Raw genomic sequence first — 55,947 nt, 5'->3', positions numbered from 1 at the left:
AGGCAAGCCCGAGCCACAGGGGCGCCACCGGGTCGATCGTCGCATGGCCGAAGGCCAGCGCCAGCGGGATCGCGCAGGCCATTCCACCCACGAATTGCAGCGTCGCGTTGGCCAGGAGGTCGCCGCCGCCGCCGGTCCGCTTCTGCCAGAGGGTGCCCAGCGTCAGGGCCAGGACCGCCACGAGGCTGACCGCCAGGGCCACCGGCGGGATCCCGGACGGGTCGGCGGCGCCGAGCTTGGGGGCGAGGACCAAGCCGGCACCCGCGAAGCCCAGCAGGATGCCGAGTGCCCGCCGGCCGCTGACGCGCTCGCCGAGCAGCGGCCCCGCCAGGAGCGCCGTCAGCAGGGGTTGCAGGCTGCCGACCAGGGCGGCGATCCCGGCCGGGAGCCCCCGGCTCACCGCCCAGAACACCCCCGACAGGTAGACCCCCTGCATCAGGAAGCCCGCCACCATGGGATCGCGCCAGCCCGCCTGGGTCCCGGGCCAGCGCACCCGGGAGGCCGCCGCGATCAGCGCCAGCAGCAGGGCGACGCCGGTGAACCGGACCGCCGTGAAGCCCAGCGGATCGGCGTGCGGGATCACGGCCCGGGCGGAGATGAAGCCGGTCGCCCAGATCGGGACGAACAGGACCGGCAGGGCGCTGGCGGCAAGCGACGGACGTGGTGCGGGCGTAAGCATGGCCGTATCTAGAGCGCGTCGGCTCGGCGAGTCGCAACAGCGATCTGGTCGGCGCGGGGGTCCGGTCGGCGTGGCCGCGGCGCTTCACCGGCCAGCGAACGGGACCGGACCGGCTCGGCGGCGTTGACGGGCCGGCCCGGGCGCCCTTCATCGGCGGGCCGGCACGAGGATCGTTGGACACCCGTGAAATCTTTCCGCAGCGGATTCCAGGTCGCGGGCCTCGCGGCGCAGCGCTTCGTCGCCCATGACGGCTGGGCGATCGCCAGCCACATCGCGCTCTCGACCCTGACCTCCCTGTTCCCGTTCCTGATCCTGCTGGCGGCCCTGGCCGGCCTGTTCGGCACGCAGTCGCTCGCCGACGAGGCCGGGGTGCTGATCTTCGACGCCTGGCCCCGGGAGATCGCCAAGCCGATCGTCGGCGAGGTCCACCGGGTGCTCACCGAGCAGCGCAGCGGCGTGCTGACGTTGGGCGCCCTGTTCGCCCTGTATTTCTCGTCCTCAGGCGTCGAGAGCCTGCGGGTCGGCCTGAACCGGGCCTACGGGCTGCGGGAGAGCCGGCCCTGGTGGCTGACCCGGCTCGAATCGATCGGCTACGTGATCTGCGGCGCCTTTGCGATGCTGGCCTTCGCGCTGCTCGTGGTGCTCGGTCCGCTGATCTGGCGCAACGTCGTGCTGGTGGCGCCGGGGCTGGAGCCCCTGAGCCTCACGGTGGCGATCGGGCGGATCGGCGTCACCGCCCTGCTGCTGGCGGTGGTGCTGATCATCGCCCACAAATTCGTCGCCGCCGGCCGGCGCTCGATCCTGTCGGTGCTGCCGGGGATCGGGGTGACGCTGGTCCTGTGGTTCTTCGCCGGCCTCGGCTTCGGCTATTATCTCGACCGATTCTCGAACGCCTACGCGTCCACCTACGGGGGCTTGGCCACCGCGATGGTGTTCCTGGTGTTCCTGTACTGGCTCGCCGCCATGTTCCTGTTCGGCGGCGAGATCAACGGCACGGTGATCGCCGCCCGCCGCAGCCGGCTGCAGGCGAAGATGCTGGCCCGGCGGGCCGAGATGGAGGGACGATGGACGGCATCGAGCACCTAACCGTTCGCGTGAACGGCGCGGACCTGCACGTCGCCCGCTGCGGCACGGGTTCGCCGCTGCTGCTGCTCCACGGCTGGCCGGAATTCTGGCTGACCTGGGAGCCGGTGATGGAACGGCTGTCCGCCCGCCACACCCTGATCGCCCCGGACCTGCGCGGCTTCGGCGACAGCGACAAGCCCGAGGGCGCCTTCGGACCGCCGGAGCAGGCGGCCGACATGGTGGCGCTGTTCGATGCGCTGGGCATCGACCGCGCCGGCATCGTCGGCCACGATGTCGGCGGCGCGGTGATCCAGGCGCTGGCCCGGGCCCATCCGGAGCGTTGCGCCGGCCTGTTCCTGTTCGACTTCGTCTATCCCGGGATCGGCTCCCGCCTCGGCGCCCCGGACCGCCTCAGCGAGATCTGGTACCAGTCCTTCAACCAGATGGACCTGGCGGTGACGCTGGTGGGCGCCAGCCGGGCAAGCTGCGCCGCCTATATCGGCCACTTCCTGCGGCACTGGTCGCACCGCAAGGATGCGTTCGATCCCGTGCTGGACGCCTTCGCGGACGCCTACATGAAGCCCGGCAACCTCGCGGGCGGCTTCGCGCATTACCGGGCGGCCCATGCCGGCCGGATCGCGATGCTGAAGGGCGAGGCCCCGCCCCTGCCGCCGATCACGGTGCCGACCTGCGTGCGCTGGGCCGAGCACGACCCGATCTTCCCCTATGCCTGGACCGACCGCCTGGGCGAGACGTTTTCGGACCTCGACCTAGCCCCATTCCCGGATGTCGGCCACTTCCCCCACCGGGAGGATCCCGACCGGGCCGCGGCCGAGATCGCAGGGTTCTTCGGGCGGATCGGGTGGGTTTGAAATGATCGTCAGCGGGACTGGTTGCGATACACGCAATCGCGCCCGCGATCCTCGTACCCGCCCGGACAGGCGGTGACGCAGGCCCCGGCCGCGAACTTTTTGGGGGGCGGGCAGGCGCCGGCAACTTGCGCCTGGGCCGGGATGGCGGCGAGCAGTGGCAGGATCAGCAGGGCGATCAGGGCCTTGGCCACGAGGGTGCGGCCTGCCGAGGCCCGGCTGATCCCTTCGAGACACCGCATCGTCGTCGTCCATCCCGCAGCCGGATCGGTACCCGGGAGATATGCCGTACCGCGGCTGCGTCACCCAGCGGCGGGGTGTTCCGGCGCACCACGCTCCGTCAACGCAGCCACGATCCGCGCCACCTCGGCCTCGGCGGCGGGAAAGCCTCGGCTCGTGTCGATCACGAAATCGGCCCGGGCCCGCTTCTCGGCATCCGGCATCTGCTTGGCGAGGATCGCCGCGAAGGCCTCCTCGGTCATGCCGGGACGGGCCAGCACCCGGGCGCGCTGCACCTCGGGCGGTGCGCTGACCACCGCGACCGCGTCGCAGCGGCTCTCGCCCCCGGTCTCGTACAGGAGCGGGATGTCGAGGACGACCAGGGGCGCATCCACGTGCCGGGCCAGGAACGCCGTGCTGGCCGCCCGAACCAGCGGGTGGACGATGGCTTCGAGCGCCGCCATCCGATCAGCTTTGCCGAGCACTGCCGCGCGCAGGCGGGTGCGGTCGACGCCGCCCTGCGGGTCGAGCACGCCCGGAAACGCCGCCCCGATCGCCGCGGCGGCCTCGCCCCCGGGCCCGTAGAGGGCGTGGACGGCCGCGTCGGCGTCGTGGACCGGAACGCCGAGCGCCGAAAACATCTTGGCGGTGGCCGACTTGCCCATGCCGATCGAGCCGGTCAGGCCGAGGATGACGGGGCGGCCCTTGGTCATCCGGCGAGGTCCGCCACGATCCGGTCGCGCAGGCCCGGGGTGACGGCGGGGCGCAGGCCGAACCACGCCTCGAAACCCGGCACCGCCTGGTGCAGCAGCATCCCGAGCCCGTCCACCGCAGCGAGCCCCCGGCGGCGCGCCGCCGCGAGCAGGTCGGTCTCCAAAGGCACGTAGACGATGTCGGCCACCGCGGCGGTCGCCGGCAGCGGAGTGAGGTCGATATCGAGGGGCGGCTGGCCCTTCATGCCGAGCGAGGTGGTGTTGACCACGAGCCCCGCCCCGGCGAGCGCGTCGGGCAGGTCGCTCCAGTCGAGCGCCGCGCCGATCCCCGGGGCCAGGGCCGCCAGGGTCTCCGCCCGGGCGCGGGTGCGGTTGGCGATCAGGATCCGGCGCAGGCCGTTTTCGGCCAGCCCGACGACGATCGCCCGCGCCGCCCCGCCGGCGCCCAGCACCACGGCGGTGCCGCCGGCCCGCTCCGGCCAGCCGGCCCCGAGGCTGTGGTCGAGATGGGCGCAGAAGCCCGGCGCGTCGGTGTTGTCGCCGCGGACCCGGCCGTCGGGCTCGACCACCAGGGTGTTCACCGCGCCGATCTTTTCCGCCCGCGGCGTCAGGATGTCGGCCAGCGCGAAGGCCGCCTCCTTGTGGGGGATCGTGACGTTGCCGCCCCGGAAGCCGGATTCCGGCAGCGCCCGGAGGAAGTCCGAGAACGCCTCCGGGGCGACGTCCAGGCGCTCGTAGGAGCCCGGGATGCCGTGCTGGCTCAGCCAGTAGCCGTGGATCAGCGGCGAGCGCGAATGCGCGATCGGGTGGCCGACCACGAAGGCCCGGGGGATCGGAGCCGCGCTCACGCGGCGCAAGCCTCGGCGAGGCGGCAGGCCGGGCCGCCGGCCGCCTCGATCTGCAGGGTCGCGTGGCCGATGCCGAAGCGGGTGCGCAGACCCTCGGCGGTCTCCGCCAGAAAGCCGTTGCCCGGATGGTCCTCGGCGATCACCAGATGGACCGTGAGGGCGACGCTGGTGGTGCTCATCGGCCAGATATGCAGGTCGTGGAGATCGATCACCCCGGGCCGACCGCGCAGGAAGCCGGTCACCGCCTCCGGGGAGATCTCCGGCGGCACCGCGTCGAGGGACATCGCCACGCTGTCGCGCAGCAACCCCCAGGTCGCCCAGACCACGAGGCCCGCGATGGCGAGGCTGACCGCGGGGTCGATCCAGGCGAGCCCGGTGAGCTGGATCACCAGGCCGGCGATCACGACGCCCGCCGAAACCGCGGCATCGGCGACCATGTGCAGGAAGGCGCCGCGGATGTTGATGTCGCCCTTGGCGCCGCTGACGAACAGCCAGGCGGTGACGCCGTTGACCAGGATCCCGATGGCGGCGACCACCATCACGATCGTCCCAACGACCGGCTCCGGATGGACCAGCCGGACCAGGGCCTCCCAGATCACCGCCCCCATGGCGATCAGCAGGAACACGGCGTTGAACAGGGCCGCCAGGATCGAGGAGCCGCGATAGCCATAGGTGAAGCGGGCGCTGGCCCGGCGGCGCACCAGGATGGCGGCGATCCAGGCGGCGGCGAGACCCAGCACGTCGGAGAGGTTGTGGCCGGCATCGGCCACCAGCGACATCGAGTTGCTGAGGTAGCCGTAGGCCGCCTCGACCACCACGAAGCCGGTGTTGAGCACGATGCCGATCGCGAAGGCCGGCCCGAAATTCTTCGGCGCGTGGGCGTGGCCGCCATGAGCGCCGTGGCTGCCGTGCCCCCCATGGGAATGGGATCCGTGGGAATGATCGTGCCCGGCCAAGATGGTGCTCCGTTCGATCGTGGTTTCAAAAGGTCCGGCACCTTTTGCGGGTGCAGGGCGGAGCCCTGCAAGCCTCCGGGCTCCGCCCCGGAACCCCGCCAAAGGGCTGAGCCCTTTGGAAACCCTGGCTAGAAGTCCAGGTAGCCGGCGTCACGCAAGCGCGTGAGCAACGGCAGCAATGGCAGGCCCAGCACCGTGCTGTGGTCACCGGCGACCGATTCGAACAGGTGGATGCCCGGCCCTTCCAACTGGTAGCCGCCGACGCTGGCGCGGACCCTGTCAGCGCCGGCGCACTCCACATAGGCGGCGATCGCCCGGGCATCGAGGGGGCGAATCGTCAGCCGGGCGGTCTCCACGAAGGCGTCGCTGACGGCGCCGGCCAGCGCCACCGCGGAATGCAGGGCATGGGTGCGGCCGGCGAGGCGGGCGAGCTGGGCTCGCGCTTCGTCCGAATCCCGGGGCTTATGGAAGATTGTGCCGTCGAGTTCGAGCACCTGGTCGGCGCCGAGGACGACGCGCCCCGGATGGCGGGAGGCCACCGCGTCGGCCTTGGCCTGGGCGAGGCGCAGGGCGAGCTCGGGCGGCGAAAGCCCCTGGCTCGATGCCTCCAGGGCGCGCTCGTCGATGTCGGGGGAGGCGGTCTCCACCGGAAGCGCCGCGCGCTCCAGCAGGAGTCGCCGGGTCGGGCTGGTGGAGGCGAGGAGGAGCGGATCCGGACGGAGCCAGGGCGAGCGGGGCATCGCGCCAGTGTCACGGATCGCGCTTGCGAAGCAAGGCTGCGACGAGCCCCGCCGCCGGGATGAACCGGTCGGCGGGGCTGTCGCGGAGCCGATACGCAACCTGGCTCCCAGATCGAAGGATGGCAGGCGCGGGTTAGGAGAAGGTCAACGCGGCCCCGGGTTTCCGAAGGGCTCAGCCCACCCCTTTCAAGGTGTTTGATCGGGTCGCGATCGGGACGTTTTGCTAAGCGGCTTCACACGTCTCACCTTGACGCCAACGCTTTGAAAACTGGGCGCTTTTCCCCTATCCCACACGGGCTACGGGCTACACGGGTTCGAGGTTCGAGTTCGGTCTGTGCGATGAGGGCCCCTGCGGGGGTTGCGGCGAAGCGTTCCCAGCCGCAGGCCATGATCTTGAGGCCTGGGGGCTTGCCGTAGCAGTTCCAGCCGCCGTAGCGGGCGACGATCCAGGACAGCCAGGCCAAGGTGCCGGCCCCAGTGGGGATTGCGCTGGCGCGCCGTGCCCCGCTCGCAACTGCGCCCCAAGGCCTCCACCACCGGCCGGGTCTTTGCGTCGAGCCCGTCCTGCATCGGCCGCCGCCCGCCGTCGCGGGCATCGACCAGCTGAAGGATCCGCACCGCCGCCCCAAGCGCCAGAGCCGCCAGCCGGAACAGCGTCTCGAGCACCCACACCTGCGTCTCCTCCAGCCGCAGGCCCTCGCCCTTCAAGCCCCGGAAGACCCCTCATCCTGAGCCTGTCGAAGGACCGATCCGCCAGCGCAGGCTCTCCTTCTCCAAGGCCGGCCGCGCCGCGCCGCGCCGACACCTTGCCCGGCGCCCGGCTCCAGATCTGCGCGTCGAGCAGGCCCAGGACTGCTTCACAGGACTGCTTCATCGGCGGCGTCCACCGCCACCACCTGATGCACGAAGAAGCCCGGCTGTACGCCGTCCCTGCCCGAGCCCCGACCAGACCGGCCGGACGCCCCGGCAAAGCTCAGCGCGCTGGTAGCCTGCACCGCTACCACGCACCGGCCCCGGCACGCCTCCACCGCCCGGGGCGCAACGTCGCCAGGATCGTCGGCACGTCGCTCTGCGGCGAGCCGAGGGAGCGGTGTGCTGCCGCCGTCCCAGCATGGTCGCCGCCTACGCAACTCAGCACCACGCTGCCGGTCTCAACGATCCGCTCGAACAGCCACGCGCTACGCACCGGCGTCAGCACGTTCCCACCGCCGAACCCGTCCATCCGCCCCTCCGCGCCTGTCGGAAAAACCGACAACGTCCCGACGCGGAAAGCGGAGCAAAACCTGTGCAGCCCCCAACCGCAAGGGGGAGGAGAACGCGTCGCGTCTCGCCCGAACCGCTGTGCCAAACACCTTGAAAGGACTAGGTTCCGGACCATTCGAGCCTCACCCCGCCCCGAACAGCTCCTTCGCCAGCCGCGAATGGTCTTCCCGCAGGCGAACTGCATCGACACCCAGCGGCTGGCCGTCGATCACCCGCCAGTGCCCGGCCACCATCACCCGGTCGGCCCGGGTGGCGCCGCACAGGACCAGGGCGGCGAGCGGGTCGTGGGCGCCGGAGAAGCGCAATTCGTCCAGGGTGAACAGCGCGAGGTCGGCCTCGCGGCCCGGCTCGATCCGGCCGATATCGGAGCGGCCGAGGCAGGCGGCCGAGCCCTCGGTGGCCCAGCGCAGCGCGTCCAGATGGGTCACGGTCTCCGCCCCATAGGTGAGCCGGTTCAGCATCAGCGCGTGGCGCACCCCCTCCATCAGGTTCGAGCTGTCGTTCGACGCCGAGCCGTCGACCCCGAGGCCGACGGGGGAGCCCGCCACCTCCAGCTCGCAGGTGCGGCAATGGCCGGACGCCAGGGTCATGTTCGACGTCGGGCAATGGCACACGCCGACCCCGGCCTTGCCGAGCCGGGCGACCTCGGCATCGTTGAAATGGATGCCGTGGGCGAGCCAGACCCGGTCGCTCATCCAGCCGACCTCCTCCAGGTAATCCACCGGGCGGCAGCCGAACATCGACAGGCAGAACTGGTCCTCGTCCAGGGTCTCGCCGAGATGGGTGTGCAGCCGGCAGCCGTGCCGGGCGGCGAGATCCGCGCTCTCACGCATCAGGCGCTTCGTCACCGCGAAGGGCGAGCAGGGCGCTAGCCCGACCTGCACCATCGCCCCGGGGGCCGGATCGTGGAACAGGTTCAGCACCCGCTCGCAATCCGAAAGAATCGTGTCGTCGTCCTGCGTCAGCGTCTCCGGGGGCAGGCCGCCCTCCCGGTCGGACAGGCTCATCGAGCCGCGGGTGATGGCGGCGCGGATCCCGAGGCTTTGGGCCTCCTCGACCTGGATGTCGACCGACTGCTCCAGCCCCTTCGGGAACAGGTAATGGTGGTCGCCCGCCGTGGTGCAGCCGGAGAGCAGCAGCTCGGTATAGGCCACCCGGGTGGCGAGCCGGAACGCCTCCGGGGTGATCCGGCCCCAGACCGTGTAGAGCGCCTTCAGCCAGGGAAACAGCGGCTTGTTGATCGCGATCGGGTGGGCCCGGGTCAGGGTCTGGAAGGCGTGGTGGTGGGTGTTGACGAGGCCCGGGATGATGACGTGACGCGCGGCGTCGAAGGTCTCGTCCACCGGGCCGGCCGGCCGGGCGCCCGCGGCGACGCGCTCGACGATCCGGCTGCCTTCCACCACGATGCCGCCCTCGGCCCCCTCGGCGAGGATGGCCAGCGGATCGCGGATCCAGAGGCGGCGGGCCCGTGCGTCGGCGTCGCTCATGCTGTTCCCCTCGGGCCCTCGAATCCGGCCCGGACCGGTATCGGACCCGGAGCGGCGGCCGGCAAGTCCCCGATCCGTGTCTCGCAGGTGGAGGCTGGCGGGCTTGACGCTCCCGGGCGGCGCTGAGACATGTCAGAGGGACTGACCTTCTTGCCACCCGGACGGTCCCCACGTGACGGTCTGCCCCCCGTGACCTCATCGGTACAGCGCGACGGCACCGTCGCATCCGGGCTCTCCGGTCCCGCACCTGCGTCCCGCGCGGCGGACCCGGCGCAGGCGCTGGGCAGCGACGACCTGATCGAGCTCCTGTTCTTCGCCTATCGCGACTTCGTCGGCGATCCCGACCGGATCCTGGCGGCCTACGGCTTCGGCCGGGCGCATCACCGGGTGCTGCACTTCGTCGACCGCTATCCGGGGCTCACCATCGCCGAGCTGCTCGACATCCTGCGGATCACCAAGCAGAGCCTCAACCGGGTGTTGAAGGACCTGATCGGGCAGGGCTACGTCACGCAGAAGACCGGCCCGAGCGACCGGCGCCAGCGCCTGCTGTACTGCACGCCATCCGGTGCCGAACTGGCCGCCGACCTCACCCGGGTCCAGGCCCGCCGCCTCGCCCGGGCCCTCGCCGCGCCGGACGCGCTGGGTTCCCCGGAGGACTTTTTGATGGCGATGATCGAGCCGGAGGACCGGCCCGCGGTCCGGCGCCTGATGGCCCGGCGCGGGTCCGGCGCGGGTGGCGGCGCGTGACCACCGCCCCCCGGGCCGAACTGCCCGACGCGGCGCCGCACGTCCTCGTGGTCGACGACGACCGCCGCCTGCGCGAGCTGCTCGCCCGCTACCTGACCGACCAGGGGTTTCGCGTGACCGTGGCGGCGAGCGCCGCCGAGGCCCGGGCCCGGGCCCAGAGCGTCGTGTTCGACGCGATGGTGCTCGACGTGATGATGCCCGGCGAGAACGGCTTCGACTACGCCCGCAGCGTCCGCGAGACCTCCCGGGTGCCGATCCTGATGCTCACCGCCCGCTCCAACCCGAACGACCGGGTGATGGGCCTGGAGATCGGCGCCGACGATTACCTGCCCAAGCCGTTCGAGCCCCGGGAGCTGACCCTGCGGCTCAGCAACATCATCAAGCGCAGCGTCAGCCCGCGCGAGGCGGCGGCCGAGACCGTGACCTTCGGGCCGTTCGCGTTCCGCATCGACCGGGGCGAGTTGCGCCGGGACGACGCGCTGATCCGCATCACCGACCGCGAGCGCGAGATCCTGACGATCCTGGCCGCGGCCGGGGGCGCCAATGTCGAGCGCGAGCAGCTCGCCGGGCCCGGGGGCCTCGCCGCGGAACGCACCGTCGACGTGCAGATCAACCGCCTGCGCCGCAAGACCGAGGTCGATCCGGCCAACCCGGTCTTCCTGCAGACGGTGCGGGGCGTCGGCTACCGGCTCGCGGTGGATTGAGCCCGGCTCGTCACACCACCCGCGGCTCGCCCGGCTTCAGCTTCAGGCCCTTGGACACCCGGGTGGACAGGCTGCCCACGATGGCGACCGCGACTGGCTCCTCGGCCAGCGACCTGACTGCCGCCATCGCGGCCTCGGCGTTCGGCTTCATCACCGCGTAGACCAGGGGGGCGAGTTTGCGACCCGAGCGGCCGCGGCCGCCGGACCGCTCCGCGGTCACGGACACCAGGTAGGTCGTGTAGCGGCTCCGCGCGCGTCCGGGCATGTCTCAGCATGTGGCATGTCGGCTAATCATCACCAACGGCCCCGTGTCGCGGCCGGGCCGAGACGCGGGCGATGATGGGCGGCACAGGGCGAATCGCGTGCCGCGCAGCCGCCCCGTCTCGCCTTACCCCATCCGGCGCCCCCCGCGAGGGATTTCCTACGGATGCCCGGCGGCTTTGTGCCGGAAACCCACGAGCGAGGGGCTTTTTGCGGGCCGACGCGGACGCCTCCGACCGCGTCAGGCCAGGGCGAGGTCGAGGCCGGGCAGCGACAGCCCGGAGAGCCGCGTGCTCCAGACCTGCCCGGACGCCACCGGCAGGGCGTCGGTGAGCGTCCCGGTGGTGACAATTTCGCCGGCTGCGAGCGGCGGGCTTAACGGGTCGTTAGCCAACACATCAACGAGGTGCCGGAGGGCCGCGAGGGGGCCGCCCCCGAGCACGTTGCGGGCGCTGCCCCGGTCGGCGACCGCGCCGTCCCGCAGCAGCTCGACGGAGAACCCCGCAAGGGCGTCGATCCAGGCTTGCGCCGAATCCGCGGCGATCGGCACCCGCTCGCCGAGCACCAGCAGGCCGTGCAGCCCGAAGGCCGCCACCGTGTCGGGAGCGGCGAAGCGCCAGCCGGGAAACAGCGACTGCACGAGCTCGAACCCCTGCGCCACCCAGGCGAGGCAGCCGATTAGGGCCGCGTCGTCCATGCCGGGCTCGGGCGCCCGGACCAGCCCGAACACGATCTCCGGCTCGATCCGCGGCTCGACCAGGGCGGCGAGCGGCACCGGACCGGTCAGGGCGGCGCGGTCATGCAAGGTCGTGTCGTAGACAGGGCCCCAGATCGGCGCGTGGACGTTGTAGGCATCCCAGAGCGTCGTGTTGGTGAAGCCGATCTTGCGGCCGACCGGGCGCTCGCCCCTTGCCACCCGCAGGCGCCGGACCTCGTCGGCCACAAGGTAGGCGGCGGCGAGGTCGAGGCCGGCATCCCAGCCGGTCAGGGGCGCGATCTGGCGGCGATGCTCATGGGCCGCCAGGATGGTGCGGGCATGGGTGGCGGCGGGGACGGGATCGGCCATTCCCGGTTGTAGCATGGTGGCCGGGAGCGATACTCTACCAGACCAGCCGCTCGATCACCGCGTCCGGATGCACCACCTGGCGGCCGAGCCATTCGGCGACGTCGCCGAGGCGGTGGTGCTCGGCCGAGACGCCGAGTTCCTCAGCGTGGATGCCCCGGGCCACCAGCAGGCTGGCGATGCCGAAGCCGCGGGCGCCGGCGATGTCGGTGCGGATCGCGTCGCCGATCGCCATCACCCGGGCCGGATCCACCGGCGCGCCCGTGAGCTCGGCCCCTTTGGCCAAAGCCGCCTCGTAGACCGGGCGGTGCGGCTTGCCGGCATAGATCACGGTGCCGCCGAGTTCGGCATAGGCCGCGGCCAGCAGGCCGGCGCAGGGGATCAGCCGGTTGCCGCTCTCGACCACGAGGTCGGGATTGGCGCAGATCATCGTGAGCCCCCGGGCCGCCAGGCGCATGAGTTCGGCGCGGTAATCGTCCGCGGTCTCGCTGCGGTCGTCGAACAGGCCGGTGCAGACGACGAGGTCGGCCTCCTCCTCCGGGACGAGGCTGAGGTCGAGGTCCTTGAAGATGCCGAGGTCGCGCTCCGGCCCGAGATGCCGGATCCGCGCTCCCGGGCGCGCGGCGATCAGCTCCCGGGTGAGGTCGCCCGAGGTCAGGATCGCGTCGTAGGCTTCGCGCGGCACCCCGAACCGGTCGAGGATGCGCCCCACCCCATCCCCGGGCCGCGGCGCGTTCGAGACCAGGACCACCCGGCGCGGCCGCGCGCCCGGCAGGCCGCGGAACCGGATCAGCGCCTCGCCGGCCGGGACATGGGCCTTCTGGCCGTCATGCAGCACGCCCCAGACATCGCAGAGGAGCAGGTCGTAGCGCTCCGCCACCTGCGCGAGGCCGTCGAGAGTGGGGATCGGTGCGGTCATGGATGGGTCCGGTCACGGTTTCAAAAGGTCCGGGACCTTTTGCGGGTGCAGGGCAACGCCCTGCAAGCCTCGAAGCTGAGCCCGACCCCAATCGTGGTTTTACCGCGGCCCGAGCCGGTGCTCGGCGAAGAAGTCGAGCATCGCCCGGGAGGCGTCCGGGCCGTCGGCATCAGTGTAGCTGCCCTCGGGGCGGCCGCCCGACCAGGCGTGGCCGGCGCCGCGGACCCGCCAATCCTCGACCACCACCCGGCCGGTCTCGTCCCGGTAGCGGGTGCGGGTGAAGGGGTGGCCGCGGTCCTCGAAGGTCTCGGATCCGGGGGTCAGGCCGGCGACGTTGGCCTGGGCCAGCACTTGGTCGGCGTTGCGCACGCTGACGGTGCCGTCATCCTCGCCGTGGAACACGATGGTGGGGATGCGCTGTCCGGTCGGGGAGGCGCCGAAAGAGGGTGCGGTGCCGAGGCCCGGCGCGCCGACCTGCATGGCCATCAGGGCCGAGCCGATATCGCGGGCGCAACCGGCGGCGAGGCCGGAATGCACGCCCACCGCGGCGTAGAGGTCGGGATAGGCCCGGGCGATGTTCAGGGCGGCCGCGCCCCCCGCCGACATGCCGGCGATGTAGACCCGGGCCGGGTCGATCGGGTGGTCCGCCATCACGGCCCGGGTGAGCCCCGCGATGATCGCGGCCTCGCCGGATTCCCGGCGCTGGTCGCGCGGCTCGTACCAGTTCCAGCAGCGCTGGACATGGGCATGCCGGCTCTGGCCCGGATAGACGACGAAGAAGCCCTCGCGCTCGGCCAGCACGTTCATGCCGGTGCCGGCGGCGAAATCGTCCGGGTTCTGCATGCAGCCGTGCAGCATCACGATCAGCGGCGCCGGCTCCGCCGGATTCCCCGGGATGAACAGCTTGTAGTCGCGGCTGCCGGCCGGTTCGGTATGGCTGAGGGCGACGAAGCGGCTCTCGCGCGCGGGCTTTCGGGGCGCCGACGGCTTGGCGGGCGCGCGCCGCGGGCGGCTCAGACCTTTCAGCATCGGCGCGAGGCCGCTCACGACCTTGCCGACCGCCTTGCGGACCCGCACCGCCGGCTCGGTGATCGAGCCGCGCGACGCGTTCCGGGTCTCCGCGGCGGCCTTGCGCCGGACAGTCCCGGGCGCGTCGTCGCGGGGGATCGGAGGCTGGGGGGCCGGCGCTTCCGGCTCCGGCGGCGGCGCGGTGGTGTAGCCGAAGCTGCGCTGGATCAGGGCGGTCGCCTCGTCCAGGCGGCCGAGACTGGTCAGGCGGGTCGCCTCGATCATGTCGGCGAAGGGCGAATGCGCAGCCCGGTCGCGGGCGCCGTCCTGCATATCCTTCAGCTTGCTGAAGGGATCCATGATGGGTGCGCGCTTGGTCACATCAGCGTCCGTGTCGCGGCCGGGATGGCGCGAAGGTCGACATATGGTGCGATGCAATAGAGGCCGATGTGCGATGCGGCAAGGCCGGTCAGGCCGGGTCGTCGGCGCCCATATAATCGGCCCAGATCGCCGCCGGGCCGAGGCTCGCCCGGAAGCTGTCGTGACGTGTCCGCTCCTCATCCGTAAGTCGGCTGCGATAGGGCCGCGGAGCCGCCGGAGCCGCCTGGGCGACGGTCCGGACCGCGGGGCCGGCCTGGGCATCCATGAGCCCCAAGCTGGTCTGCTTCCCGCCCAGCAGCTCGACATAGACCTCGGCCAGGATCTGCGCGTCGAGGAGCGCGCCGTGCTTGGTCCGCCGGCTGGTGTCGATGCCGTAGCGGTTGCACAGGGCATCGAGGTTGTTGGCCGCGCCCGGGTGCTTGCGCCTGGCCATCGGCAGGGTGTCGACCACGTCGTCCAGCTGGATCGGCGGCGGCGCGTTCGCCCCGAGCCGGGCATATTCCATGTTGAGGAAGCCGACATCGAACGGCGCGTTGTGGATCACGAGGCGCCCGTCCGCCAGGAAGGCCAGCAGCTCGCCGACGATCTCGGCGAAGACCGGCTTGTCCGACAGGAACGCGTCCGACAGCCCGTGGACGTTGAACGCGCCTTCGGAGACCGCCCGCTGCGGGTTGCAGTAGCGGTGAAAAGTCCGGCCGGTGGGGATGTGGTTGAGCAGCTCGACCGCGCCGATCTCGATCAGCCGGTCGCCGTTGCGCGCCTCCGTGCCGGTGGTCTCGGTATCGAGGACGATCTCGCGCAGCATTTTTTTGTGACTCAGAGGGTCAGGATCACTTGCCCGATCGGGGACGGGGCTCCGGGGCGGGTGAGCGTCTTCGGAAGACACTGTCTCCCGAAAGGTTGAGACTTCCTTGGGCGCCGGCTGACCGGCGCCCGTCCCTTACGTTACGCCGCCAGGGCCAGCCGTCCCTCGGTCTCGTCGGCCTCGGCCGCCATGAACTGGGCCCGGGCGAGCTCGGCGAAGCGGCCGTTCTCGGCGACCAGCGCGTCGAACGTGCCGGCCTCGACGATCCGGCCCTCGTGGAAGACCAGGATGCGGTCGGCGTTGCGGATCGTGGCGAGACGGTGGGCGATCACGAAGGTGGTGCGCCCCTCCATTACGGCCTCCAGGGCGCCCTGGAGCTTGCGCTCGGTGGCGGCGTCCAGCGCCGAGGTCGCCTCGTCGAGGATCAGGATCGGCGGGTTCTTCAGGAGCGCCCGGGCGATCGAGAGCCGCTGGCGCTCGCCGCCGGAGAGCGACCGGCCACGCTCGCCGATCACCGTGTCGAGCCCGTCCTGCTGGCGCGCCATGAAGGCGCCGGCCTGGGCGCGCTCCAGGGCGTCGAGCATCTCGGCGTCGGTGGCGTCCGGGCGGCCGACCTGGAGGTTCTCGCGGATCGATCGGGCGAACAGCATCGGCTCCTGGAACACCACGCCGATGTTGTGGCGCAGGGACGCGAGGCCGATGTCGCGCACGTCGATGTCGTCGATCCGGATCGAGCCGGAAGCCGGATCGAAGCTGCGGTGCAGGAGGCCAAGCGTCGTCGACTTGCCCGAGCCGGTGGTGCCGACCAGCGCGATCGTCTCGCCGGGACGGGCCGAGAACGACACGCCGTCGAGCGCCTTGCGCCGGCCGTCATACGAGAAGGCGACGTCGTCGAAGGTGACCTCGCCCTCGAAGCGGGCGACCTGCCGGGCATGCGGACGGTCGGCCACCGCCGGCACGGTGTCGTAGATCTCGAAGAACTCGGCAATCTTGGGCGCCTGCTGGAACAGGCCGTTGACGAAGCCGACCACGTGGTCGAGGCGCGCCACGAAGGCGGTGGCCAGGCTCATGAAGGCCACGACCTCGCCCACCGTGGTGGTGCCGGCCTGGTACAGCCAGATGCCGGTGACGAAGATCGCCGTCATGGTGATGGTCGCCGAGGCCCGGGTCGCCACGTTGGCGAGCGCCCACCAGGACAGGACCGGGATCTGCGCGGCCAGCAGGTTGGTGATGATGCCGCGCATCGCGTCCTTCTCGGCCTTGGCGCGGGTGAAGGACTGGATCACCGCGACGTTGCCCAGCGCGTCGGAGGCGTGGGCGGCGAGGCCGGAATTGAACTCCTCGACCTGGCCCTGGAGGGTCTCGGTCCGGCGCATCACGAAGGTGGTGAGCGCCGTGAACGCCAGCACCAGCACGACCAGGATCGAGCCGAGCTGCCAGTTGATGAACAGGGTCATCGGCAGGAGCACGACCAGGGAGACCAGGGCGACGAGGTGGTCCCGGAAGAAGCCGAGCCACAGCCAGGCCATGCCGTTGGTGCCCTCCAGCATCGCCTTCAGCACCCGGCCGGAATGGTTGGCCGAGTGGAAGGCGAGCGGCAGGTCGAGCACGTGCTCGAAATAGCTCGCCATCGCGGAGAGGCGGTTGCGGTGGGCCAGCCGGTCGGCGTGGAGCGCGATGAACACGCCCGCCGCGATGGTGAAGAAGCCGAACGCCACCCAGGCCGCCAGCAGGGGCAGCATGGTGGTCATGGCGTTGCCGCCACGCTTGAGGTGGGTGAGCTGATCGATGATCCGGCCCATCAGCAGCGGCTCGGCGAACGCCGCGATCGCCAGCACGAGGTTGGTGGCGGCCAGACCGATGGCCAGCCGCCGTTCCGCCTTCAGGAAACCCAGGACCCGCCCGTACAGACGAACCATCACCACAGCTCCGCCACCCCCGGCGCGGCCCGTGTGTCCGGGTCTCGCGCCAACTCTTAAGGTCCGGGCGGCGGGCGGATCTCGCTGATTCCGCCGCCAAACCCCTCACACGACACGGCTTATGCCGGGCCGCGCCTGAACGGGCGATGACGGCCCTATACAGGGTCGAAGCCATCGCCTTTACGGTTCGTTCAGCAAGATTTCCTACCGCTGTGAATAACCCGGCCGCAAGCGACCGCTGGGACCGCTTTGTTACGATTTTGCATCGGGCGCCCAGAGTCATGGATCTCGCAACCGCACTCGGCCTGCTCTCCGGCCTCGGCGTCGTGGTCGGGCTGATCATGCTCGATGGCGGCCATTTCGGGGCCTACGCGTCGGAGCACGCCGTGGTCGTGGTGTTCGGCGGCGCCACCGCGGCGACGATGATCCGGTTCCCGTTCTCGGTGATCGTGCACGGCCTGCCGATGGGCCTGCGCTTCGCGTTCATGATGCGCTCGGTGAAGCCGCAGGAGCTGATCGAGGAGATCACCAAGATCGCCGACGTGGTCCGCAAGTCCGGCCCGATAGCGCTGGAGAACATGGAGATCTCCGACCCGTTCCTGGCGCAGGGCGCCCGCTACATCGCCGACGGCTACGACCGGGACTTCATCCGCGACACGATGGAGCGGGACCGCGACAACTTCCTGATGCATCTCGACGAGGGCTCGAAGGTCTACCGGGCCTACGGCGACTGCGCGCCCGCCTGGGGCATGATCGGCACGATCCTCGGCATGGTGGCGATGTTCGCCAACATGTCCGACCCGTCGAAGCTCGGCCCCGCCATGGCGACCGCCCTGCTCGCCACCCTGTACGGCGCCGTGATCGCCAACCTGATCACCCTGCCGCTCGCCGACAAGCTGCACGTGAAGCTGGAGGAGGAGGACGTCTCCCGCTCGCTGATCATCGACGGCATCCTGATGGTCCGCGACCAGAAGAGCCCGACGCTGGTGCGCGAGATGCTGATCGCCTACCTGCCGCACAACCATCGCGAAGCGCTGATGGAACCGGCCGCCTGATATGGCCAGAAAGAAGCGCGGCAGCGCGCATGGCGGCCACGGCTGGTTCGTGACCTTCGCCGACCTGATGGCGCTCCTGATGAGCTTCTTCGTGATGGTCGCGGCCTATTCGACGCAGGACCAGAAGAAGATGCAGGTGGTCGCCGGCTCGATGCGCGACGCCTTCGGGGTGAACAAGGAATCGAAGTTCGCCGGCATCCTCGAATCCGAGGGCCTGCCGGCCGCCGACCACGTCAAATACCTGCGCAACATCCCGCCCGAGAAGGCCACCGACCGAACGACGCCGCCCCGGCGCGACCAGAGCAGCGAGTTCGGCCTGACCGAGACCGGCGAGCCGGACAATTTCGGCCTCGCGGCGGCCTCCCTGCGGCAGGCGCTGCAGGACATGCCGGACATCGCCGAACTGTCGAAGAACGTGGTGATCGTCCGCTCCGAACAGGGCCTCGACCTGTCGATCGTCGACCAGGACGGGCGCTCGATGTTCCCGGACGGCTCGACCCGCCCGAACGAGCGCACCCGGCGCCTGCTGGAGAAGCTCGCCCCGACCCTGCGCCAGATGCCGAACCGCATCGCCATCACGGGCTTCACCGCCACCGAACGACCGGGCCAGCGCCCGCAGGCGCCGCCCTGGGAGCTGTCGGCCGGCCGGGCGATCAGCGTGCGGGAGATTTTGGCCGGCTCAGGGCTGCAGGACGACCGGTTCGCTTCGGTCACCGGCAAAGCCGACACCGAGCCGATGTTCCCCGACAACCCCTATCTCGCGGCCAACCGCCGGGTGACGGTGACGCTGATGAAGGAAGCCCCCCCGGTGCCGAACGTGAAGGGGCTGCCGTAGGGCGATCCATCGCGGACAGTCAGGGTTTCAAAAGGTTCGAGACCTTTTGCGGGTGCAGGGCAGAGCCCTGCGAACCTGTTTTTACTGCTGGCACCGCACGCTACTTGGCGGTGAGCAGCGCCCAGTAGACCTTGTATTTCGAGCCCGGCGCATAGGCCGTGGCGATCCCCATCCGGGTCGCCCGCGGGTCGAGCATCGTGGCCTCGTGCGGCGCGCTCTCGCGCCAGCCGGAGAAGGCCTCGGCCAAGGTGTGGTAGCCGGCCGACAGGTTGGCGTTCACGTCGGCGTAGCCGAGCCGCCCGACCGCGGCCTTCACGGTCTGCGCCTTGCTCGGCCGGTCGGCCAGCGCCATGGCGGCGGCTTCCGCCTCGGCCAGACGCTGCAGATCGGGATCGACCGTGAGCGGCCCGGCGCCGCGGTTGCGGCGATAGGACGAGATCATGTCGCGGGCCGCATCGACGTCGATATGGGCATTCTGGCTGGCGAGCGGCAGGTAGATGCTCGGCAGCGCCGCGGTGGTCGGCACGTCGGTGGCGCAGGCGCCGAGCAGCGCCAGCGCCGGGATGCCGGCCGCCGCGAGCAGGCCTCGTCTCAGGTTGCGTCCGCCCACGTTTCCAGATCCACGCTTCCGCATCCGGCTCGGACGCTCGGGCGATATAGGGGGCGCGGCGCGATTGCGCGACCGGTTCTCTTGGGAACGGCCTCCCTGGTAAAATCCCCGTACCGGTTCACCACCTACGAAAAGCTGCTGGACGACTTCCTGACCGAGGTCGGGATGCTGCGCGGAGGCCATCTATGAGCGACGAGGTGACATACGTCATCGGCGGATCCGTCGAGGATATGCGGGATCGCTTCCTCGCGGCGGTGCGCCGCGCTGAGGCCGGCGAGGAGCCTCGGCCCGAGCGGATCGTCACCTTCGAGAACTGGTCGGCCTTCCTGAAGACCTTCTCGCCGGCGCGGATCGCGCTCCTGGAGGCCCTGACCGGAGGCCCCGCCGAATCGATCAACGCGCTGGCCGGCTCGCTCCGCCGGAATTACCGGCGCGTGCATGACGACGTGACCGCGCTGGAGCGGGCGGGCCTCCTGACGCGCAGGGGCACGCAGGTGATGCTCGCCGCCGACGGGGCGCGCGCGCATCTCGATCTGCGGCCACCCCGGCGCGCGGCGCGCTGAGCCTCAGCCCCCGGCGCTCCGGAGGCCGCGGTCGCGCTGCGGCTGGGCAGGCGATGTCCCGGATACCTCCGATTCCGGGGCCGGCTGCCCGAACCGGCTCGCGATCTCGCCCATGGCGGCCTGCATCGCCTCGAAACCCTGCACGGTGACGATGCTGGCGCCGGGGCCGAGGGGCGGGATGAAGCCGGCCTCCGACAGGGTCGAGAACACGGAAAAATTCAGGTCGGTCTGGACCTTCTGGCCGAGGCTGACATCCACGATCCAGACCAGCAGCTCGAAGTCTAGGAACGGGTCGCCGATCTTCTTGAACACCACCCGGGGCACCGGGTCGCGCAGCACGTCGGGATGGGCCTGCGCGCAGGCCGTGATCATCTCGGCGGCCCGCACCGGATCCTGGTTGCGCAGGACGCTGACCGTGATGCTGACCCGCCCTGAGCGGTCGCCGCGCACCCGGTTCTTGACCACCCCGGAGATCAGGTTCGAGTTCGGCACGATCACGGACGAGCGGTCGAAGGTCTGGATCTCGGTGGAGCGCACCGAGATGCGCTTCACGATGCCCTCCGAATCGCCGATCACCACCTGGTCGCCGACCCGGATCGGGCGCTCCCAGAGCAGCAGCAGGCCGGAGACGAAGTTGTTGACGATCGATTGCAGGCCGAAACCGATACCCACCGAGAGGGCGCCGGCCACGATGGTCAGCTTCTCCAGGCTGAGGCCCAGATACGAGAAGGCGAGCGCCAGGGCGAGCAGGAAGCCGCAATAGCCCGCGATGGTGGTGATCGAGTTGCGCAGGCCGGCGTCCAGGTCGGTGGCCGGCAGGTAGGTCAGTTCCAGCCAGCGCTGCACCGCCCGGGTGACGAACACGCCGAGCACCAGGATGCCGATGCCGAAGGCGATGCTCGACAGCGAGATCGTCACGTCCCCGACCTTGAAGCCGAAGAAGGCCTGCCGGATCGACGAGACGATGTCGGTGGAATCGAGCCCCCAGGGCGCCAGCACGAGCAGCGCCGCCACCAGCATCAGCACCACCCGGGCGGCCCCGGTCGCCAGCACCGAGATCTGGGTCAGCGAGCGCTTGCGCAGGCCGGTATTGGCCTGGAGGGCGGTGGCGAGCCGGGTCTCGTCGGTGAGCGCGCGGCCGATGAAGGTGTCGACGCTCTGGACCAGCAGGTAGAGCAGGACGAGCACGCCCCCGGCCCAGATCAGCTGGTCGATCAGGAAGGCCGCGAAGGCGACGTAGCCCACCAGCGCCCCGACCCCGATCAGCGCCACCCCGGCCCAGCCGATGAGCCGGGCCGGGCCGCCGAGCCCCGTGGTGGTCTTGGTCGGCACGTAGGGGCCGAAGCAGGCTTCCTCCTCCTGCTCGGTATCGGCGAACCGGTGCAGGCCGATCGCCAGGATCAGGGCTGTGGCGACGGCGCCGATGCCTCGGGTGGCGATCGAGATCGGCAGGGCCGCCGAGATCCCGGAATTCAAGGCCTCCACGGATTTCACCACGGTCAGCACCGTGGCGATGCCGACCGCGAGCCGGGTCAGCCGGGTGGCGGCCGCGTCGCCGACCGGGGCCGGGCGCCAGGCGGGCTTGTCGGGGCTGAGCAGCCCGTCGCACAGGGCCTCCACGAAGGCGATGAAGGCGAGGCCGCCCAGGATCGCGGCGGCCACAGGCAGCAGCCGCGAGGGCAGCAGATTGGTGGCGTCCAGCGCGTAATAGACCGCGTAGGAGCCCGCCACCGCCGGCACCGTGCCGAGCAGGATCACCCGCCAGGCGGCCAGCAGGGTCGCGCGCCGCGACGGCTCGGTGGTAGCCGCGTCCCGCCGGGCGGCCCGGGGGGCGATGTTGCGCCGCCCGAAATACAGCGCGATCGAGATCCCGAAGGCGAGCCCCAGGAACAGCAGGTTGCCGATGCTGCCGTTGCGCGAGAACAGCAGCCCGATATCCGACACCGCGCTCTGCAGCGAGCGGGTGTCGCGCGGCACGTCGGCCATGACCTTGGCCCAGAGGCCCGGGCTGACCAGGGGCTGCGAGCGCTGGAACAGGTCGCGGGTGAATGATTCGCGCCGGCGGTTCGAGACCCGGTCGATGATCTGGTCGCCCTGCACCTGCAGGGAGCGGGCGAGCCGCTGGGTCTCGTCGATGCGCGCCACGGCGGCCTCGCGCTCGACGCGCTGCTCGGCGACGTCCGCGCTCTCCGGGGTGTCCTTCGGCTTCGGGCCGAGCTGAGCCAGCCGCTCGCGGGCCGCCTCGAGCGGCGTGTCGAGCCGGGTGATCAGCGCGCGGATCTCCTCGGTGACGGTCGCGGCGCTATCGCGAATCGCCGCCAGGTCCGTGGCACTCAGGTCGGTATGCCCCAGCTGCTTCTCCCGGGCCTCGAGCTCGGCCTTGGCGGCGTCGAGCTTGGCCCGCACCGCCTTGAGCTGCTCGGACATCTCGGGTTTGGGCGCAGCAGGCTTGGCCTCGGGGGGCTTGGAGTCTGCGGGCTTGGAGTCCGCGGGCTTGGCCGCCGCGGGCTGCCCGGCCGGCGTCTCGCCCTGAGCCCAGGCACCGGGCGGCGCGGCGGCCGGGATCGCCAGCATCAGCGCGGCCACGAGGGCCAGCACGGCGGGCCGACGCGGCGCGTCGTTCAGCTTCCGGGAGCGCACACGCGTGCGAATCATAGGCTACCTCTCGTCGGGCGCGCCGGGCGCGCGGTCGGAGCCCGGCCTCGGCGGACCGGCGGTCATCGGGAACCGCGCGGGCCTTCTCGATCGCTCGCCGCCGAAGGGACCATCGGTCCGGCGTCAGCGAGCGCGTGGAATCAAAGCCTGAGAGCCGGGGGCTGTGAGCTTCCAATAGGGCGAAACCGTGCCCCTGCCCACCCTCGCCTCGGGGTGGCTCGCGGATTCACGCATGAGGCTCTGGACGGTGCGCACCTTGAAAGGAAGGTCGCGCCAGAGACGCCACGCGCCCTCCCTCCCCCGCAGCGCTACGATGTTCACATCGGCTTGCGAAAGCCGCCACGCGCCCCCTCTCCCGTGCGGGAGAGGGTTGGGGTGAGGGACCAGGTCTGTCCGGAAAACGCGCATCCCTCACCCTGTCCCTCTCCCGCACGGGAGAGGGGACCCGCGCCACATCCGGGGATGTGAGAATCCGATAGCCTGCAGAGGGGAGAGGGAGACGCGCGTGGCCTCGGCCGTTGTCCTCTGCCGTCGGAGATGTCTGAACTTCGCGGCCCGGATCGGCGGCCCCGAGGCCCCGCTGTGGGTGCGTCCCCGGGACCCTGCGGGAAAAGCTTCACAAGGGTGTCACGGTGGGATTAGATGAACACCGTATGGACAGGGCCTTTTCGTCGTCACGCGAAAGGGTTCGGCCGGCTCCGACGCCGGTCCGGCCCGGCCGCGTTCCGGTTGCTACCGCACCGACTGGCGTCACCGCGCGCCGGCCCGCCGCCCTGTTGCTCCTTCCGCCTCTCCCGCCGAGCCGACGCCCCGTCCGCCGGCCCCTCCTGCGCCGGCCCCCGGCCGCGTCGGACGGGCCGGTGGGGCGCCGGCGCGTTCCCGCGCGTTACACGCGTCAGAGATAGTCCGAAGAGTCGCGCCGATGATGGATCTCCAAACCCTCGTCCTGAACGCGGATTATCGGCCGCTCTCGTACAATCCGCTGTCCCTGTGGTCGTGGAAGGACGCCTTCACGGCCCTGTTCCTCGATCGCGTCACCCTGGTGGCGAGCTACGATGTCGAGGCGCGCTCGCCGTCGCGGTCGCTGCGGGTGCCGAGCGTGGTGGCGCTGAAGAACTACGTGACGCTCGCCCGCAGCCCGGCCTTCACCCGCTACAACATCTACCTGCGCGACGGTTTCAGCTGCCAGTATTGCGGGTTGCGGCTGCCCTCGGGCGGCCTGACCTTCGACCACGTGGTGCCGCGCTCCCGGGGCGGCCTGTCGAGCTGGGAGAACGTCGTGGCGGCCTGCTCGCCCTGCAACCTGCGCAAGGCCAACCGCACCCCGCAGGAGGCGGACATGCCGCTCGCCACCGAGCCGCGCCGGCCGACCCGCTACGAGCTGCACCACCGCCAGCCCGAGTTCGACCACCGCCAGTACCACCACACCTGGCTCGACTACCTGTACTGGGACAGCGAGCTGGAGAGCTGAGGCGGGGTGACCGAGTAAGATATCTGTCGTGCACCCCATAAGGGCGTCAAACACCCCATAAAGATGTCACGTTACACCCCATAAGCGTGCGACGTCCCTGGGGGAAACACACGAACGGCAGGGGTCTTCCCGGCCGTTCGTCATCACATCGATCAGCTTCGTTCAGGCCGAATGCGTCGCGAGGACGACAAGGCTTGGCAGCCTGGCTTGCACGAAAGGCAAGTGCTGGGGCTCGAACAGAATCGGCACAGCTGCCGCTCCCTTCGCCCTCGCCACGGCCAGGCGATGGTTGCCGCCAACGATGATGATCTCGCCGGTGGTGTGGGGCTGGACCATAGCGGGGTCATCGCCCCGCCCGACGATGCACTAACTTCAAACCCGGGCCACCAAATGGGGGTAGGCCGATCGGCATGATCGTCTACCAGGCCATGATCGATGTCCTCAAGGCGCCGGTCGGCGACCGCTTCCAGGTCATTGCCGAACACGAACCTGCGAACTTTATCTTCGATCCGGACTTCCTCGGCATCCATCGATCGGCCGGATGCATCGTCATCCAAGTCACGCTAGTCACGGGCCGATCGCTCGAACAGAAGCGCGGCTTCTACCGGCAGGTGACGGATGCGCTGCAGGAGAGGCTCGATGTCCATCGGGAGGACGTCGTGATCAACCTCGTACCGGTTTCCGCCCAGGATTGGTCGTTCGGCAATGGCGAGGCGTCACTCGTCAAATAACCTCCTGAGTAAGCTCGACCTAAGCGAGATTCATGCACCGACCTGTGATATTCGCTCGATACCAGGAAGAGGGGTAGCGGGCGATTGGCGACATTCGCCCGCACCGCACATCTAGGCCCGGACGAGGAAGCGCAGTCGTTAAGGCCAGCCCCGGCTTGGACGGCGTGTTTCGCTCAGACGACGCCGATGCTGTTCACGACGGCCGTGGTGCCCGGGGAGGCCCAAGCCGCGCCCATCGCCTGGCGCCGTTCCTGCATCGAGCGGACGGTGCCTCCGAGATAGACGGTCCCGCCCTCCGCCTTGACGGTGACGGTCTTGGGATCGAACAGCCACGAACGGTCCAAAGCCTCGCTGATGCTGTCGCTGACGGCCTCGACATCGACCTGCGGCCTGACCACGATGCGGTTGTTGACCGCGATGACGCCGGACAATTGCCTGAGTTCGCGCTCGGCGACCTCGGATTGAAAGCGGTGGTCGACATCGCCCGTGAGGGTGACGGTACCCTTCGAAACCTTCACGAGGACGCTATCCGGCGGCACCGCCACGTTCCATGCCAAGCGCGCGATGGCGGTGGCGGCGATGTCCTCGTCGGACCGCTTGCGGGCGTAAGGCACCACGACCTCGATCTCCTGGACGAGGGCCCTGACGCCTCTGACGCGGCAGGCGGCGGCCTCGGCAGCGATCCTCTCGTCGTAAGTGTCGACCTGACCGGAGAGCGCAACCACGCCGTCCTTGGCCGTGACGCCGATCTCCGATGAGGTCACGGCCGGGTCCCAGATAAGCTCGGCCGTGACGCGATGCTGCAAGCTGGTGTCATGGGACATGATGGACTCCTTGGGCGCGGCGGGTTCAACGATCTAGGGGAGGACTTTCGACCCCGTCCGATGCGAGGCTTTCCGGCGTCCACGTCGAAGCGTGTCCCGGCATCGGGCGAACGTAGGTGGCGCGACCGGCTCGGTCGTTGATCCAGCGCAAGGATCAGAACGGACGGTTTGCCGGTCTGATCGGTGGGCCGGCACGGTCGCCAAGTCGGCTCGTTGACACTGCGCCGGCCATCGTCATCCTTCTTCAAGCGCCGATGAGCCGTCTCGCTTCGTCGGCGATCTCTCGCTCCTCGTCGGCCGGGATGACCAGGACTGGAACCGACGAATCGTCCCGGTCGATGCGCGCGCAACCTTGCTCGTTGCGACCCGGATCGAGTTTGAGTCCGAGGAACGCCAGACGTCCGCAGATATCGGCACGGATGGCTGTAGCGTTCTCGCCGATGCCGCCGGTGAACACGAAGGCGTCCAGGCCGCCGAGGGCGGCAACGAGGGAGCCGGTCTCGCGCACGATGCGGTAGGCGAACAGGTCGAGGGCCTCGCGGGCCTCCGGCGCCCGGCTGGTCTGCAGGACCCGGACGTCATCGCTGATGCCCGAGACACCGAGCAGGCCCGAGCGCCGGTTGAGCATTTCGGCGACCTCGGACGCGGACATGCCGCGCGCCTGGATCAGGTGGAGCACGAGGCCCGGATCGACGGTGCCGGAACGGGTCCCCATCATTACTCCCCCGAGAGTGGTCAACCCCATCGTGGTGGCGACGCTACGCCCTTCCGCCATGGCGCAGAGGCTGGAACCGTGACCGAGATGGGCGACGACGACGCGTCCCCGGGCCCTTTCGCCGATCAAGCTTGGCAGTACGCGTGCGATGTGGGCGAAGGACAGCCCGTGGAAACCGAAGCGCAGAAGGCCGTCCTCGGTGAGCGCACGCGGGATCGGCTCGATCTGGGCTAGACGGTCCTGGGTCCGGTGGAAGGCGGTGTCGAAGCAGGCGACCTGCGGCAGGCCGGGCCAAGCCGCATCGACTGCGGCGATGATGGCGAGCCCCATCGGCTGGTGGCCCGGGGCCAGCGGCACCAGCGCCTCCAGTTCCGCGCGCAGACCGGCATCGATGCAGGCCGGACCGCGGTGTCGGGCTCCACCATGGACGATCCGGTGCCCGACCGCCCGGAGGTGGAGATGCGGCATTCGCCTCAGGCGCGCCAGGAGCCAGCCGACCACGGCGCCGAGACCGCCCCCGGGCGGTGCGTCGTCGAGGTCGAGGTCGCCCGTGACGGTCAGGTGCACGTCACCGTCGATCCCGGAGACGTGCACGCGCCAGACGGCGACGTCCTCGCCGTCCCTGAACAGGGCGCATCGCAGGCTGGACGACCCGGCATTGAGGACGAGGATCATGCGCATCTCCGGAGAGGCCCTGACTGGCACGGCTCGGCGGGGAGCGGCGTGATCCAGATCAAAGCGCCCGCGCGTCGGGGATGCGACCAGAGGGTCGGACGGGGCGCCGAGTCGCTCCGCAGTGCCCGGGAGTCCGAGATGCCTATCGTGAACGATCCGAGAGGCGACCGCCAAGATACCGGGATGCAAGGCACCGGCATGAAGGTGGCCGGTCTGGACTTCGTACCTGGTCCGCTCGGGCCGACCGGCCTCGACGCCATCGACGCGTACTGGCGGGCGGCGAACTATCTCTCGGTCGGCCAGATCTATCTGCTCGACAACCCGCTGCTGCGCGAGCCACTTTCCCTTGCCGATGTAAAGCCACGCCTTCTCGGCCACTGGGGAACCACGCCGGGCCTGAACTTCATCTACGCCCACCTCAACCGGGCCATCGTCCTGCGCGACCTCGACATGATGGCCGTGTGGGGACCGGGGCACGGCGCGCCCGGGCTGGTCGCCAATGCTTGGCTCGATGGGACCTACGGCGAGGTCTATCCGGACATCGCCTCCGACACCGACGGGATGCGCCGCCTGTTCCGGCAGTTCTCGTTTCCCGGCGGCATCCCGAGCCACGCCTCCCCGGAACTGCCGGGCTCGATCCACGAGGGCGGCGAACTCGGCTACTCCCTGATCCACGCGTTCGGAGCCGCCCTCGACAACCCGGGCCTGATCGTCGCCTGCGTGATTGGGGACGGCGAGGCAGAGACCGGACCGCTAGCGGCTTCCTGGCACGCGTCCAAGTTCCTCGATCCCGTCGGCGACGGTACCGTCCTGCCGATCCTCCACCTCAACGGCTACAAGATCGCCAACCCAACGATCCTCGCGCGGATGCCGGCGGCGGAACTACGAAGCCTGCTCGTCGGCTACGGTTACGAGCCGCTGTTCGTCGAAGGCGACGATCCGGGTCCGATGCACCAGGCCATGGCGACAGCCCTCGACTACGCCCTCGATCGCATCGCCGAGATCCGGGAACGCGCCCCGAACCGCGATGTCGGCCGGCCGAGCTGGCCGATGATCGTGCTGCGCAGCCCGAAGGGATGGACCGGGCCGAAGACGGTCGACGGTAAGCCGGTGGAGGGAACCTGGCGGTCGCATCAGGTGCCCGTGGCCGCCCTGCGCGAGAACCCGGAGCACCTCGCGATCCTGGAGACCTGGATGCGATCCTACCGGCCCGACGAGCTCTTCGATGATGCGGGCCGCCTGAGTCCGGAGTTGGCCGCGCTCCATCCGCGCGGCGACCGCCGTTTGAGCGCCAATCCCCATGCCAATGGCGGACGAGATCCGAGGCAACTACGGCTGCCCGAACTCGCCGCCTACGCCGTCGCGATGCCGTCCCACGGCACGGCATCGGCAGAGGGGACCCGCGTGCTCGGCGGATACCTCCGCGACGTGCTCGCCCTCAACGCGACGGCTCGAAACTTCCGTGTCATGGGACCGGACGAGACCCTCTCCAATCGCCTCGATGCCGTCTTCGACGTCACCGACCGGGTCTGGCGCGACGCCATCCTGCCGACCGACGAGCACCTAGCGCGCCAGGGACGGGTGATGGAGGTGCTCTCCGAGCACCTCTGCGAGGGCTGGCTCGAAGGCTACCTGCTCACCGGGCGCCACGGCGTCTTCGCGTGCTACGAGGCCTTCATCCACATCGTCGATTCGATGGTGAACCAGCATGCGAAGTGGCTGAAAGCGTCCCGTGCGCTGGCGTGGCGCAAGCCCGTGCCCTCGCTCAACATCCTGCTGACCTCGCATGTCTGGCGCCAGGACCAGAACGGGTTCAGCCACCAGGACCCGGGCTTCATCGACTTCGTCGCGAACAAGAAGGGCGACACGGCGCGGGTCTACCTGCCGCCGGACGCCAACTGCCTGCTCTGGGTGATGGACCACTGCCTGCGCACGCACGACCGCATCAACGTCGTCGTCGCCGGGAAGCAACCCGCCCTGCAGTGGCTCAACGCGGACGAGGCGGCGCAGCATTGCGCGGCCGGGATCGGCGTCTGGGAATGGGCCTCGAACGACGGCGACGGCGAGCCCGACGTCATCATGGCCTGCGCCGGGGACGTTCCGACGATGGAGACGCTGGCGGCCGTTGCCTGGCTGCGCGACCGCATCCCGGCCATCCGGATCAGGGTCGTGAACGTCGTCGACCTGATGACGCTGCCCTCGCCCGACATGCACCCGCACGGTCTCGACGACACCACCTTCGACAGCCTGTTCACTCGGGACCGGCCGGTCGTGCTCGCCTATCACGGCTATCCCTGGCTCATCCATCGCCTGACCTACCGGCGCACCAACCACGCGAACATCCACGTCCATGGCTTCGTCGAGGAAGGGACGACCACCACCCCCTTCGACATGGCGGTGCTGAACGGGCTCGACCGTTACCACCTCGCGCTTGCCGCCCTGAAGTGGACGTCGGGGCTCGGGCCGTGCGTGGAGCGCGCCGAGGAAGAACTGCGGGACCTGCTGGCGCTGCACCGCGAACACGTCTGCCGCACCGGGGAGGACCTGCCGCAGGTGCGCGACTGGGCCTGGACGGATGCGTCCACCTTTGCCGGCACACGGACCGCGGGCGTCGGGTTCGACCTGCGGATGGTGAGGGAGGTCGTAGACTACGAGACCGGGCCGGACCGCCAGCCGACCTAGGCGTCGCAGCCCTGGGGTCGGTGCGGCGGGAGGCTTGGTCGCGCGCGCGTCCCGGCCCGTCGGGCCGATGGCCCTTGCCGGATCCACGACTCACCGAACCCGGAGCCTTCCCGTGTCCATGCGCCTTGCCTTATCGATGCTTCTCCTCACTGGAGTGATGGAGACCGCGGCGGCCGCCACCGACGGACAGGTCCAACGCGGTAAGACCTTCGTCGGGGCGAATTGCGCCACTTGCCATGCCGTCGGACGGATCGGAGAGAGCCCGCTGGCCGTCGCGCCCGCATTCCGAGACCTCCACACGCGATATCCGATCGAGGATCTCGGCGAGGCCCTGGCGGAGGGCATCACCACCGGGCATCCGACCATGCCGCAGTTCCAGCTTGAGCCCGACCAGATCACAGACGTGTTGGCCTACCTGAAGTCCCTGGAACGATAAGCGTCCCGCGATGAAGGCGTCCAACCAGAATCCTTAGGAACCGGACATCGGGGCCCGTCAGGGAGGCGTCGGCTTCGCGGCGTCTGCATCGACCGCCCTGCCGATGGCCTCGATCTGCGTCGACTGCTCGGCCAGCATGCCTTCGAGACGCTCCATCCGAATGCGGTCGAGCTTGTCATGCAGGGCCATGATCTCGACCTCCGCTTTCAGGTTGATCTCGTAGTCGAGGCTGGCGGCGACCCGGTCCCTCGCCGCCTGCCGGTTCTGCGACATCAGGATCACCGGCGCCTGAAGGGCAGCGACCATCGACAGGATCAGGTTCAGGAAGATGTACGGATAGGGGTCGAAGGCGCCGGCTCGGGCAAGGACGACGGTGTTCACCACGACCCATGCGACGAGCATGCCCGTGAAGACCAGGATGAACCCCCAGGACCCGCCCATCTGCGCCACGCGATCCGCGAGACGCTCCCCGAACGTCTGGCGCTCGACGAGGACGCTGTTCACGTCCCGGGCCACATGCTGCCGCTTCGCGATGTGGAGGATGACTCTACGCTCGCGCTCGGACAGCCCTTCCAGACCGGCCTCCATCAACTGCCGGGCAAGCTGGGTGACCGCGCCATCGACGGGTGGTTTTGCTGGATGATCGGTGCTTGCCTGGATGGCGAGAGGGACCGTGCCGCTCGACAGGAGGTGCTCGATCATCAATGGCTCAGGAAGCTGCAGACGGGGCAGTGGCGCAGGACCTCCCGGGTGACGCCGCCGAGGACGTCCTCTCGCAGGCGCCCATGACCGTAGGCCCCCATGACGATCAGGTCCGTCGCGCCCTCGGACGCCAGGTCGAGCAGGACTTCCGCGTCGCTGCCTCCCTCGCACGGGTGCTCGGCGGAAGTCGCGGGGATGCCTTGTGCCGAGAGGTAGGTCGCCACGTCGGCGGCGCCGGAAACCCGGTCCTCGTGCGTGATCGCGACGACGTCGACCCGGTCCGCCAGGCGGAGGATCGGAAGCGCGTCCAGCACCGCGCGACGGGCCTCCCGCGTATCCTTCCACGCCACCATCACGCGTCGGCCTTCGAGGTAATCGATGCCGGGCGGCACGACGAGCACCGGACGTCCCGCCACGAGCACCACGGAGGCGGCGTCGAGCGGCAAGGGGCATCCGGTCGCCCCGTCCGGGCATCCCCGCCCGACCACCACGAGGTCGGCGGCTCGGGCGTGGCTGGCCAGGAAGGCGAGCCCGGGTTCGAGGGCGGATCGCCATGAGACCCGGCTCCGGGTGCCGACGGCCGCACGGAACAACTCCTGCGCCTGGGCGAGCCCGTCCGAGACGGCCCGTCGCGAAAGGGCCGGCAGGAGGGCCGAGGCGCCCATCGGACCGACCTGGGCGGTGACATGGTCGGGCGCCTGCGCGGCGACGCCTATCGTCCGGGCCCCGACCGCGTCCGCGAGACGGGCTGCGATCGCGATCCGTCCGCCCGCATCGCCTGCGAGGTCGACGGAGACCATGATGCTCGCGAAGGTCATGGATGGGACGGCTCCCTTCGGCAAAGTCCGAGAATGCCAGTTCCCCGGGGCGCCGGCTTTGACCCATCGCAAGGGCATGGCCCGAAATCGTCCCGGACCATCGCCTGCGGACGACGACGCCTGGCCTTTCGTGTCCGAGAGTTGGGTTTGCGCTGGATCAACGATGGATGCCCGTCGAACCGGCATGGTCCTCCCCTCGTCACCGGAGGTTCCCCATGTCGTATGCCAGCATCATCGTCGCCGTGGATCCCGGGGCGCGGGCGGCTCCGCGGATCGGGCTGGCCGCGCACCTCGCGCGACGGCTCGATGCACGCCTCATCGGCGTCGCGGCGTGGGGACCGGACTACCCGCGGGGGTTCGGGGAAACGTCCGTGCCGACCGGTTACGGGATCGAGGACCTCCGTCAGAAAGCCTTCGACGAGTTGCGCCAGGCGGAAGAGGTCTTCCGCCTGGCGGCCCGGCCGACGGAGCGGATCGAGTGGCGTTCCGAGCTCAGGGAAACGCTGACGTTCCTAGCGGAGCAATCGCGGGCGGCCGATCTCGTCGTCGTCGGACGTCAGGGTAAGAACGACGGACCGCATCTCGCGGCCGCCGTCGGACCCGGCGACGCGCTGATGGCGGTGGGCCGGCCGGTCCTCGTCGTGCCGCACGGCGTGGAACGATTGTCGGCGACCCGCGCGGTGGTGGCCTGGAAGAACACCCCGCAGAGCCGGCGGGCGATCTCGGATGCGATGCCGTTCCTCAAGCTCGCCGACGAGGTCCAGGTCGTTCAGGTCGCGAAGGACGGCGACCGGACCGAGTTGGACGATGTCGTGGCCTATCTCGGCCTGCACGGCGTCAAGGCCGTGGGGGTTCTCAAGGTCCCGAACGGTGGCGGGACGGCCGAGACCCTGCTCGACGCCGCCGAGGGGTTCAAGGCGGACCTCATCGTTGGCGGGGCCTTCGGGTACAGCCGCCTGCGGGAATGGTTCTTCGGCGGCGTCACCCGCAACCTGCTCGACCACAGCCCGGTCTGCTGCCTGATGTCCCACTGAACGCCATCCGGTGGATCGACATCCGGCGAGGTCGTTGATCCACCGCAAGGCCGATGCCGGCCCGGCATCTACGCCTGCACGGTCGACGCCCGCGTTCGGCCATGACGAGAAGGAGCGTCAAAAGGATCTGCCCCGCGCCGTCGAAGCCCTGATCAAGCAACGTGACCATCTCGTCGAGGCGCTCCGCCTGATCGACGAGGACGAGGCCTGCCTGTAGGCCAATAGAATCGGGACTGCCCCCAGATCTACCTATGGTACGGTAGCCATCATCGTCGGCGCGTCGCCTAGGCAATTCAAGCCTTGGTCTCCGCAGACGGCGACACTTACGGCGATCCCGAGGCGACGGGCCTCCGTGGATGGCATGCCGCCTCATCCAGCGTCAGGTCGCCGTCAGGGGCGGTGGAAACCCGTACGGCCATCACCGGACGGTCCGGTTCAGCATCTCGCGACCCAGCGCCAGCAACTGTCCGTCCGTCGCCGCCGAGAGGTCTACGGTCGCTGTTGCCACGACGCGTCCCTGCGTCTGGTGATGGTGCTCGCCGAGGCGCCGCGACAGGACCGACATCGCGCTGCTCTTGCCGGTGCCGTGGCCGACGATCGCGATACGCGGTGCGTCCCTGACCGACGCGATGATCCCGTCGTAGAAGGCCATGTCCTCCGGAGCACGCTGGCCGCGGTAGTTCCCACCTTCCTTGTGGGCGAGGTGGTGGATGTGGCCGTGGGGATCGTACGGCTTGAGCGTGGTATCGGTCGTCTCGCCCACGGTCCCGGGGTCGAGGCGATAGATCCGCGCCTCATGGTGATCGACGACGATCAGGGCATCGCTCTCGCCGGCGGCCGGGCTCGGCGTCATCAATTCCGTGGCATGTGCTGACAGGCCGGCCTCCTCCATCAGGAGCCTCAACCGCTCGACCTCGCGAGGGTCCATGTCCTAGCGCGGTGGCTGGGGGAAGGTCCGCGTCCGACCGCCGAGGCTCAGTCTCCAGTTCCCGTCCGGCTTTTCCTCGCTGGTCCCGATCCTGTCGACGAAGGCCACGACCTCCCGCCATTCAAGATTCTCGCTGGTCGGATGGTTGAAGATCAGGGCAAGGGTGGTCCGGTCGTGGCCGTGTATCCGGGCGTGCATCATCACGAGGGGCTCCTGAGGGAGGCCGTAGCGGGCGATCCAGTCGGACCGCCCGGCACGTCGGGCGGTTAAGGCGCTCTCAGACGACCCGGATGTCGTTGTCGACGCTCGTGGCGCCCGGGGCTCCCCAGGCGGTCCATCCGGCCATCTGCCGGTCGTACCAGGTGTGGACCGTGCCGCTCAGGTGGACGACGCCGCCGACCGCACTGACGTTGATGGTCTTCGGGTCGTACCAGCTCCGATGAAGGGCATCCGTGATGTCGGCGCTGATGTCGGACGCGTTCGGGCGCGGCTTGATCGTAAGGTTGTTCGCGATGCCGACGACGCCGAGCATGCCGCGGATGTCATGCTCGGCCGCGGCCTTCTGGAACTGCCACTCGACTTGGCCGGTCAGGGTGACCCAACCCTTCTCGACGGTGACCTTCACCGTCTCGTCGGGGACGGAGACGTTCCAGTCCAGGCGCTGGACCACGGCCACGGCGATCTCGTCGTCGTTCTTTCGGGCGTGCGCGGGAAGGCGGACCTCGATTTCCTCGGCGACCGCTCGGACGCCCTTGACGCGGCCGGCTGCCTTCTCGGCGGCGTACTTCTCCATGTAGTTCTGGACGTGCCCCGTCAGGGTCACGATGCCGTCCTTTGCGGTGACGCCGATATGGGCGGCGGTGACGCTCGGCTCCCAGCCGAGTTCCGCGAGGACGTTCGTCTGCAAGGTCTTGTCCATGGTCATGGTGCGTTTCCTGGATCGTCGGGGAATTCCTCAGGCCGCCTCCGTCGCCTCGGCGAGCCGGATCGAGACAGCGAAGCCTTCCGGCGTTGGCGGCCGCCGATGGGGCGTCCCGGCAGCGGTTCGTTTCGTCTGTGCCGATGGGGCGAACCCTATTCCCTGGCCCCGTCGCGTCCTTGATCCAGCGCAAAGTCCGTTGGCGACGTCGCGCGCATGCTGGCCATCGCGTGGGGCGGCCGAAACCGTCGCCCCGGATGAGGAGGCCCGGATGATGTCAGGAACACGCAAGACCATGCTCGCCGCCCTGGGGGCGCTTCTGGTCGCGACGACGTCCCAAGCGGCGCCCAGAGAGGGCGATCATGCCACGTCCAGCGGCCCGAACATGCCGCCTTCGGAGGACGTGGTGCCCAGCGATATCCGCCCATCGGACCCCGTCGACACGGGAGCGGTACAGGCTCCCGGTGTACCCGGCCCAAGGTCCCGTTGGCGGGACATCAAGCGACCACCGGTTCGCCCCCCGGGCCTTTAGGCACAGCGCAGGGGAAGATCAGTGTGCCGACATCCGTGCGAGGCGGTCGTGGTCCACGAGGCGTACGCCGCCCGGGACGATCAGGATGCAGTGGTCCCGGTCCAGCCTGGAGAATGTCCGGCTTACGGTCTCGATGGTCAGGCCGAGATGGTCGGCGATGTCGAGACGCCCCATCGGCAGCTCCAGGGTGACCGAGGATCGTCCGATCCGGACGTATCGCTCCTGCAGTCCCATCAGGAACGTCGCGATTCTCTCGTCCGCGGTCCGCCTCCCGAGCAACATCATCATGTCCTTGGCCCGGGACAGCTCGTGTCCCAGGATCTCATGCAGGTGCATCATCAGGCAGGGTTGCCCGCGAAGCAGGTCCATGAAAGCCAGCCGCTCGAACCTGCATGCGGTCACCGGACCGAGGGCGTCCGCAGACACGGTGAAGCGGTCCAGCAGGGACAACCCCAGGAAATCGCCCGGGAAGGCGAAGCCGGTGACCTGCCGGCGCCCGTCGGGGAGAATGCGATACAGGCGAAGCGCGCCTGAGCTGACGTTGAAGACGGATACCGCGGGCTCGTCCTGACCGTACAGGGTTTCCTTCTGGTCGAGCGCCACACGGCGGCTCAACGGCTCCAGCGTGTCCCGTTCCGCCAGCGGCAGAGCCGTTGCCAGGCTGATTAGACGGACCTTGCCGATGCCCCCGACCGGATACGACGGCGGGACGTGAAAGGGTGGCCTGATCGCCGGGCCGGCGGGTAGCGAATGGATCGACATGAGTCTGTCCTTTCGATGGGGAACGTCCTCTCGCGGTGGCCCGTGGGTCACCCCCTCGTCGTCTGGCTCTTCCGGAGGCGCCGCCTCAGCGACCCCGCCAGCGTTCGGTCGCCCGCCCCCGCTCCTCGTTGCGTGCGCGTTCGACAAACGCGTCCCGCCCATCCGCATCGAGTCAGAATACGCGTTGCAGGACCCCGGCCGCCAAGCCGGCCGTGGCATCATCTCGACGTCCAGGGCCCAACGCGAAGGCAAAGTGGTGGGGCTGTTCAAAATCGAGGACCTAGAACGCAGATCCGCGCGAATGCCGTTTCGGCGGCTATCCGGTTCAGGCCGCCGCGGCCACGGCAGGCGCGAGGGCGACGTCGAGGTGGACCGGATTGTGAAGGGTGTTCGCCACCGGTGACCACAGCACCGTGTGCCTGATGAGCGCCGCAAGGACCTTTCGGGACGCATCCGCGTCGATGCTCACGGCGACGCGGATGCTTTCGAACCCGATGGTCTTCGGGTGCAGGTCGCCGCTGCCCCAGACCGAGGTCATGTTGATGTCGGCCTCGACGTGCAGCTCCAGCGATCGGATCGGGATGCCCTGCCCGAGGGCGTTGGCGTGGATACCAATGGAGAGGCACGATCCCAACGCCGCGAGCAGCGCCTCGGAAGCGTTCGGCGCGGTGCTCTCGCCGAGCAGTCCCTCGGGCTCGTCCTCCATCACCGGCTGCGGCGGCAGGTTCCGGATGTAATTGAGTTGGCTCAATCTCCCCTGCGCGACGGTTCGGCACCGCAGGGTCCGGACGGCGGTCGGGTCGGCCTTGCCCTTATCGATCACCGTCTGAAGCTCGCGCTTGTCGATGGGGACCGTGGCTCCGACATCGGGTTTCACGGGAGGCAACGCCATTGATTTCTCCTCTACAGGGATGGCCGCCGTCAAAATTCCTTGATGGCGAAAATATTTCCGTCGTGGTTATTTCATGAGTTCCAGTATAAGCTCTTCGGCATTGAAGTCGGCCACCAAAGCTGACGAGGAGGAATGCGAAAACGGATCGCGGAGGCCGCATGCTGGACTGGGATGATCTGAGATTCTTCCTGACGCTCGCCCGGCACGGCACGCTCTCGGCCGCCGCCAAGGTGCTCCACGTGTCGCAATCGACGGTCGGACGCCGCCTGAACTCGCTGGAGGCGACCCTCGCGGTACGCCTGCTGAACCGGACCCCCGACGGATACGTGCCGACCCTGGCGGGCGAGGAGGTCCGCAGGAAGGCCGAAAGCCTGGAGGCCGAAGCCCTCGCCCTGGAACGGGACGTCACCGGGCGCGACACCCGCCTGCGCGGGCTGGTGCGGGTCACCTGCGCCGAGACCATGGCCGCGCACCTGCTGGCACCGAGCTTCGCCGGCCTGCACGCCAAGCATCCCGACATCATGATCGAGCTCATTCCGAACCCGCGGGAACTCAGCTTGGCGATGCGCGAGGCCGACATCTCCGTGCGTATGCGGCAGCCCGAGCAGCACGACCTCGTGGTGCGGCGCATCGGCGGCATCGCCTTCGGTCTCTACGCGACGCGGGACTACATCACGGAGCGCGGCGCACTCAACTTCGACGACGGTTGCCCCGACCACCATCTCATCACGCAGATGGAGGACAGCCAGGAGATGACGCAGTCGGCCTGGCTGACCGAGATGGCTCCCAGGTCCCGTATCGTCCTGCAGACCAGCAGCCACGAGGCCGCCGTGCTCGCAGCCGCCAATGGCGGAGGCCTGGCATGCCTGGCACGCTTCCGCGGCGACGAGGAGCGCCGGCTCACGAGATTGGAGGTGCCGACCGAACCTCCCAATGCCGACATCCTGCTGCTGGTCCACAAGGACAATCGCGACACCCCGAGGATCAGGACGGTGCTGACCCACATCACGGAGAGCATCCAGTCTTTGGGCAACGTGCTTCAGCCCCCGGGGGCGAACGATGGCGACGTTCGGGCCGTCGGCGTGTGAGGCGTTCCGCGAAGACATGGGATTTCCCAGCGGACCGCGCATGGATGGCTTTGCGTCCATCAGCGGAACGTGAGACCGCGTTTGATCCAGATCAAACTTGGACGTTTACTCGTGAAGCCCTGCCGATATCCGTCCTCGCATAGCTAGTTCTCAAATTCGCTTCGCGAATGTACTTTGGCAAGGCGCTAGCTTGTCATCGAGCGGATACGGCGGCTCACCCGCCGCCGAGACCGCACCGACGAAGGCAGGCCATCATGATCGACGACAGGGCACTGAGCCGGGACGTGCTCGCTGAGCTGGCCTGGGATCCGAGCGTGACCGGAACGGATCTCGGGGTGACGTCGAAGGATGGCATCGTGACCGTGACAGGGCACGTGACCAGCTTTGCCCAGAAGCACGCCGTCGACGCCGCCGCCCGCCGCGTGAACGGGGTCAAGGCTATCGCCGAGGAGATCTCGGTCGAGCTTCCCTTCGAGCATCGCCGCAGCGACGAGGACATCGCCGCGGCCGTCGTCAACCGCCTGGACTGGGACGCGGCGATTCTCCCCGACACGGTCACGGTACAGGTCCAGGACGGCTGGGTCAGCCTCGACGGGGCCGTCGACTGGAACTTTCAGAAGGACGCCGCTGCCCTCGACGTCCGGTCGCTGCTCGGCGTCGTCGGGCTCTCGAACCGGATCACGATCAGGCCACGCGCGAACGCCCATGACATCGCCGAGGGGATCAAGGGCGCGCTCGGGCGCTCGTGGTTCTTCGATCCCAAGCGCGTCGGGGTCGACGTGCATGGCGACCGCGTCCGGCTGACCGGCAGCGTCCACACCGAGCACGCGCGCAATCTCGCCGCCGTCACGGCCTGGGGCTCCCCAGGGGTAGCCATCGTCGAGAACGACCTCGCCATCGCCTGACAGGTGCCATTGTCCCTCTTTTCCCGCCGGGGAACTTCCCATGCGCCGTTTCATCAGCTCCCTGACGCTCGGGGCCTGCACCGCCCTCAGCCTCACGACACCGCTCCACGCTGCCGGCGGCGCCGAGCCCGGTCCGGTGGTCGTGACCGCCCCGGACGTCGAAGCCGGGCCGGCGCAGGTCTGCCTGGAACACCTCAAGGCCTTCGACGGACAGATGGAGAAGGACGGGTACTGGTTGGGCGGATCGGGCTACGGCTACGGCTATCCGCTCGGCGGATACTGGGCGGGTAGCCTCGGGTCCGACGCCGGCATGGCGATGGGCGCCGCGTCCGCGATGATGAGCTACGCCAACGCCCGTCCCGGATACGAGGTTCGGGTCCTGCTCGCCGGCGCCGACATCCTGGCTCGCCATGGCAAGCAGCAGCCGTGCGAGGACGTGCTGGTCCAGATCCGGGCCAGCTACGCCGCATACAAGACGGACATGCAGGGCCGTGACCTGCGGGTCGCGAACGCCCTGGGATTCCGCAAGCGGGAACTCTCGCTCGCCAAGCCGGTCGCGTCTCGGACGACGGCGTTCCGGTCCGACGATCTGCTCGGGAGCGAGGTGCGCACCCCCGGCAACGCGGCGCTCGGCAGCGTCGACGACATCGTCATGGGTCCCGAGGGCGGTAAGATCGCTTACCTCGTCGTCGCCCGCGGCGGCCTCTTCGGCCTCGGCGAGCGCCACGTCGCGGTCCCTTGGGACCAGTTCAAGGTCACGCCGAACCTGAACATCCTCGTCCTCGATACCACCAAGGACGGCATGGACCAGGCACCGCGGATCGTCGAGGGCCGCTTCACGAAGGCGGAGCCGTTCGCTCGGCAGACCGCGAAGGCGGACGCCTACTGGAGCGCCGCCGCCAAGACCCCGCGGACGGACTGAGCCTCGCGTCGACCGGCCTCATGGCCACAACCTTCCGAGACCAGCGACACGATTGGAGTTTCCGATGCGTACGATGACGGTACTGGCGACGACGGTCCTCGCGCTGTCGATGGTGACGGCGGCCCAGGCACAGGCGCCAATGGCTCCTGCCGGGGATGCGGTGACCACGATGCGCGAGGCCGGACGCGAGGCGAGCCAGGCGGCCGACGCTGCGCAAGAGGCGGCCAGGCTGGCGATGACGGCATCGCGGAAGGCGGTGCGGGACGCCCCGCAGCAATCCGCCGACATGATCGGAAGACTTACGACCGACGCCGCCGATGCAGCGACGCGGGCCGAGACCAAGATCACCGAGGCTAACCGCGCGGCGGGGGTGAAGGCCAACGCCTCGATGCGGAAGGCCGCGGATTCAGCGCGGAAATCGGTTGAGGCGACCCAGGTTGCGATGCGGAAGTCCCAGGATGCTGCTCAGGCGTCGATCCGATCCAACGTGGCGTCGGTTCGGCAGGCTGTGTCCGGAGCGCGGGCGTCCATCGTCAAGGCTGCAGCGGCCGCATCGAACGCCGCGCGCGCGGCGCGCGATGCCGCCAAGACCACCTGGGGCCGCGACATGGCGCAGGGCCAGGCGCGCGGCTGACCGGGTCGGATGCGGCTTCCAGAGCGCAGATCGGGGGAATGGCGATGGCGATGACCAAGATGGCGCAAACCTGCGAGAAAGCCGCGCACCAACACGACCGGGCGCCCGCCCATTACCGGCAGTCCGCCAGGCACCTTGCGAACGGCGACCACGCAGCGGCCGCGAAGGAGCGGGACCTCGCCCTCGACCACTCCGAGAAGGCCCGGATCGACGAGCTCGGGTTGCGCCCCGATGGGGTCGCATCCGATGGGCGAGCCAGGGCCGAGGCGGCCTGGCACTTCATGGGATGACAGTCCCACCCATCCGTCTCCCTGCCACCGCCGATCAGGAATCCTCCATGTCGAACCCGAGTTTTCCCGAGCTGCCGAACCCCGCCTTTCCCGATCCGTCTCCGGCGCATCCGCCACGTCCCGACCAGAGCCCGCTTCCCGAGCCGCGCGGCGTGCCGGATTATGGGCCTGATGAGATGCCACCCTCAAGCGAGCCGCTCGGCATCCCCGGCGGCGCGCCGCCGGAGATCGGATGAGGAGGGACACGCGGGTGCTCCCACCTTCCGGCGTCGCGCCCGCAAGAGGTCGGCCCGCCACCTTTGAGTACGAGGCATCCCGCGCCCATGCCATCGAGGGGGCACCGGGCACTCAGGGCCTGGGCGCGCATCGCGAGCACGACCGGATCGTCGGCGAATTGGCGCGGACGGTCGACGGCGCCGATCCGTTCGCGGCGGCGGTCCGGGCCTCGCAGATGGCGATGGTCATCACCGATCCGCTCCAGCGCGACAATCCCATCGTTTTCGCCAACGACGCGTTCTGCGCGCTCACCGGCTACCCCCGCGATGAGATCCTCGGGCGGAACTGCCGATTCCTCCAGGAGCCGGATACGGACCGCGACGAGGTCGACCGCCTCCGGGCTGCGATAGCCGGGCGCGTCCCGGTCGAGGTCCAGTTGCTGAACCGCCGCAAGGACGGTGGGGTATTCTGGAACAGGCTGTTCGTCTCCCCGGTGTTCCAGGGAGACGATCTCGCGTTCTTCGTGGCCTCGCAGTTTGATGCCACGTCGGAGAAGGCACGGCTCGACCACCTGAAGACCGACCGCGCGGCGTTGGAGCGGGAGGTCGAGCGACGGACCCGCGACCTATCGGAGAGCGAGGAGCGCCTGCGGTTCGTGCTGCAGGCCGGACGGCTGGGCTCGTGGAGCCTGAACCTTTCCGACATGCGGTTCGCCGCATCCGAGACCTTCAAAGTCACCCTCGGACTTGAACCGGGCGACCCGTTGAGCCTGGCGGCTTACGAGGCCCTGATCCACGTGGACGACCGTGCGAGGCGGGACGATGCGGTCGCCACCTGCATCGCGGGACACGGCGACTACGACATCGAGTACCGCATTGTGCCCCCCGCCGGCGATGTCCGGTGGCTCAAGTTTCGCGGCAAGCCTTTCTACGACGATGACGGGGTACCGTTCCGCTTGGCCGGCATCGCCCTCGACGTGACCGATCGCAAACATGCGGAGGCGCATCGGGCGATGCTCGCCAACGAACTCAACCATCGGGTCAAGAACACCTTGGCCACGGTCCAGGCCATCGTCGTCCAGACCCTCCGGGCCAACCTTTCCCACGCCGAGACCCGGGACGCCATCCAGGGCCGCATCCACTCCCTGGCGGCGGCAAGCGACGTGCTCACCCGTGAGCGCTGGGACGGGGCAACGCTGACCGACGTGGCGACCACGGCCCTGGCGCCGTTTCGGGCCGAAGGCGACGAGCGTATCAAGGTCAGGGGTCCGGAAGTCATGCTGACGCCGCGTCTGGCCCTGGCCTTCTCGATGGCCTTCCATGAGCTCGCGACCAATGCCGTGAAGTACGGCGCGCTGACCAACGAGGTCGGACGCATCCTGCTCGATTGGGACGTCCTTGCCGGCTCTCCCATCAGGACGTTGCGTCTGACCTGGCAGGAGTTCGACGGGCCTCCGGTCTGCCCGCCATCGCGAAGGGGCTTCGGCTCGCGCATGATCGAGCGGGCCCTGGCGGACGAGCTCGAAGGTCGGGCGGAGATCGACTACCGCCCCGATGGCATTGTCTTCACCGCCGAAGCGCGTCTCCCGGAGGCAGCCCCAGGGTTGAGGGCCTGACGCGACCCGGCTGGGGGACGAAGACCGCAGCGATCTTTGATCCAGCGCAAGGCGTGACCGCGCCGGGGCGTGCGGCCCGACCGGAGGATTTCCACTCCCATCCCCGGAAGGATAAGACGTGATCATCGGCGAGACCATCGATGCGCTGACGGCGCAGGACAAACGGCTGCAGGAGATCCTGAGGGGGTTCGACGACGGCATCTGGTGGAACTCGGACCCCCTGGCTCTGTATCTTTAGTTGGGTCGGTAGGAGGCCGTCTGCTTTACTGGCGAACCTCCTCCGAAGCGGATGGGTTGCAATCGGTCAGGAGCTGCCAAAGGCAGCCCACCGTACTGCCTGGAAGCAGACCTTCCGCCCTTCAGCAATGGGTCGTGAGCCACCATTGGGTCGCTGCCCGAAAGCCGACGTTCGGCTTTGCGCCCTTCTCGGCCATTTGACGACCTTCGGCTGAATCTGAAAGCGGAAATCGGAGAAAGTTTAGTTATTGGGCAGTTTTGCGTGACATCAATTTTTTCAATCTTGTATTACTAACGTCCTACTTGAAATGCCGGAATCGACTATTGTCTGCCAAGGGCCTCCTGCTACAGCGAACAGGCTCGCCGTTCTCGTCGAAGCGCACGGCCGCCCCTTACGTATTTGCGAATGCGGCTGCCCCTCTTGGGGCGACGAGTTCGAATCTAATGCGTCGTCGGTCAGCGAATGCCACCGTCGCTGAGCCGGTACCAAGCGATGATCGCCGAGACGTACAGGCGGTGGAACGCGTGCATCGGTAGCGGCGCGACTGGTGTCAGCGGAAGCGGCAGGCGGTCGGTGTCGCCCGCCGTGATGTAATCGGCGATTACCCGTCCCATCGTGGATTGCAGACCGACACCGCGGCCTTGGCAGCCGATGTCGATGAGGAGCCCGGGGGCGGGCTCGTGGAGGTGAGGCAGGTAATCCTGTGTGATCGCTACGCGGCCGCACCAGCGATGGTCGAACGCGGTCCCGTCGAGCTGCGGGAATAGCTTGCCGACGATGCGCTCGAGATGCGCCCAGTCCCGGGGACTGCGCGGCTCGCGGAACGGGCCGCGTCCGCCCATCAGCAGGCGGCCGGTATGGTCGAGGCGGAAATACAGCAGCAGCTTGCGCGTGTCCGAGGAGACCTGCCCCTCCGGCAGGATCGAGCGGCGCAGGTTGTCCGAGAGCGGTTTCGTGGCGACCTGAAACGAATTGGCCGCGATCACGGTCTGCGCGAGCCCGGGCCATAGGCCGTCCGTATAGCCGTTGGTGCACAGAACGACCCGTTCGCTGGAGAGCCGCGCGCCCTGCGCGGTGGTGACGGTCCAGGTCGACCCGTTGCGGGACAGGCCGGTCACCGGGCTGGCCCCGTGGATGACGGCGCCGGCCTTCAGCGCCGCGCGGGCGAGGCCGCGGGCGTAACTCAGGGGCTGGACCGCACCGCCGCGGCCGTCAAGCCAGCCGCCGAGGTATCGCTCCGTCCCGAGCAGCCGATCGGTCTCGGCCTTGTCGAGGACCTGGGTCGGCGCACCGAGGCCGGCCCATTGCTCCGCCCGGCGCGCGACCTCGGCGAGCCCGGCCTCGGTATGGGCGCCCTGGATCCAGCCCGCGCGCCGGTGCGGCACGTCCATGGCGTGCTTGGCGATCAGGTCGAAGACCGTATCGGCGGTACTTCCGGCGAAGCGCGCGAGCCGCTCGCCGCGCTCGCGCCCGAACTTGGCGACGAGGTCGGCGGGATCGTATTTCAGGCCCGGGATGACCTGACCGCCGTTGCGCCCGGAGCCGCCGAAGCCGACCTCGCGGGCCTCCAGCACCACCGGCCGGATCCCGCGCTCGGCCAGGTGCAGGGCGGTCGAGAGGCCGCAGAAGCCGCCTCCGACGATCACGACGTCCGCCTGCCCGGAGTCGGTCAGCTGCGGCGTCTCGGGGCCGGGCGGCGCGGTGGTGGCCCAGAGCGACGGCGCGAGGGGAAACGGTTCGGCCACGGTGATCCCTAGAGCGGATGCAGCACGCGCTGCAGGAAGTCCTGGGTGCGCGGGTGTTGCGGACGGTTGAGGATCTCGGCGGCCGGGCCCTGCTCGACCAGGCGTCCGCCGTCGAGGAACAGCACGCGGTCGGCGACCTCCCGGGCGAACCCGATCTCGTGGGTCACGACGATCATGGTCATGCCCTCGTCCGCCAGCCCGCGCATCACCCGCAGGACGTCGCCGACCAGCTCGGGGTCGAGCGCCGAGGTCGGCTCGTCGAACAGGATCGCCTCGGGCCTCATGGCCAGGGCCCGGGCGATGGCGACGCGCTGCTGCTGGCCGCCGGACAGCGCGTCGGGCCGGGCGTGCTCCTTGCCGGCGAGGCCGACCCGGGCGAGCAGGGCCCTCGCCCGCTCCTCGACCTCGGCGCGGGGCTCCCGCTTCACGTGGATCGGCCCCTCGACGACATTCTCAAGGGCTGTGCGGTTGGCGAACAGGTTGAAGCGCTGGAACACCATGGACACGCGGGTCCGGACCGTCTGGATGCTGCGCTTGTCCCGGTCGACGCGCTGGCCGTCGACCCGGATCTCGCCGCCGTCATAGGCTTCGAGCCCGTTGATGCAGCGCAGCAGGGTCGACTTGCCGGAGCCTGACGGCCCGATGATGCAGACCACCTCGCCCTTGGTGACCTCGGCCGAGACGCCCTTGATCACCTCCAGTGAGCCGTAATGCTTGTGCACATCCTGGAGGACGATCACCGGTGGCGCCCCTTCGCTTCGAGATGGCGCACCAGGAGGATCAGCGGCAGGCTGAGCGCCAGGTACATCAGCGCCACCATCGTGTAGACGCTGGTGTTCTTGAAGGTCGAGGAGGCGATCAGCTTGCCCTGGAGCGCCAGCTCCGCGACCGTGATGGTCGAGGCCTGCGACGAATCCTTGAGCATCATGATCATGATGTTGCCGTAGGGCGGCAGCGCGATCTTGACCGCTTGCGGCAGGATCACCCGGCGCATGGTCATCCACCAGCCCATGCCGATCGAGAGCGCCGCCTCGACCTGCCCACGGTCCACCGCCTCGATGCCGGCCCGGAAGTTCTCGGCCTGGTAGGCCGAATAGGCGATGCCGAGCCCGATGATCGCCGCCTGGACCGCAGTAAGCGACAGGCCGAAATCCGGCAGCACGAAGTAGATGTAGAACAGCTGCACGATGATCGGGATACCGCGCAGGATGTTGATCATCACCGCGCTGAAGCCGGCCAGCACGGCGATGCCCGAGACCCGCAGCACCGCCCAGAACAGGCCGAGCACGGTCGAGACCACCAGGGAAGCCAGGGTGATCAGGACCGTGAGCTGCACGCCCTGGAACAGGATCGGCAGATAATCCTGCGCGTCGGCGAGGAACTCGCGCATGCAGCTCAGGACCGGTCGGCGGAGGGCGGCAGACCCCACTTCGTCAGGATCTTCTCGAGGGTCCCGTCGGCCTTCAGCTTGGCGAGCGCGGCGTCGATCTTGGCGAGCAGGGCGGTGTCGGCTTTGCGCACGCTGATGCCCACCGCGGCGACGACGCTCGGCTTGAGGGTCTCGACCAGCCGGACGCCGGGAAACATCCCCTGCTTGACGTAGTAGGCCAGGATCGGGGCGTCAGCGAAGCCGGCCTTCAGCCGTCCGGAATTTACGTCGCGGATGATGTCCGGGATCGCGTCGTAGATCTTCACCTCGGCGAACAGGCCGGATTTCTTCAGCGGCTCGACGAAGGCGGTGCCGACCTGGGCGCCCACGGTCTCGCCCTTCAGGTCGGAGAAGGACGTGTAGTCCTTCGTGTCGGCCTTCGGGACGATCAGCCCCTCGCCGTAGCTGTAGACCGGCGCCGAGAAGGCCACGACTTCCTTGCGCTGGGGCGTGATGAACATCGCCGCCGAGATGATGTCGATCTTCGAGGCGGTGAGCGCCGGGATCAGCGTTGAGAATTGCAGCGGTTCCACCGCGACGGCGAAGCCGGCCTCCTTGCCGACCGCGTTCACGAGGTCGACCATGACGCCCTGGATCGAGTTGGTCTTGGTGTCGAGAAAGGTGAACGGCAGGCCGGTGGGCGTCGCGCCGACCCGCAGGGGCGGCTCGGCCCTGGCCGGGCCGGCGATCAACAGGGCGAGGCTCAGGCCCAGGCTCGGAAGCAGGCGTCTCATGGCGCGGATCCTCGACACTGGCATAGCGCGGCGCGGCGCTATCGCTCTTCCGTTTTCATATCTGTGAAGATTACCGCACGGTTCTGAACTCGACGCAAGGTGATTTCACGTGCATGAAGATGCTACGGAGTCTCCAGGATGACGCTGCGGTGAGCAGGCCCAAAGTCGAAGCGATGCCCGCCGATCCGGTGGACCGGGCCGTGGGCCAGCGGCTGCGCGCCCTGCGCCAGGAGCGGCACCTGTCCCTGGAGAAGGTTGCGGCCAGCACCGGGCTGTCGATCGGTTTCATCAGTCAGGTCGAGCGCGGCCTATCCTCGCCGTCGCTGCGCGTCCTGGCGCTGCTCGCCGATACCCTCCAGACCGGGATCGGCGGCCTGTTCGAGGCGGCCCCGTCCGAGAAGGACCCCGACCCGATCGTCGTGTTCGAGCGGGACCGGGCCGAACTCAAGCTCTGGCGCGCCGGGATCACCAAGCAGTTGCTGACGCCCGTGGGGGGAACGCAGAGCCTCAGCCTGTTCCACATGGTGCTCGAGCCGAAGGCCAGCACCGGCGAGGAGCTGTTCAGCCACGATGGCGAGGAAGCGGGCTTGGTGCTGGAGGGACGCATGACCCTGATCGTCGAAGCCCGCACGCTGGAGCTTGCAACTGGCGATAGCTTCCGCTTCGCCAGCCATCGGCCGCACCGGTTCAGCAATCCTGACGGCCGGACGCGGGCCGTCGTTCTGTGGGTCAACGCATTGAGGATAGATCAAGCGGCCGCTCCATGAGTTCTGGCGGCGGAAGCTCGGTCAGCGCGAGACACGCTAGGCCGTCGCGACCCGTCAAGGTCTCGGCCCCTATCCTGACGTCGCAGAAGTAAGTTTGGAGAAAGTGAGGACCGGGCTCAAAGCGCAAGCCGCCTCGACCTCCCAGCTTTAACGCGACATTCGCATAAGGGCACGCTACGCAACCAGGCGCACCGTGACGTTCCGTGGCCGCCTTCGGCCCAATGTGAGCCCTGGGAAGGTCCGCTTTCAGGCTGACGAGAGGCAGCGGCCTACGGCCGGGTTGGGTGGAAAGCCGCCAGTCCGCTCTTGGCGTTGTATCGTCGAAAGCGGACCTCGCAGCCTAGGCTTAGGAGCCGGAATACTCTCCATCGATGAGCTGCTCCATCCGGGGTTATGCCTGTGACCGCCTCAGATAGCGTGCGGACACTCTCGTCCACCGGACCGTTGTGAAGCGAAGCTCGGCTAACCTGAGGCTTCGACCAGTGCGGCCATTTAATCTTTCGCCGGTCATTGCCAGAAGTGTGGCTTGGATGCGCCAACCTAAGTGCTTTACCGGTTTACGATCGCACCACAAACCCGCGCTGCGTGTCTTTTGCAGCCTTGAATAGGGAATCGGAACCGGCGACAAAACTTAAAACGAAGCTGCAGGGTACGGCCATGGCCCGGGGAAGATGGTGTAGGTTTCTGCTGGCGGCAGCCGCCTCCTTTCCAGGCCAAGCCCGCGCGCAGATCTCGCCAATCGATATCTTCGGAACCCTGATCGGTGCCGCTCAAGCGCAAGCGGCACGCGAGGCTTGGGCACGACTACCAAGTGCTGATCGCTCGTGTCTCGATCGAGCTCTTGCCCGCCAGAATGCTGACATCGCCGGTCTGACCCAGCGCGGCATTGGTCCGGACGATGGACGGTTGAGCGCGGTGTTCGCTCAATGCCGACGCTTTACCGAACCGAACTTCCGGCGCGGTTATAGCTGCACGGTGTCGGACGATAGCGGATGGTCGATCACGACGACCTGCAACCAGACGTTCGCCTACCGCAATGGTGATGGCCACGTCCAACCCGTTGAAGCGCGGGAGGCGATCGACCTTCATTTCTCGGGCACCCGGATCATCGTTGCCGATGTCGAGACTGGCGAGGCGCGTGAGACGCGCCGGGCCCGCGCGGAGGCGCAGGGACGCGCCGAGCAGCTTCAGGTGCTCAAGGGATCGCTGACAGCCTACCAGCGGGATCCATCCCCTGTTGTCCGGTCCGAGATCGCCCGGATCCAGAGCCGCATCGACCAGCAGCTCGGTGCACGCACCGGACCATCCGCGCCCGATACCGAGTCACTCAATCGGGAGATCGGCGGGTTAAGCGCGCTGTCTCAGGCCGAAGCCCTGCGCATGGCCGCGCTCGATCGGATGAGCGGACTGCGTGCGCAGGCGGAAGCCCGCACGAAGGCCGATGTGGCCGATGGACTGCGCAAGCGTCTGGCCGACCTGCGCAAGGACGCCGTTACGGTTTCCGAACCACCCCGGCCAGCCTCACCGACAAAGACAGCGGGTCCGGCGCGCGACCTCGGCCCCTCGTTCGATTGCGAGCGGGCGAATACGCCCCTCCCCATGCTGATCTGCGAGGATGGCGGGCTGCGGCGCGTCGATCTCGACATGGCCCGGGCGTTCTACGCGCTCCGTCAGCTTCACCCAGAAGCCGCGGCCGAGCTCAAGGAGGCTTCGAACGACCTCGTGAAGCGCACGCTTGCGTCCTGTCGAATCCCGGAGACAGGCAAGATCACGGCGGCAGTTCGGAAGGCCATCCCCTGTATCGCCGCAACCTACCAGCGTCAGCGGGATGCTTGGTCCGCCCGCGTCGGTCGTGAAGGGCCGGCCTCGGCCCGACAGGAGATTGCTCGGTCGCTGGAAGAACATGTTCGCCTTCAGGAGGCATTGCGTAACGCCGGCTATCTCCCCGCCGACGCGACCGCGGACGGCGTCTACGGCGGTGTGACACGCAAAGCACTCGTGGCGTTCGCCGAGGCCGAAGGCATGGACGCCGCTGGTTTTCTCGGCGATGGGCTCGCCGCCAAGCTTGGGCGCGGTTCGACCCCTGCGCCGAACGTCTCCCTCATCACCGATCCAAGCCTCCCCGCGCGCATCGATGCCGTCGCACGGCGCTACGAGAACTACCTCACGGATCTCGGTGTCGAGGAGCGGGATCGTGGCACGCGCCTGCAGGCACAGCGCCAGATCGACGAGCAGCGCAAGCGCGTCGAGGCCCTCCTGGCCGGCCCCGTGCCAGAGGACCTCCGGCCGGAGCTCGCCGTGTTAGTCCAGCAGTTCGACGGCGCTGCGCCAAAGGATTTGCCCAAGGCCGCCGAGGCGCTTCAGCAGCGCTTCTCCCAGATCGAGCCAAGGGTGCGGGAGGCCGAGGCAATCCAGCGCGCTGTCACCGACAAGAACCGCTTCCTCGTAGAAGGCGAGCCCGGCGATCTGCTGCTGCTCTACAATAGCTCGCCCCGCGCGGTCGCAGTGGTGCGCGGTCTCGACGGCAACCTCGTGTTCGACCCTGAGCGCACTGTCGCCTGCTCGGTGCCCGAAGCGCCAAGCGACCGCATCGCCCTGGAACAGCTGGTGGCCAAAGCGCGAAGTCTCGGTGCACCGGTCAAGGAGACGCTGCCCCCATGCAGCGGCGCGCAGCAGCAGAGCGCCGATCTCGTGGTCTTCGAGCGCGGCGCTCTGCGTGCGCACATTGGGGTGTTCCAGACCATCGCCTCGGCTGTCGACACAGGTGTGTTCACCCTCGGCGCCACGGTGCCGAAGTCGGACATCGAGGCCGCACGCCAGGCAGAAGGGATCCGAGCAGCCGAGGCCGAGAGCGAAATCGCTCGCGGAATCTCGAATGGCTTGGCCGTCCTCGCTTTTGGCCCCGGGTCCCGCACGATCTGCCGGATCGCGACCGGAGAAAAGATTCTCCACGATCAGCTCTTGCAGCCCTACGAGGCATTGCTGAGAGCGGAATTGCGCGGTGTGACGACAACGGTGACCGCGAACGCTGAGGGAGCCTTTCTGTCGATCAAGCGCGGGCAGTGCGGGGCTGCCTATGGCACTGCCAAGGACTTAGCTACGCTGGTGAAGGGTCTTACCCGCGACGGGATCACATTCCGCTATCTGCCGATCTGGATCACGCCCGAAACAGTCGGCAAGGCGCAAGCAGTGTTGACGGAGCAGCAGGCTACGAAGCAGCGCGATCGCGAGCAGGACGAGCGTCGGCGCGAGCGTGATGCAGCCGCGCGTAGCCGGATTGCGCTCGTCGACCGCCTCAAGCGTGATCAGGCCGAGGCCGAATCGACCCTCAAGGGTGGCATCCCGCAGGATCTTCAGACGTTCCTCAGCGGCTTCGTCGCCGAGGTCGCGAGCATCGCGCCCGAGACTTCCGATGCCCGGCTTGGGGAGCTGGCGGACGCCTATGCTGGGAAGCGCGTCCGCATCGACGAGGCAGCACGGCTCGCCCGGGCAGTCACGACGAAAAGCCGTTTCCTTATGGATGGTGACCGCGGCGACCTGATCATCCTGTATAACGACAGCGGCAAGGCCCCATCGGTCGTCCGCAACCTGCGCGGCGAGTTGGTATTTGAGGATGGGCGCGCCGCCGCCTGCCTGTATCACGCCCCGCTCTCTGACGTGTTCATGAACCGTCAGATCCGCGACCGCAGCGCTGCACTGGGAGCCAAGCTTGACCTGCCACTCGCATCATGCGGCGCGAACGATCTCGTTAGCCAAGATCTCATCTTCGCCGAACGAGAACGCCTTCTGCGTGAGCCCGTCAACCGGGTGATCAGCTTGGTGGATGCCGTCAACGGCAACCTGTTTGCGCGCCTCAACGTGATAGACGCGAGCGCTTTAGCGGCGGTCAAGCAGGCCGAAGCGGCCAAGGCGAACGAGGTCGAGGCCAAGGTTCGTAGTAAGACTGCAGACGGCTTCGGCCTCGTCGTCGTACCCAACGGTTCGAGCGTACTATGCCGGGTGCCGTCGGCGGATGCCGAAGTCCACGCGGCGATCCTGACCCGCCTGAATGACCGGATCACCGACGAACTGCCGGGTCAGCCCGTGGCCACAGCGACGTCGGCCGATGGCGCATTCATCGCGGTGAAAAGGAGCGAGTGCGGCGCGGTCTACGCCGCTGCCGCCGATCTCGCCGCACTCGACGAAGCCATGAACCGGGATGGGATCATCCATCGCTACCTCCCGCTCTGGATCGAAGCGGCGGAGGTCGCACAGACCCGGGACTCGATCGAGCAGGACAAGACGCGCAGCGCCGAGCAGCAGTTCAAGCGGCAGCGCGAGCTCGACGACCGCAGGAAACTCGATCAGATCAAGGCGAACGAAGAAGGCGTTCGCCGTGCCGCGCAGGAACAGGCGCTGCGCGCGCAGTACGGCGAGCGAGCTCGGTTCTTCGAGCAGACACTCGGTGACGATGCCCGTGCCTTCGCCACCGGTGTGCAGACCGTCAGCTTTAGCCAGCTCTATCCGAAGCTCGCGGAGCATTACCGGGAACAGCGCAACGATCGCTGGGAGTTCATGTCTCTGGAAACCCACGTGCTCGACTACGGCACGGCGCTCTACAAAAACCGCCCCCTCGAAACAGCCCTTGTGACCACCCGCATCAAGATGCGAAATCGCATCAAGGGCGAGTATCAGGATGTCTGTTACGTAACGGGCTATATCAATGACGCGGAGTTCAACGTGACGCGTGACGCGTTCGGAGAACTTTGTGACGAAGTCGGAACCAAGCTCGCCCGGTACAAGCAAAACGAGTATTTCACCAGCCGTTGGATTGTACCATGACCGCCGAGATCGACGTGCCTGCCACGGTTCCGGGGAAGCAGGACGTCATCAGGATTACCTTTTCGGTCACCGAACATGTCAGTCTCGCCTACCACGAGAATGCGGTTCCGGTGATCCGCAAGGCGGTGGTCGAGAACCCTTCCGAGCGTGATCTTTCCGATATCCGCGTACACATCGAGAGCCGTCCGTCGTACAGCCGCTGACGCCCCGCATCGATTGCATTCCGGCCGGCTCGAACCATCACATCGCGTTGCCGGATGTTGTCGATCAGATCAGGAGGACAGTCTAAGCCTCGTCTCTGCCATAGTAGCAGAAGAGCATACGTCCGCTTTTGGGATCCGCACGGCCGCACGTGAACGACTGTGTTGGGTCGACACCGGACGGATGCTAACTAGAAACTGAATGTCCGCTGTAGGACGGTGGGCTGATGTCTGCTCGTGGCGCGATCCAGACCTGGAACCTCCGCTGAGGCAGCGTCCCGCTTCTGGGATGCTGCCAGATCCGGCTGAAGGGCCACAGTGGGCGCGGAGCGGTACGTCCGAACTTAGCCTACGAGTTGAGACTCGCTGGAGCCGCGGCAGACCAGGGCGGTTAACGGTCAGTCGGGAGGCAATCGCACCGCGACCTCGTTGCGCCGCAGGAACGGGATCGCGAACGGCGGATCGTAGCCGAGGAAGACGACCGGACCGATGGCTTTGCAAGACGTGGCCAGCACCTCGCCAAGAATGCGCCCCTGCTCGGTCCTCGCCTCGGGCGTAGCGCCGCCCGAGAAGCGCAGCGCCGCCATCCGCTCGGCCGGGATGTGGACCAGGCGCACCCCCGTTTCCGTCGGCTCGGGCGCGCCCTCTGCAGCGACCGTGCGGGGCAGGTAGAACCTCATCGTGTCCGCTGCGCCCCGCTCGACCGGCACCGTCATCGCGATGCGCTGTCTGCCGACCTCCACCGGCGCCGTCATCGCGATGCGGCTACCGTCCCGGTTCGCGCCGGCAATGTATCGGAACAGCCGACCGAACGCCTCGCCGTCACCCTGTCCCTGGGCGTTAGTCTCTACGGCGAGGCGTGCGTCGTAGGCCCGGACCTCGACCCCGCGGTCGAGCCGCTCGACCACGGCGTAGCGCGGCTGCTCGTACAGCGCCCGGATCCCGAAGACACCGAGGACCGATTCGACCAGGGTGAGCGCGTAGGAGAGGAATTTGTCCATTGTCGCGGGTCCAGGCGGGCGGGTCCGCCTGCTCAAGGCCCACGGCCGCGTACCGTTCCCGCCCGCCACGCGGTGTCCCGGGCGGCCGCGGTCAAGCGGACACATGGCGCGCGAGCCCGCGGTCGGGTCTTGTGTGCAGATCCGCGACGGTGAGGAAGTTCGCATGGCCCATGTCCTCGTCCTGGGCGCCAGCAAGGGCGTCGGCCTGGAGACGGCCAAGGCGGCCCTCGCGGCGGGGCACCGGGTCCGTGCCTTCGCCCGCTCGGCCGCCGGCATCGACCTGCCAGGCGATGGACTAGAGCGGTTCACGGGCGACGCGCTGAACGCCGGCGACGTCGGTCGCGCCCTCGACGGGGTCGACGTGGTGGAGCAGGCGCTCGGCGTGCCGACGCGGGACCTCCTCGGTCCCGTACGCCTGTTCTCGGATGCCACAAACCTGCTCGTGCCCGCGATGGAGCGGGCCGGGGTGGATCGGCTCATCGCGGTGACCGGCTTCGGAGCGGGGGACAGCCGCGACGCGATCGGCCCACTGCAGCGGCTGCCGTTCCGCCTGATGCTCGGGCGCGCCTACGACGACAAGGACGCTCAGGAGATGCGCATCCGCCGCAGCCGCCTCGCCTGGACGCTGGTGCGGCCCGGTATCCTGACGAGCGGCGCCGCCATGGGCCGCTACCGGGCGATGACCGAGCCGTCGACGTGGCGCAACGGCCTGATCGCCCGGGCAGACGTGGCGGGATACATCGTCGGCCAGATCGCCGAGCCGTCCCACGCAGGCAGGGCCGTCGTCCTCGTCCGGTGACGGGGAGCGCCCCGCGTCATGATGGCCCTCGCTCCTCCCGCACCGCCCCGAGACCACCACCGATGCCGAACCCTGTCGAGTCGATCCTGCGCACCGCCGCCGAGGGCCTCGTTGCCCTGGTGGCGGCCTGCAACCGGCGACGCCTGCCGGGGACGCAGCACCCCTTCGCGGCCGGCGTCCACGCGCCGATGCGCGAGGAGCTGACCCTGCGGGACCTGTCCGTGACCGGGACGATCCCGGCGGGGCTCGACGGGCGCTACCTCAAGATGGGGGCCAACCCTGCCCGCCCGACGACGCGCGGCCACGACTGGTTCCTGGGCGACGGCATGGTGCACGGTCTCTGCATCGAAGGCGGCAGGGCGCTGTGGTACCGCAACCGCTGGATCGGGTCGCGCGCGGCGTCCGCGGCGCTCGGCCGGCCTGCCGCCCCGGGGCCGCGCCGAGGCGACGACACCGTCAACACCAACGTCGTCGCGATCGGCGGCCGCGCCTTCGCCGTGGTCGAGGCTGGCAGCTACCCCGTCGCGCTGTCCGAGGACCTGGAAACGCAGCGCTACGATCCGTTCGACGGCACGCTCGCCGGCTCCTTCACCGGGCACCCGCATCGCGACCCGGAGACCGGTGAGACACATGCCATCGCCTACGACGGCCGCGTCTGGGACCGCGTGCGCCACGTCGTCGTCTCGCCCACGGGCCGGGTCGTGCGCGACGTGCCGATTCGCGTCGAGCACGGCCCCTGCATCCACGACTGCGCGATCACGGCGCGCTTCGCGGTGACGCTGGACCTTCCCCTCACCTTCTCGATGCGGGCGGTGCTAGCCGGCCACCGCTTCCCGTTCCGCTGGAACCCCGCCCACCGCGCCCGCGTCGGCCTGCTGCCCAGGCACGGTACGGCCGCCGACATCGTGTGGTGCGCGGTCGAGCCGTGCTTCGTCTTCCACGTCGCCAACGCCTACGACGACGCGCACGGGCGGGTGGTCCTCGACGTGGTCGCCTACGAGACGGTGTTCGCCTCGGCCGACGGCGGCCTCGACGCACCGGGCCGGCTGGAGCGCTGGACCGCCGACCCCAAGACGGGGACCGTCGACCGGCGGGTGATCGACCCCACGGCGCAGGAGTTTCCCCGGATCGACGAGCGCCGCTTCGGGCGGCCCCACCGTTACGCCTACACGGTCTCGGTCCCCGCCGACGGCAACACACAGCTCGTCGGCGCGACGCAGATCTACAAGCACGACCTGGCAACGGGGGAGCGGCGCGTACACGACTTCGGCGCCGACCGCGTACCGGGGGAGTTCGTGTTCGTACCGGCGCGACCGGAGGCCGGCGAGGACGAAGGGTGGCTCGTCGGGCTCGTCATCGACACCGCGCGCGACACGACGGACTTCACCATCCTCGACGCGCGCGCGTTCGAGGCGCCGCCCGTCGCCACGGTCCATCTCGGGCACCGGATCCCGCCGGGCTTCCACGGGAACTGGTTTCCGAATGACATTCTGGGACGGTGAAGGCATCTGGCTGCGCCATGGCCTGCTCGGACAGCGTCTGCAGACCGATTTTTGGCCCTATGCCTGCGGGCGTCAAACAGCGCTGCCATGAAGCATCCGAGTGGCGCATGTGATCGACTGCGAATGCAGGCAATTTGATATGCGATTCTGTGTTGTCAGCGACAAAAAATGGCAAAGGGCGCGAAGCATTTCCTTCGCGACCTTCCGATGTCGATCCTATGCTTCAAACCAGCCCAGCCTATGGTTCCTAGAGGCTGTTATGAACTGAATGGGTGAGGTTTGCGTTTTCGGGCATGAGCGCAGGTCGTGCCGGCTATCCATCTGACGTGTCCGATGAGGAATGGGCGCTGGTTGCGCCGTATCTGGCGCTGCTGCGGGAGAGTTCGGGCCAGCGTGACCACGACCTGCGGGAGGTGTTCAACGGCTTGCGGTTCATCGTGAAGACGGGGGCGCCGTGGCGGTTCATGCCGCACGACCTGCCGCCGTGGGCGGCGGTGTACCAGCAGACGCAGCGCTGGCTGGCTGCGGAGTGCTTCACCGATGTGGCCGGGGATCT

The 55,947-nt window shown here is 68.9% G+C and carries 55 protein-coding genes (1 of these 55 only partly in view); 25 read left to right on the top strand and 30 right to left on the bottom strand.

Features of this window, described 5'->3' with window-relative positions; all coding sequences use genetic code 11:
• Positions 1-679 carry the 5' portion of a DMT family transporter gene (locus MKL20_RS04965; RefSeq protein WP_243969451.1) on the bottom strand. 212 nt of this gene lie to the left of the window's left edge, so 679 of the gene's 891 nt are visible here — the first part of the coding sequence; it begins with the start codon at positions 677-679; its stop codon lies off the left edge, out of view.
• 183 nt (positions 680-862) lie between these two features.
• Here MKL20_RS04965 and MKL20_RS04960 point away from each other — a divergent pair, with 183 nt between their 5' ends.
• Positions 863-1,765, top strand: a complete 903-nt coding sequence (locus MKL20_RS04960; RefSeq protein ID WP_244035753.1) for a YihY/virulence factor BrkB family protein — start codon at positions 863-865, stop codon at positions 1,763-1,765.
• On the top strand, positions 1,744-2,616 hold the full coding sequence (locus MKL20_RS04955; RefSeq protein ID WP_244035752.1) for an alpha/beta fold hydrolase: 873 nt from the start codon (positions 1,744-1,746) through the stop codon (positions 2,614-2,616). Before MKL20_RS04960 ends, MKL20_RS04955 begins: the two co-directional genes overlap by 22 nt.
• 8 nt (positions 2,617-2,624) lie before the next feature.
• Here MKL20_RS04955 and MKL20_RS04950 read toward each other — a convergent pair whose 3' ends face one another.
• The 6 genes from MKL20_RS04950 to MKL20_RS04925 form a co-directional block, all read right to left on the bottom strand.
• The gene (locus tag MKL20_RS04950; protein ID WP_244035751.1) at positions 2,625-2,855 is read right to left on the bottom strand and encodes a hypothetical protein; all 231 of its coding nucleotides are present in this window, start codon (positions 2,853-2,855) and stop codon (positions 2,625-2,627) included.
• Between the two features lie 60 nt (positions 2,856-2,915).
• On the bottom strand, positions 2,916-3,545 hold the full coding sequence (gene coaE / locus MKL20_RS04945) for a dephospho-CoA kinase (RefSeq protein ID WP_244035750.1): 630 nt from the start codon (positions 3,543-3,545) through the stop codon (positions 2,916-2,918).
• The gene (locus MKL20_RS04940; RefSeq protein WP_244035749.1) at positions 3,542-4,393 is read right to left on the bottom strand and encodes a shikimate dehydrogenase; all 852 of its coding nucleotides are present in this window, start codon (positions 4,391-4,393) and stop codon (positions 3,542-3,544) included. Before MKL20_RS04940 ends, coaE begins: the two co-directional genes overlap by 4 nt.
• Positions 4,390-5,349, bottom strand: coding sequence for a cation diffusion facilitator family transporter (locus tag MKL20_RS04935; RefSeq protein ID WP_244035748.1), 960 nt, complete (start codon positions 5,347-5,349; stop codon positions 4,390-4,392). Before MKL20_RS04935 ends, MKL20_RS04940 begins: the two co-directional genes overlap by 4 nt.
• Positions 5,350-5,477: 128 nt before the next feature.
• Complete coding sequence (locus MKL20_RS04930; protein ID WP_244035747.1) at positions 5,478-6,089, bottom strand: Maf family protein; 612 nt, start codon at positions 6,087-6,089, stop codon at positions 5,478-5,480.
• Between the two features lie 1,385 nt (positions 6,090-7,474).
• Positions 7,475-8,839: an 8-oxoguanine deaminase gene (locus MKL20_RS04925; protein WP_244035746.1), complete on the bottom strand. Its 1,365-nt coding sequence runs from the start codon at positions 8,837-8,839 to the stop codon at positions 7,475-7,477.
• 189 nt (positions 8,840-9,028) lie between these two features.
• On the opposite strand from MKL20_RS04925, the gene MKL20_RS04920 reads away from it, so the two are divergent.
• A complete protein-coding gene (locus MKL20_RS04920) occupies positions 9,029-9,586 on the top strand; it encodes a MarR family winged helix-turn-helix transcriptional regulator (RefSeq protein WP_409568114.1) in 558 nt (185 codons plus the stop codon).
• Positions 9,583-10,290, top strand: coding sequence for a response regulator (locus MKL20_RS04915; RefSeq protein WP_244035745.1), 708 nt, complete (start codon positions 9,583-9,585; stop codon positions 10,288-10,290). The genes MKL20_RS04920 and MKL20_RS04915 overlap by 4 nt, the downstream gene beginning before the upstream one ends.
• A gap of 10 nt (positions 10,291-10,300) precedes the next feature.
• On the opposite strand, the gene MKL20_RS04910 is transcribed toward MKL20_RS04915, so the two are convergent.
• The 6 genes from MKL20_RS04910 to MKL20_RS04885 form a co-directional block, all read right to left on the bottom strand.
• Positions 10,301-10,555: a hypothetical protein gene (locus MKL20_RS04910; RefSeq protein ID WP_244035744.1), complete on the bottom strand. Its 255-nt coding sequence runs from the start codon at positions 10,553-10,555 to the stop codon at positions 10,301-10,303.
• A 237-nt stretch (positions 10,556-10,792) separates the two neighbouring features.
• On the bottom strand, positions 10,793-11,617 hold the full coding sequence (locus MKL20_RS04905; RefSeq protein WP_244035743.1) for a 2-keto-4-pentenoate hydratase: 825 nt from the start codon (positions 11,615-11,617) through the stop codon (positions 10,793-10,795).
• 34 nt (positions 11,618-11,651) lie between these two features.
• Entirely contained in the window at positions 11,652-12,533 is an 882-nt protein-coding gene (locus MKL20_RS04900; protein ID WP_244035742.1) for a TIGR01459 family HAD-type hydrolase, read from the bottom strand.
• Between the two features lie 99 nt (positions 12,534-12,632).
• A complete protein-coding gene (locus MKL20_RS04895) occupies positions 12,633-13,874 on the bottom strand; it encodes an alpha/beta hydrolase family esterase (RefSeq protein ID WP_409568115.1) in 1,242 nt (413 codons plus the stop codon).
• A gap of 136 nt (positions 13,875-14,010) precedes the next feature.
• A complete protein-coding gene (gene dnaQ, locus MKL20_RS04890) occupies positions 14,011-14,727 on the bottom strand; it encodes a DNA polymerase III subunit epsilon (protein WP_244035741.1) in 717 nt (238 codons plus the stop codon).
• Between the two features lie 140 nt (positions 14,728-14,867).
• Positions 14,868-16,646: a glucan ABC transporter ATP-binding protein/ permease gene (locus MKL20_RS04885; RefSeq protein WP_279594535.1), complete on the bottom strand. Its 1,779-nt coding sequence runs from the start codon at positions 16,644-16,646 to the stop codon at positions 14,868-14,870.
• A 281-nt stretch (positions 16,647-16,927) separates the two neighbouring features.
• Here MKL20_RS04885 and MKL20_RS04880 point away from each other — a divergent pair, with 281 nt between their 5' ends.
• Together MKL20_RS04880 and MKL20_RS04875 are read left to right on the top strand one after the other, a co-directional pair.
• Positions 16,928-17,701, top strand: coding sequence for a motility protein A (locus tag MKL20_RS04880; RefSeq protein ID WP_243969412.1), 774 nt, complete (start codon positions 16,928-16,930; stop codon positions 17,699-17,701).
• A 1-nt stretch (position 17,702) separates the two neighbouring features.
• Positions 17,703-18,536 carry a flagellar motor protein MotB gene (locus MKL20_RS04875; protein WP_244035739.1) on the top strand — a complete coding sequence of 278 codons (834 nt, stop codon included), beginning with the start codon at positions 17,703-17,705 and terminating at the stop codon, positions 18,534-18,536.
• Positions 18,537-18,636: 100 nt separating this feature from the next.
• Here MKL20_RS04875 and MKL20_RS04870 read toward each other — a convergent pair whose 3' ends face one another.
• A complete protein-coding gene (locus MKL20_RS04870; RefSeq protein WP_244035738.1) occupies positions 18,637-19,146 on the bottom strand; it encodes a CAP domain-containing protein in 510 nt (169 codons plus the stop codon).
• Between the two features lie 185 nt (positions 19,147-19,331).
• Between MKL20_RS04870 and MKL20_RS04865 the strand changes: the two genes are divergently transcribed.
• Positions 19,332-19,709 carry a hypothetical protein gene (locus MKL20_RS04865; RefSeq protein WP_243969406.1) on the top strand — a complete coding sequence of 126 codons (378 nt, stop codon included), beginning with the start codon at positions 19,332-19,334 and terminating at the stop codon, positions 19,707-19,709.
• 3 nt (positions 19,710-19,712) lie between these two features.
• On the opposite strand, the gene MKL20_RS04860 is transcribed toward MKL20_RS04865, so the two are convergent.
• Positions 19,713-22,364, bottom strand: a complete 2,652-nt coding sequence (locus MKL20_RS04860; RefSeq protein ID WP_244035737.1) for a DUF3772 domain-containing protein — start codon at positions 22,362-22,364, stop codon at positions 19,713-19,715.
• Between the two features lie 922 nt (positions 22,365-23,286).
• On the opposite strand from MKL20_RS04860, the gene MKL20_RS04855 reads away from it, so the two are divergent.
• Entirely contained in the window at positions 23,287-23,835 is a 549-nt protein-coding gene (locus MKL20_RS04855) for an HNH endonuclease (protein WP_243969402.1), read from the top strand.
• A gap of 162 nt (positions 23,836-23,997) precedes the next feature.
• Here the strand turns inward: MKL20_RS04855 and MKL20_RS04850 are convergent, their stop codons facing one another.
• The gene (locus MKL20_RS04850; RefSeq protein WP_244035736.1) at positions 23,998-24,171 is read right to left on the bottom strand and encodes a hypothetical protein; all 174 of its coding nucleotides are present in this window, start codon (positions 24,169-24,171) and stop codon (positions 23,998-24,000) included.
• Positions 24,172-24,245: 74 nt separating this feature from the next.
• Here MKL20_RS04850 and MKL20_RS04845 point away from each other — a divergent pair, with 74 nt between their 5' ends.
• Entirely contained in the window at positions 24,246-24,566 is a 321-nt protein-coding gene (locus tag MKL20_RS04845; protein WP_244035735.1) for a tautomerase family protein, read from the top strand.
• 173 nt (positions 24,567-24,739) lie between these two features.
• Here MKL20_RS04845 and MKL20_RS04840 read toward each other — a convergent pair whose 3' ends face one another.
• Together MKL20_RS04840 and MKL20_RS04835 are read right to left on the bottom strand one after the other, a co-directional pair.
• On the bottom strand, positions 24,740-25,390 hold the full coding sequence (locus MKL20_RS04840; protein ID WP_243969399.1) for a BON domain-containing protein: 651 nt from the start codon (positions 25,388-25,390) through the stop codon (positions 24,740-24,742).
• A 244-nt stretch (positions 25,391-25,634) separates the two neighbouring features.
• On the bottom strand, positions 25,635-26,780 hold the full coding sequence (locus MKL20_RS04835) for an acetate/propionate family kinase (RefSeq protein ID WP_244035734.1): 1,146 nt from the start codon (positions 26,778-26,780) through the stop codon (positions 25,635-25,637).
• 183 nt (positions 26,781-26,963) lie between these two features.
• Between MKL20_RS04835 and MKL20_RS04830 the strand changes: the two genes are divergently transcribed.
• Entirely contained in the window at positions 26,964-29,462 is a 2,499-nt protein-coding gene (locus tag MKL20_RS04830; RefSeq protein ID WP_244035767.1) for a phosphoketolase, read from the top strand.
• 118 nt (positions 29,463-29,580) lie between these two features.
• On the top strand, positions 29,581-29,898 hold the full coding sequence (locus MKL20_RS04825) for a c-type cytochrome (protein WP_243969716.1): 318 nt from the start codon (positions 29,581-29,583) through the stop codon (positions 29,896-29,898).
• A gap of 57 nt (positions 29,899-29,955) precedes the next feature.
• Here MKL20_RS04825 and MKL20_RS04820 read toward each other — a convergent pair whose 3' ends face one another.
• On the bottom strand, positions 29,956-30,600 hold the full coding sequence (locus MKL20_RS04820; protein ID WP_409568113.1) for a DUF1003 domain-containing protein: 645 nt from the start codon (positions 30,598-30,600) through the stop codon (positions 29,956-29,958).
• Positions 30,600-31,418 (bottom strand): universal stress protein, encoded by an 819-nt coding sequence (locus MKL20_RS04815; RefSeq protein ID WP_244035733.1) that lies wholly within the window; start codon positions 31,416-31,418, stop codon positions 30,600-30,602. The genes MKL20_RS04820 and MKL20_RS04815 overlap by 1 nt, the downstream gene beginning before the upstream one ends.
• 215 nt (positions 31,419-31,633) lie before the next feature.
• On the opposite strand from MKL20_RS04815, the gene MKL20_RS04810 reads away from it, so the two are divergent.
• A complete protein-coding gene (locus MKL20_RS04810; RefSeq protein ID WP_244035732.1) occupies positions 31,634-32,452 on the top strand; it encodes a universal stress protein in 819 nt (272 codons plus the stop codon).
• Positions 32,453-32,486: 34 nt separating this feature from the next.
• Positions 32,487-32,669 (top strand): hypothetical protein, encoded by a 183-nt coding sequence (locus MKL20_RS04805; RefSeq protein ID WP_244035731.1) that lies wholly within the window; start codon positions 32,487-32,489, stop codon positions 32,667-32,669.
• Between the two features lie 201 nt (positions 32,670-32,870).
• On the opposite strand, the gene MKL20_RS04800 is transcribed toward MKL20_RS04805, so the two are convergent.
• From MKL20_RS04800 to MKL20_RS04780, 5 genes are all read right to left on the bottom strand, one after another.
• Entirely contained in the window at positions 32,871-33,344 is a 474-nt protein-coding gene (locus MKL20_RS04800) for a hypothetical protein (RefSeq protein WP_244035730.1), read from the bottom strand.
• Positions 33,345-33,383: 39 nt separating this feature from the next.
• Positions 33,384-33,584, bottom strand: a complete 201-nt coding sequence (locus MKL20_RS04795; protein WP_244035729.1) for a hypothetical protein — start codon at positions 33,582-33,584, stop codon at positions 33,384-33,386.
• A 73-nt stretch (positions 33,585-33,657) separates the two neighbouring features.
• On the bottom strand, positions 33,658-34,305 hold the full coding sequence (locus tag MKL20_RS04790) for a BON domain-containing protein (protein WP_244035728.1): 648 nt from the start codon (positions 34,303-34,305) through the stop codon (positions 33,658-33,660).
• A 544-nt stretch (positions 34,306-34,849) separates the two neighbouring features.
• Positions 34,850-35,644, bottom strand: coding sequence for a helix-turn-helix domain-containing protein (locus tag MKL20_RS04785; RefSeq protein ID WP_244035727.1), 795 nt, complete (start codon positions 35,642-35,644; stop codon positions 34,850-34,852).
• A 274-nt stretch (positions 35,645-35,918) separates the two neighbouring features.
• Complete coding sequence (locus tag MKL20_RS04780) at positions 35,919-36,485, bottom strand: OsmC family protein (protein ID WP_244035726.1); 567 nt, start codon at positions 36,483-36,485, stop codon at positions 35,919-35,921.
• Positions 36,486-36,643: 158 nt separating this feature from the next.
• Between MKL20_RS04780 and MKL20_RS04775 the strand changes: the two genes are divergently transcribed.
• The 6 genes from MKL20_RS04775 (at position 36,644) to MKL20_RS04750 (ending at position 42,155) form a co-directional block, all read left to right on the top strand.
• Complete coding sequence (locus MKL20_RS04775) at positions 36,644-37,573, top strand: LysR family transcriptional regulator (protein ID WP_243969377.1); 930 nt, start codon at positions 36,644-36,646, stop codon at positions 37,571-37,573.
• A 254-nt stretch (positions 37,574-37,827) separates the two neighbouring features.
• Positions 37,828-38,478: a BON domain-containing protein gene (locus MKL20_RS04770; protein WP_244035725.1), complete on the top strand. Its 651-nt coding sequence runs from the start codon at positions 37,828-37,830 to the stop codon at positions 38,476-38,478.
• Between the two features lie 40 nt (positions 38,479-38,518).
• On the top strand, positions 38,519-39,400 hold the full coding sequence (locus MKL20_RS04765) for a PRC-barrel domain-containing protein (RefSeq protein ID WP_243969373.1): 882 nt from the start codon (positions 38,519-38,521) through the stop codon (positions 39,398-39,400).
• Between the two features lie 52 nt (positions 39,401-39,452).
• Positions 39,453-40,034, top strand: a complete 582-nt coding sequence (locus tag MKL20_RS04760; protein WP_244035724.1) for a hypothetical protein — start codon at positions 39,453-39,455, stop codon at positions 40,032-40,034.
• Positions 40,035-40,078: 44 nt separating this feature from the next.
• Positions 40,079-40,324 carry a hypothetical protein gene (locus tag MKL20_RS04755; RefSeq protein ID WP_244035723.1) on the top strand — a complete coding sequence of 82 codons (246 nt, stop codon included), beginning with the start codon at positions 40,079-40,081 and terminating at the stop codon, positions 40,322-40,324.
• A gap of 232 nt (positions 40,325-40,556) precedes the next feature.
• On the top strand, positions 40,557-42,155 hold the full coding sequence (locus MKL20_RS04750) for an HWE histidine kinase domain-containing protein (RefSeq protein ID WP_244035722.1): 1,599 nt from the start codon (positions 40,557-40,559) through the stop codon (positions 42,153-42,155).
• A 693-nt stretch (positions 42,156-42,848) separates the two neighbouring features.
• Here MKL20_RS04750 and MKL20_RS04745 read toward each other — a convergent pair.
• Genes MKL20_RS04745 through MKL20_RS04730 form a run of 4 tightly spaced genes read right to left on the bottom strand, consistent with a single transcriptional unit; the run spans position 42,849 to position 46,301 of the window.
• A complete protein-coding gene (locus MKL20_RS04745) occupies positions 42,849-44,138 on the bottom strand; it encodes an NAD(P)/FAD-dependent oxidoreductase (protein ID WP_244035721.1) in 1,290 nt (429 codons plus the stop codon).
• Between the two features lie 8 nt (positions 44,139-44,146).
• On the bottom strand, positions 44,147-44,878 hold the full coding sequence (locus MKL20_RS04740; RefSeq protein ID WP_243969365.1) for an amino acid ABC transporter ATP-binding protein: 732 nt from the start codon (positions 44,876-44,878) through the stop codon (positions 44,147-44,149).
• A complete protein-coding gene (locus MKL20_RS04735) occupies positions 44,875-45,528 on the bottom strand; it encodes an amino acid ABC transporter permease (RefSeq protein ID WP_147855084.1) in 654 nt (217 codons plus the stop codon). The genes MKL20_RS04740 and MKL20_RS04735 overlap by 4 nt, the downstream gene beginning before the upstream one ends.
• A gap of 5 nt (positions 45,529-45,533) precedes the next feature.
• Positions 45,534-46,301 carry an ABC transporter substrate-binding protein gene (locus MKL20_RS04730; protein WP_243969361.1) on the bottom strand — a complete coding sequence of 256 codons (768 nt, stop codon included), beginning with the start codon at positions 46,299-46,301 and terminating at the stop codon, positions 45,534-45,536.
• Between the two features lie 173 nt (positions 46,302-46,474).
• Here MKL20_RS04730 and MKL20_RS04725 point away from each other — a divergent pair, with 173 nt between their 5' ends.
• From MKL20_RS04725 to MKL20_RS04715, 3 genes are all read left to right on the top strand, one after another.
• Positions 46,475-47,068: a cupin domain-containing protein gene (locus MKL20_RS04725; RefSeq protein WP_243969714.1), complete on the top strand. Its 594-nt coding sequence runs from the start codon at positions 46,475-46,477 to the stop codon at positions 47,066-47,068.
• 906 nt (positions 47,069-47,974) lie between these two features.
• The gene (locus MKL20_RS04720; RefSeq protein ID WP_244035720.1) at positions 47,975-51,889 is read left to right on the top strand and encodes a hypothetical protein; all 3,915 of its coding nucleotides are present in this window, start codon (positions 47,975-47,977) and stop codon (positions 51,887-51,889) included.
• Positions 51,886-52,092: a hypothetical protein gene (locus MKL20_RS04715; RefSeq protein ID WP_243969358.1), complete on the top strand. Its 207-nt coding sequence runs from the start codon at positions 51,886-51,888 to the stop codon at positions 52,090-52,092. The genes MKL20_RS04720 and MKL20_RS04715 overlap by 4 nt, the downstream gene beginning before the upstream one ends.
• Before the next feature lie 395 nt (positions 52,093-52,487).
• Here MKL20_RS04715 and MKL20_RS04710 read toward each other — a convergent pair whose 3' ends face one another.
• A complete protein-coding gene (locus tag MKL20_RS04710; RefSeq protein ID WP_244035719.1) occupies positions 52,488-53,090 on the bottom strand; it encodes an SOUL family heme-binding protein in 603 nt (200 codons plus the stop codon).
• 163 nt (positions 53,091-53,253) lie between these two features.
• Here MKL20_RS04710 and MKL20_RS04705 point away from each other — a divergent pair, with 163 nt between their 5' ends.
• From MKL20_RS04705 to MKL20_RS04695, 3 genes are all read left to right on the top strand, one after another.
• Complete coding sequence (locus MKL20_RS04705) at positions 53,254-53,889, top strand: NAD(P)-dependent oxidoreductase (RefSeq protein WP_244035718.1); 636 nt, start codon at positions 53,254-53,256, stop codon at positions 53,887-53,889.
• Between the two features lie 62 nt (positions 53,890-53,951).
• Positions 53,952-55,391 (top strand): carotenoid oxygenase family protein, encoded by a 1,440-nt coding sequence (locus MKL20_RS04700; protein ID WP_244035717.1) that lies wholly within the window; start codon positions 53,952-53,954, stop codon positions 55,389-55,391.
• A gap of 293 nt (positions 55,392-55,684) precedes the next feature.
• Positions 55,685-55,947, top strand: a 263-nt coding sequence (locus MKL20_RS04695; protein ID WP_244035716.1) for a transposase, incomplete at its 3' end; no start/stop codon positions are given.

It is taken from the genome of Methylobacterium sp. E-066, from assembly GCF_022829635.1.
GTDB lineage: Bacteria > Pseudomonadota > Alphaproteobacteria > Rhizobiales > Beijerinckiaceae > Methylobacterium.
The sequence above is the reverse complement of the archived record's forward strand: the minus strand, read 5'-3'. Positions and strand labels throughout refer to the sequence as shown.

Bases quoted from the DNA above. Each gene is read 5' to 3' on its own strand.
- MKL20_RS04955 (WP_244035752.1), top strand. From the start codon at position 1,744: ATGGACGGCATCGAGCACCTAACCGTTCGCGTGAACGGCGCGGACCTG.
- MKL20_RS04950 (WP_244035751.1), bottom strand. From the start codon at position 2,855: ATGCGGTGTCTCGAAGGGATCAGCCGGGCCTCGGCAGGCCGCACCCTC.
- coaE (WP_244035750.1), bottom strand. From the start codon at position 3,545: ATGACCAAGGGCCGCCCCGTCATCCTCGGCCTGACCGGCTCGATCGGC.
- MKL20_RS04930 (WP_244035747.1), bottom strand. From the start codon at position 6,089: ATGCCCCGCTCGCCCTGGCTCCGTCCGGATCCGCTCCTCCTCGCCTCC.
- MKL20_RS04925 (WP_244035746.1), bottom strand. From the start codon at position 8,839: ATGAGCGACGCCGACGCACGGGCCCGCCGCCTCTGGATCCGCGATCCG.
- MKL20_RS04910 (WP_244035744.1), bottom strand. From the start codon at position 10,555: ATGCCCGGACGCGCGCGGAGCCGCTACACGACCTACCTGGTGTCCGTG.
- MKL20_RS04905 (WP_244035743.1), bottom strand. From the start codon at position 11,617: ATGGCCGATCCCGTCCCCGCCGCCACCCATGCCCGCACCATCCTGGCG.
- MKL20_RS04900 (WP_244035742.1), bottom strand. From the start codon at position 12,533: ATGACCGCACCGATCCCCACTCTCGACGGCCTCGCGCAGGTGGCGGAG.
- MKL20_RS04895 (WP_409568115.1), bottom strand. From the start codon at position 13,874: ATGCAGGACGGCGCCCGCGACCGGGCTGCGCATTCGCCCTTCGCCGAC.
- dnaQ (WP_244035741.1), bottom strand. From the start codon at position 14,727: ATGCTGCGCGAGATCGTCCTCGATACCGAGACCACCGGCACGGAGGCG.
- MKL20_RS04885 (WP_279594535.1), bottom strand. From the start codon at position 16,646: ATGGTTCGTCTGTACGGGCGGGTCCTGGGTTTCCTGAAGGCGGAACGG.
- MKL20_RS04880 (WP_243969412.1), top strand. From the start codon at position 16,928: ATGGATCTCGCAACCGCACTCGGCCTGCTCTCCGGCCTCGGCGTCGTG.
- MKL20_RS04875 (WP_244035739.1), top strand. From the start codon at position 17,703: ATGGCCAGAAAGAAGCGCGGCAGCGCGCATGGCGGCCACGGCTGGTTC.
- MKL20_RS04865 (WP_243969406.1), top strand. From the start codon at position 19,332: ATGAGCGACGAGGTGACATACGTCATCGGCGGATCCGTCGAGGATATG.
- MKL20_RS04860 (WP_244035737.1), bottom strand. From the start codon at position 22,364: ATGATTCGCACGCGTGTGCGCTCCCGGAAGCTGAACGACGCGCCGCGT.
- MKL20_RS04855 (WP_243969402.1), top strand. From the start codon at position 23,287: ATGATGGATCTCCAAACCCTCGTCCTGAACGCGGATTATCGGCCGCTC.
- MKL20_RS04850 (WP_244035736.1), bottom strand. From the start codon at position 24,171: ATGGTCCAGCCCCACACCACCGGCGAGATCATCATCGTTGGCGGCAAC.
- MKL20_RS04845 (WP_244035735.1), top strand. From the start codon at position 24,246: ATGATCGTCTACCAGGCCATGATCGATGTCCTCAAGGCGCCGGTCGGC.
- MKL20_RS04840 (WP_243969399.1), bottom strand. From the start codon at position 25,390: ATGTCCCATGACACCAGCTTGCAGCATCGCGTCACGGCCGAGCTTATC.
- MKL20_RS04835 (WP_244035734.1), bottom strand. From the start codon at position 26,780: ATGATCCTCGTCCTCAATGCCGGGTCGTCCAGCCTGCGATGCGCCCTG.
- MKL20_RS04830 (WP_244035767.1), top strand. From the start codon at position 26,964: ATGCAAGGCACCGGCATGAAGGTGGCCGGTCTGGACTTCGTACCTGGT.
- MKL20_RS04825 (WP_243969716.1), top strand. From the start codon at position 29,581: ATGCGCCTTGCCTTATCGATGCTTCTCCTCACTGGAGTGATGGAGACC.
- MKL20_RS04820 (WP_409568113.1), bottom strand. From the start codon at position 30,600: ATGATCGAGCACCTCCTGTCGAGCGGCACGGTCCCTCTCGCCATCCAG.
- MKL20_RS04815 (WP_244035733.1), bottom strand. From the start codon at position 31,418: ATGACCTTCGCGAGCATCATGGTCTCCGTCGACCTCGCAGGCGATGCG.
- MKL20_RS04810 (WP_244035732.1), top strand. From the start codon at position 31,634: ATGTCGTATGCCAGCATCATCGTCGCCGTGGATCCCGGGGCGCGGGCG.
- MKL20_RS04800 (WP_244035730.1), bottom strand. From the start codon at position 33,344: ATGGAGGAGGCCGGCCTGTCAGCACATGCCACGGAATTGATGACGCCG.
- MKL20_RS04790 (WP_244035728.1), bottom strand. From the start codon at position 34,305: ATGACCATGGACAAGACCTTGCAGACGAACGTCCTCGCGGAACTCGGC.
- MKL20_RS04780 (WP_244035726.1), bottom strand. From the start codon at position 36,485: ATGGCGTTGCCTCCCGTGAAACCCGATGTCGGAGCCACGGTCCCCATC.
- MKL20_RS04775 (WP_243969377.1), top strand. From the start codon at position 36,644: ATGCTGGACTGGGATGATCTGAGATTCTTCCTGACGCTCGCCCGGCAC.
- MKL20_RS04770 (WP_244035725.1), top strand. From the start codon at position 37,828: ATGATCGACGACAGGGCACTGAGCCGGGACGTGCTCGCTGAGCTGGCC.
- MKL20_RS04765 (WP_243969373.1), top strand. From the start codon at position 38,519: ATGCGCCGTTTCATCAGCTCCCTGACGCTCGGGGCCTGCACCGCCCTC.
- MKL20_RS04755 (WP_244035723.1), top strand. From the start codon at position 40,079: ATGGCGATGACCAAGATGGCGCAAACCTGCGAGAAAGCCGCGCACCAA.
- MKL20_RS04750 (WP_244035722.1), top strand. From the start codon at position 40,557: ATGAGGAGGGACACGCGGGTGCTCCCACCTTCCGGCGTCGCGCCCGCA.
- MKL20_RS04735 (WP_147855084.1), bottom strand. From the start codon at position 45,528: ATGCGCGAGTTCCTCGCCGACGCGCAGGATTATCTGCCGATCCTGTTC.
- MKL20_RS04730 (WP_243969361.1), bottom strand. From the start codon at position 46,301: ATGAGACGCCTGCTTCCGAGCCTGGGCCTGAGCCTCGCCCTGTTGATC.
- MKL20_RS04725 (WP_243969714.1), top strand. From the start codon at position 46,475: ATGCCCGCCGATCCGGTGGACCGGGCCGTGGGCCAGCGGCTGCGCGCC.
- MKL20_RS04715 (WP_243969358.1), top strand. From the start codon at position 51,886: ATGACCGCCGAGATCGACGTGCCTGCCACGGTTCCGGGGAAGCAGGAC.
- MKL20_RS04710 (WP_244035719.1), bottom strand. From the start codon at position 53,090: ATGGACAAATTCCTCTCCTACGCGCTCACCCTGGTCGAATCGGTCCTC.
- MKL20_RS04705 (WP_244035718.1), top strand. From the start codon at position 53,254: ATGGCCCATGTCCTCGTCCTGGGCGCCAGCAAGGGCGTCGGCCTGGAG.
- MKL20_RS04700 (WP_244035717.1), top strand. From the start codon at position 53,952: ATGCCGAACCCTGTCGAGTCGATCCTGCGCACCGCCGCCGAGGGCCTC.